Raw genomic sequence first — 57671 nt, forward strand, 5'->3', positions numbered from 1 at the left:
GAGATGGTCATGCCGGGCGACAATACGCAGTTCAAGGTGAAGCTGATTGTGCCTGTTGCCATGGAGCAGGGCCTTCGTTTCGCCATCCGTGAAGGCGGCCGCACCGTCGGTGCCGGCGTCGTCTCCAAAATCCTGGACTGACAAGGCGATTACGGGCGTAGCTCAATTGGCAGAGCAGCGGTCTCCAAAACCGCAGGCTGCAGGTTCGAGTCCTGCCGCCCGTGCACTTGACGCTCCGGCGTCTTACGATAACTTCAAAGGCGAAGTATGAACAAGGTCACAGAGTATCTTCAGGAAGTTGCCAAGGAAATGCGGAAGGTCACCTGGCCTTCTCAGCAGGAGCTGACCAGCAACACCATCGTTACCATCGTTGCCACGTTGGTCATGTCGCTCTTCATCTTCGGGACGGACCGCGTAATCAGCACCGTCCTGGAAGTTATCTATGGTTGATCATGGCTGAAAGAATCCGGAAATGGTATGTCCTTCGCACGTTCTCGGGACACGAGAAGAAAGTGAAGGAGTACCTGGAGCGCGAAATGACCCGTCTTGGGCTCGAGGAGAAGCTCCCCGAAATCATGATCCCGACGGAAACCGTATTCGAAATGCGGGGCGGAAAGAAGCGTACGCGGGAGAAGAACTTCTTCCCGGGCTACATCCTGTTGCATTGTATCCTGGACAAGGAACTGCAGCACATCCTGTCCCAGGTCCCTTCGGTCGTCGGTTTCCTGACGACCGGCGACGAGCCGACTGCGCTCCGTCAGGAGGAAGTGAATCGGATCCTCGGCAAGATGGACGAGGCCCTCGAAGCAGGCGAGCAGCCGGAAATCCCGTTCAAGAACGGCGATCCGGTCAAGGTTGTGGACGGTCCATTCAACAACTTCAACGGCATAGTCGAAGAAGTCTACCCGGACAAGGCCAAGGTCAAGGTCATGGTCTCCATCTTCGGACGGAAAACCCCGCTCGAACTGGACTATTTGCAGGTTGAGCACGAAGAGTGATCTTCGCGGTATGATCTTCACGCCGACTTTGAAATGCGGCGGAACCAACAAGCTTGCGGGCTGTAAATAATCGGCTTGCACTTCTAAGCACGAAACCCAATCGCGGGAGCCGCTTGCTGCGGCGTTTGCACCGCACACCGTTATGGCAAAAAAGATAGACGGTTACATCAAGCTCCAGATCAAGGCCGGTCAGGCGTCGCCTGCACCCCCCATTGGTCCGGCCCTTGGTCAGAAAGGCGTCAACATCATGGAGTTCTGCAAGGCGTTCAACGCGGCAACCCAGGATCGGATGGGTCTCATCCTGCCTGTGGTCATCACCGTCTTTGCAGACAAGTCCTTCACGTTCATCGTCAAGAGTCCACCGGCTGCGGTGCTCCTGAAGACGGCCGCGAAAATCAAGTCCGGCGCCGCCGATCCGCTCCGCGAGACGGCCGGTTCGGTCACGTGGGCCCAGTGCCGCGAGATCGCCGAGCAGAAAATGAAGGATTTGAATGCGTTCGACCTGGATCAGGCGGCACGCATGATTGCGGGTACGGCCCGTTCCATGGGAATCAAGGTCAAGGGCGCGCCCCAGGCCTGACGTTCCCACCCAACAGCCCGCGTGCCATCCTGGCGCACGGGACGGTACAATCACCTGCGGGAGCCGAAAGCATTGGATGCACGGCGTCAGCACCGCACAGATCGCATGATCATGGCAAAAAGAGGGAAACGCTACCGCGCGGTCCAGAAGCTGGTTTCTGAGACCGAGGGGCCCATCGACATGGGTACGGCGGCAGAGCTGTTGAAGCAGACGGCATCGGCCAAGTTCGATGAGTCCGTCGATCTGGATATCCGTTTGGGTGTCGATCCGCGCCACGCCGACCAGATGGTCCGTGGCATGGTTGCCCTGCCGCACGGCACGGGCAAGGATGTCCGGGTCCTCGTCCTGGCTTCGGAAGGCAAGCAGCAGGAGGCACGCGATGCCGGTGCTGACTTCGTCGGTCTGGAAGACATGGCGGAAAAGATCCAGAAGCAAGGATGGACCGATTTCGACGTCATGATTGCGACCCCCGATGTCATGGCCGTGGTCGGCCGACTGGGGCGCATCCTCGGTCCCCGGGGACTCATGCCGAACCCGAAGAGCGGAACCGTCACCATGGACGTGGCCGCAGCGGTGAAGGATGTCAAGGCCGGCAAGATCGACTTCCGTGTCGACAAGGCAGGAATCCTGCATGTCGCCATTGGAAAGGCATCGTTCTCGGCCGAGCAGATCAAGGAGAACGCGGAAGCGTTCATCCGCGAGGTCATGCGCCTTCGTCCGGCATCGGCGAAGGGCTTGTACGTCCGCTCGATAACGCTTTCCACCACAATGGGTCCTGGCATTCCGGTCGATCGGAATGTGGTCACCAGCTCACTCCGGTAATACCATGGCAATGACGAAAACACAGAAGGAAGCGGCTGTTGTCGAGCTCGTTGACAAGCTCCAGCAGACCCCGACCATCTACCTCACGAATTACTCCGGTCTGACCGTGTCCCAGGCAACCGAACTGCGTACGCGGTTCCGTGCTGTTGGCGTCGAGTACAAGGTGGTGAAGAACACCATGCTCCGTCTCGCCATGGAGCAGATCGGTGGATATGACGAAGTGTTCGATGCACTTCATGGCCCCACGGCCGTGGCGTTCTCGGAAGAGCCGTCAGCACCCGCCCGGGTCATCAAGAAATTCCTGGATGAGACGAAGCAGACCCTTCCGTCGCTGAAAGCGGCGCACGTCGAGGGTGCGGTCTATGAGGCCGATGCGCTTGAAATGCTCACGCAGCTCAAGTCGAAGGACGAACTCATCGGAGAAATCGTTGGTCTTCTGCAGTCGCCCATCACGAATGTGGTTGGAGCGCTGCAGGCCCAGGGTTCCAACATTGTTGGCGCCATCAAGACCATCGCTGAAAAGGCGGAAGCCTGATCCTGTAACCATCCCTTAATCAGCAGCCGAGCCCCTCGCGGGTGCAGACAGCTGCAGGAAACAAAGAAACATCATGGCAGATATTGCAAAACTGGCTGAAGAACTGGTCGGACTCACGATCAAGGAAGCCAACGAACTCGCTCAGTTGCTCGAAAACGAGTACGGAATCAAGCCGGCTGCTGCAGCCGTCGCGGTTGCCGGACCGGCTGCCGGTCCTGCCGAAGCCGCTGAGGAGCAGACGGAATTCGACGTCATCCTGAAGTCCGCTGGCGAGAAGAAAATCAACGTCATCAAGGAAGTCCGCGCCATCACCGGTCTCGGACTCAAAGAGGCCAAGGAGATGGTTGACGGTGCTCCGTCGACGGTCAAGGAAGCCGCATCCAAGGATGACGCACAGGCCATCAAGGCCAAACTGGAAGAAGCAGGCGCAGAAGTAGAGCTCAAGTAATCGCTCTATCTGTGACTCCAGCCGAATAGCACGTCCGACTGGCGGGCCGACTCCGATTATATCGGGGTCGGCTTTCGGCGCTTCAAGAGACTACAAGCCGACACCCGGGGCGGCCGATTCCCGGTTCCTTTCCACGGTATCTACCTAGACCATGCCCAACGTCAAAGGTCACGCTGAGCGCCACAGCTTTGCGCGCATCAAGCAGGTTCACAAGTACCCTGATTTCCTGGACGTCCAGCTGCAGTCGTATCGCGACTTCGTGCAGGACGATGTTCCACCGGAAGAACGTGCCAACACTGGCCTCCAGGCCGTGTTCAACGAGCACTTTCCCATCCAGGACAGCCGTGAGCGGTATACGCTGGAGTTCATCCATTTCGCACTGGATGCCCCGAAGCACAGCATTGAAGAATGCATTGCGCAGGGATTGTCCTATTCCGTGCCCTTGAAGGCGAAGCTCCGTCTTTCGAGCAAGGAAGACGAGGATGAGGACGAAGCGGAAGAGGCTGTCGAGCAGGAGGTCTACCTGGGCAACCTGCCGTTCATGACCGAGCGCGGAACGTTCGTGATCAACGGCGCCGAGCGCGTGGTTGTGTCACAGCTGCATCGCAGCCCGGGCGTGTTCTTCGGGCAGAGCATGCATCCCAACGGCACGGCCCTCTTCTCCGTACGGGTCATCCCGTTCCGCGGATCGTGGGTGGAGTTCTCGACCGATGTGGGCAACATGATGTGGGCCTATATCGACCGGAAGAAGAAGCTTCCGGTTACGACGCTGCTGCGGGCACTCGGGTACTCCTCGAATGACGAGATCGTAAAGCTCTTCGACCTGGCCGACACGGTCGACGTCAAGACCAAAAAGGCCTTTGCCAAATTGGTCGGGCGCACGTTGGCAGCCTCGGTATCCGTGGAACGCGTGACGGAAGTCGTGGATGAGGATACCGGAGAAATCATTGAGGAGCGCGTCGAGCGTGAAGTCATCCTTCCTGCCCAGCACGAGCTGGTGGAAGGCGACTACGACAAGCTCAAGGAAGCCGAAATCAAGGTCATCCACATTGTCCGTGAAGTGGACGAGGATGACGACAGCGTGCTCGACAAGACCACGCTGCTGAACACCATCAAACGGGATCCGACGCACTCCGAAAAAGAGGCACTCGAATACCTGTACATGCAGCTCCGCGGAACGGAAGCACCAGACGAAGACACCGCACGTGGTGTCCTCGAGCGGCTGTTCTTCTCCGAAAAGCGGTATGACCTCGGTGAGGTTGGCCGGTACCGGATCAATACGCGCCTGCGGATTGATCAGGACATGGACAAGCTCACGTTGACGCGTGAGGACATCATTGCCATCATCCAGGAACTCATCCGTTTGCAGAACGGCAAGAGTTCAGTGGACGACATCGATCACCTGGGCAACCGTCGTGTCCGCTCGGTCGGTGAGCAGTTGGCCTCCCAGTTCTCGCTGGGTCTGGCCCGCATGGCCCGGACCATCAAGGAGCGGATGAACCTCCGGGATGCCGAGAAATTCACGCCGCAGGATCTGGTGAACGCACGCACGGTTTCGAGCGTCATCAATACGTTCTTCGGAACGAACCAGCTCAGCCAGTTCATGGACCAGACGAATCCGCTGGCCGAACTGACGCACAAGCGACGCATGTCGGCGCTCGGTCCGGGTGGTCTTACCCGTGAGCGTGCCGGCTTCGAGGTCCGTGACGTGCATTACACGCACTACGGTCGCCTCTGTCCCATCGAGACGCCGGAAGGTCCGAACATCGGCCTTATTTCGTCGCTCTGTGTCCATGCGCGCATCAACGATTACGGCTTCATCGAGACGCCCTATCGGGTGGTCAAGAAGGGCCGGGTCACCGATGAGATCAAGTACCTCTCGGCGGAAGGTGAAGACAATGCCATGATCGCTCAGGCCAACGCGCCGATCGACGAGAAGGGCAACTTCGTCAACAAGTACGTCAAGTGTCGATTCCGTGGTGATTTCCCGATCGCCGAGCCGGACAAGATCGACTACATGGACGTGTCCCCGAACCAGATCGTGTCGCCGGCTGCGTCGCTCATTCCGTTCCTGGAGCATGACGATGCCAACCGCGCCCTCATGGGTTCGAACATGCAGCGCCAGGCTGTGCCGCTTCTGCGCGCCCAGGCTCCGCTGGTGGGTACCGGACTGGAAGGTCGCGTGGCCCGCGATTCGCGTGCCGTTCTGCAGGCCGAAGGGGACGGTGTGGTGGAATATGTCGACGCGCGGAAGATCATCATCAAGTACGACCGCACCGAGGACGAGGAACTGCTCTCGTTCGGTGAGTCGAGCGTTACGTACGAACTGATCAAGTTCCGCCGGACGAACCAGGACTCCACGGTCAACCAGAGCCCCATCGTCAAGGTCGGCGACCGTGTCCAGAAGGGTACCGTGTTGACGGACGGGTTCTCGACCGACAAGGGCGAATTGGCCCTCGGAAAGAACGTGCTGGTGGCCTTCATGCCATGGCGCGGATACAACTTCGAGGATGCCATCGTGGTGTCCGAGCGCCTGGTTGCGGACGACGTCTACACGTCCGTCCACATCGAGGAGTTCGAACTCCAGGTCCGGGACACAAAACGGGGCGAGGAAGAACTCACCCGGGAAATCCCGAACGTCTCCGAAGAGGCCACGAAGGACCTCGACGAGCGTGGAATCGTGCGTGTTGGCGCCGAAGTCAAGCCGGGCGACATCATTGTCGGCAAGATCACCCCGAAAGGGGAGACCGACCCGACCCCCGAAGAGAAATTGCTCCGGGCCATCTTCGGCGACAAGGCCGGGGATGTCAAGGACGCGTCGCTGAAGGCGAAGCCGGGCATGAACGGTGTGGTCATCGATACCAAGCTGTTCAGCCGTCGCAAGCTGGATCCGGCTTCCAAGAAGCAGGAGCAGAAGCGACTCGGGGAAATCGAGAAGGAACTGGATCACAGCCTCGCCGACCTGACGGAGAAGTTCTGGGACAAGTTCTTCACGCTCCTGAACGGAAAGAAAGCCGCCGACTTCATTGACCGCGAAGGCAACGTGGTCGTGACCGAAGGTGCCAAGATTACCAAGGGGGCCTTCAAGAACATCGAACCGCTTCAACTCGATCCGCGCATCCCGTTCACGGATGACGAGGATTTGAACGGCAAGGTCAAGCAGCTCATCCGCAATTACGAGCGGCAGCACCGTCTGCTCAACGGCATTGCGAAACGCGAGAAGCATCAGCTCCAGATGGGAGACGAGTTGCCCCCGGGTATCGTGCAGCTGGCCAAGGTCTATGTGGCCAAGAAGCGCAAGATCCAGGTGGGTGACAAGATGGCTGGTCGCCACGGCAACAAGGGTGTTATCGCCAAGGTCGTGCCCGTGGAAGACATGCCGTTCCTCGAGGACGGTACGCCGGTCGATCTCGTCCTCAACCCGCTGGGCGTGCCTTCGCGTATGAACCTGGGTCAGATCTACGAGACGCTCCTGGGATGGGCCGGCAAGAAGCTGGGCACGAACTTCGCGACGCCGATTTTCGACGGGGCAACCGTTGCGGATGTCGAGGAGACCATGAAGAAGGCCGGCTTGCCGGTGGATGGACGTGCACAGCTCATTGACGGCCGGACCGGTCAGCCGTTTGATCAACGCACGACCGTCGGTTATATCTACATGCTGAAGCTGGGTCACCTTGTCGAAGACAAGATCCATGCCCGGTCCATCGGTCCATACAGCCTCATTACCCAGCAGCCGCTGGGTGGCAAGGCGCAGTTCGGTGGACAGCGTCTCGGGGAAATGGAAGTCTGGGCGCTCTACGCCTACGGTGCTTCGCACGTGCTGCAGGAAATGCTCACGTACAAGTCCGACGACGTACAGGGTCGCTCAAAGGCGTATGAGTGCATTGTGAAGGGCGAAAACATGCCCGAGCCGGGTACGCCCGAGAGCTTCAACGTGCTCGTTCGCGAACTACAGGGTCTTGGTCTGGAAGTCAGCCTCGACTGAGTCCTTATTGCAGGTTTTTAACTACTGCCATTCGATATGCCTTACGGAAAACCACAGAAGATCAAGAAGAGCTTCAACAGCATTACCGTCAGCCTGGCGTCCCCGGAAGCCATTCTGGAGCGTTCCTACGGTGAGGTGTTGAAGCCGGAGACGATCAACTACCGATCGTTCAAGCCTGAAAAGGAAGGGCTCTTCTGCGAGAAGATTTTCGGTCCGGTCAAGGACTGGGAGTGCCATTGCGGCAAGTACAAGCGCATCCGTTACAAGGGTATCATCTGCGATCGCTGCGGCGTCGAGGTCACCCAGAAATCCGTTCGTCGCGAGCGGATGGGACACATCACGCTGAGCGTGCCGGTCGTCCACATCTGGTATTTCAAGACGCTTCCGAACAAGATCGGCCACTTGCTCGGTATCCGGTCGAAGGACCTGGAGCGCATTATCTACTACGAGAACTACGTCGTCGTCCAACCAGGATGTGCGGCCGGTCTCGGCGTGGAGGCGAATCAGCTGCTGACCGAGGATGAGTACTTCAACATCCTCTACCAGATCCGCGAGGACAACAACCGCCTTGACGACGACGACAAGGACAAGTTCATCGCCATGATCGGTGGTGAAGCCATTGAGATGCTGCTCTCGCGCATTGATCTGGTCCGTGCCGCCCAGGAACTCCGGTTCCAGATCAAGACGGAAACGAGTCAGCAGCGTAAAGGCGAGGCCCTCAAGCGCCTGACCATCGTGGAGTCGTTCCGTGAAGCCAATCGCCGCATTGAGAACCGTCCGGAGTGGATGGTCATGCGCGTCATCCCGGTCATTCCCCCGGAATTGCGTCCGTTGGTGCCGCTCGAAGGCGGCCGATTTGCCACGTCCGACCTGAATGACCTGTATCGCCGGGTGATCATCCGGAACAACCGCCTGAAGCGTCTTATTGACATCAAGGCACCGGAAGTCATCCTGCGTAACGAGAAGCGGATGCTTCAGGAAGCCGTGGACTCCCTGTTCGACAACTCCCGGAAGGCCAATGCCGTCCGCTCCGACTCCAACCGCGCGTTGAAGTCGTTGTCGGACATGCTGAAGGGCAAGCAGGGCCGTTTCCGTCAGAACCTGCTCGGAAAGCGCGTCGATTACTCCGGTCGTTCCGTGATCGTGGTCGGCCCCGAGCTGCAGCTGCATCAGTGTGGTCTGCCCAAGGAAATGGCCGTGGAGCTCTTCAAGCCGTTCATCATCCGCAAGCTCATTGAGCGCGGCATCGTGAAGACGGTCAAGAGTGCCAAGAAGGTCGTGGATCGTCGCACGAGCGATGTGTGGGACATCCTGGAGAAGGTCATCAAGGGCCGTCCGGTCCTGCTGAACCGTGCTCCCACGCTTCACCGTCTCGGTATCCAGGCCTTCCAGCCGGTACTCATCGAGGGCAAGGCCATTCGGCTCCACCCGCTCGTCTGTACGGCTTTCAACGCCGACTTCGACGGTGACCAGATGGCCGTCCACTTGCCGCTTTCGCACGACGCAAGCCTGGAAGCCATGCTGCTCATGCTGGCCAGCCACAACATCCTGAGCCCGGCCCACGGCGGACCGATTGCCGTTCCGACGCAGGACATGGTGCTCGGTCTGTACTACATGACGAAGTCGCGTGCCGGTCTCAAGGGAGAAGGCATGCGGTTCGGCAGCATGGGAGAAGCCCGTCAGGCCTTTGATCAGGGTCGCGTCGACCTGCACGCCCGCGTCCAGGTCCGTCTGGACGACGGTGCGAAGATTGACACGACCATGGGACGGATCCTCTTCAACGAGATCGTTCCATCCGCGGTCGGATACATCAACGAGGTGCTCACGAAGAAGAACCTTCGTGGCGTCATCGGACGCGTCCTCAAGGCGACCGGCTTCCCTGAAACAGCTGCCTTCCTGGATGCCATGAAGCAGCTCGGATTCGAGAATGCCACGACGGCCGGCCTCACGTTCTCCATTGCCGACATCATTATTCCTGACGCCAAGGAAGTCATGATCAATGCGGCGGCCAAGGAAGTGGAGAAGGCCCGCAACAACTACTCCATGGGCTTCATCACGGAGAACGAACGCTACAACCAGGTCATTGACATCTGGACGAAGACCAACAACCAGGTCTCTGAAGTGCTGTTCGATACGCTCACCAAGGACCGGGACGGTTTCAACGCCATCTACATGATGGCCGACTCCGGTGCCCGTGGTTCCAAGGAGCAGATCCGTCAGCTGGGCGGCATGCGTGGTCTCATGGCCAAGCCGCAGAAGAGCTTGGTCGGTAGCGCCGGTGAGATCATCGAGAACCCGATTATTTCCAACTTCAAGGAAGGCCTGTCCGTCCTTGAGTATTTCATTTCGACCCACGGTGCCCGTAAGGGTCTGGCCGATACGGCCCTCAAGACGGCCGATGCCGGCTATCTGACCCGTCGTCTGGTGGACGTTGCACAGGACGTCACCATCACGCAACAGGACTGCGGAACCCTCCGGGGAATCCGCATTTCCGCGCTGAAGGACAACGAGGATATCGTGGAATCGCTGGCCGACCGGATCCTGGGCCGCGTATCGGTTCACGATGTGACCGATCCGCTCACCAATGAAACGCTGGTGGGTGCCAATGAGCTGGTTGACGAGGAGAAGGCCCGCGCCATCGCCGAAACGTCCATCGAGGAAGTGGAAATCCGCTCCGTACTGACGTGTGAGTCCCGTCGCGGCGCGTGTGCCCGATGCTACGGACGTAACCTCGGCACCAACCGGATGGTTGAGGTCGGAGAGGCCGTGGGTGTCATTGCGGCTCAGTCGGTCGGCGAGCCTGGTACCCAGCTTACCCTCCGTACCTTCCACATCGGTGGTACGGCCAGCCGTATTTCGGCTGAAAGCACGGTCCAGGCCAAATTCTCGGGCAAGATTGCATTCGAGAACCTGCGCTCGGTCGAGTATGACTCGGGTGAAGAGACCCGCGACGTGGTCCTGTCCCGTCAGGGTGAAATCCGGATTGTGGATCCCAAGGACGGGGATCGGCAGTTGATTTCGAACCTCATTCCCTATGGAGCCGATTTGCTGGTCAAGGAAGGCGACATGGTGGAGAAGGGTCAGGTCCTGGCAAGCTGGGACCCCTACAACGCCGTCATCATCTCGGAAATGGCCGGTACGGTGGGCTACCAGGATATCATGGAAGGCACGACGTTCCGCGAGGAATCGGACGAGCAGACCGGATACAAGGAGAAGGTCATCATCGATACGCGTGAGAAGTCCCTCACGCCGGCCATCATGATCACGACCAAGGACGGCAACATCCGGGAATACCCGCTGCCGGTCCGTGCCCGTATCCAGGTCAACGCCAAGGAGAAGGTCGCTGCCGGCCGGATCCTGGTCAAGATCCCACGCCAGTCCGCCAAGACCCGGGACATCACGGGTGGTCTGCCGCGTGTTACCGAACTCTTCGAGGCCCGCACGCCGACCGATCCGGCCGTCGTCGCGGAAATCGATGGCGTCGTCACGTTCGGCGGTCGTAAGCGCGGTTCACAGGAACTGGTGGTTACCAGCCGTGACGGCACGGAGTCGAAAGCCTACATGGTGCCCATGACGAAGCACATCCTGGTACACGAGAACGATGTCGTCCGGGCCGGCGATGCCCTGTCCGACGGGCAGATTGCACCGCATGACATCCTGGCCATCCTCGGCCCGCGTGCCGTACAGGAGTACCTGGTCAACGAAGTCCAGGAAGTCTACCGACTCCAGGGCGTTACGCTGAACGACAAGCACATCGAATGCATTGTCCGCCAGATGATGCACAAGGTTCGCGTTGCCGACCCAGGCGATACAAACCTGCTGGAAGACAACCTCGTGGATCGCTTCCTGCTTGAGGAAATGAATGATGACTTGTATGACAAGTTCGTTGTGACCGACCCCGCAGAGTCCGAGCTGGGCATTGGCGATGTCATTGACCGACGTGGATTGCGCGAAGTCAATTCGCAGATGAAGCGTCAGGACAAACCGCCGGTCCTGGTTCGCGAGGCACAGCCCGCCGTTGCCGATCCGGTCCTGCTGGGTATTACGCAGGCCTCGCTGTCCACGGATTCATTCATCTCGGCGGCCTCCTTCCAGGAGACGACCAAGGTGCTGACGGAAGCCTCCATCGCAGGCAAGTCCGATCCGCTCTACGGTCTGAAGGAGAACGTGATTGTCGGCCACCTCATCCCGGCAGGAACCGGTCAGCGTCGCTTCCGCGACCTGATTGTGGGCTCCCGCAAGGAACTGGCCGAATTGGAAGCCGCCGTGGGCGGTTCCCAGTCCTCCGACGACGAAGGAGACGGCGGCCTGGTCGTTCCGTAATGAAGCTTCGGTGCAGACGCGCCGGCCGTGCATCTGAAGTGCACGGCCGGCGTAGTCACCGGCATGTTACGCGCTGTATATGAATGGGTAGGAGCCGGAGGGACACTGTTCCTCGCAACGATCGGCTTCATTTCCGCCATCTCACTGCTCATGGCCGTCGCCGGCGTGGTCATCCGCGGTTGGCCCCGACCGTTGAAGTGGGTGGTAATCGTGGCCATGTCCCTGTTGCCGCCCCTCTCCCTGTTCGTCTTGGGCTATATCCACTTCAAGGAGCAGACCTACCGGCGCCGACGCATCGCACAGCAATAGCCGATGCAACTTCCCGCTCGAACGTGCCGCCCGTCGGCAGGTTGACGAGCGCATCCCCCCAGATCATGGTGGATGATCCCCCTCCGTCCAGATTGACAGCATCGACGGCTCCTGCAGAGCGCATGAGTTCAGCCAATTCTTCCAGCGAAACACCCCGGCTGCCACCCTGGCGGCCATCCACGACCATCAGGATGAGATCGCCTTCCTGCGTGATTCCTGCAGCGGTTCGCGGGTGAATGTTGGGAATGCTGGTGCCGAAAAAGACCTCGGCATCGGTGGCGATGTCCATGGAACCGGCCGCCAGGAGCCTGGGGCCGCCGGAAACGGCATCGTAAGCATCCCATCGACGGAAAAGGGAGTCGGCAGGCACGGCACCGGGTTTGCCGGGTTGGTTCGCGACGGGCGCCGCCAGCCACACGAGGGAGTCCCCGGAAGAGGTTATCCAGCCCACCGACGGACGATCGTCCTGCGTGAATCCAATGGCGGAACGGGCCACCTCATATCGGATGCCGTCCCGGAAAACCCCCGTCGTCGGACCATTCAGGAGCCGTCCTTCGGACAGCAGCAGACCCACGTGGGTCGTGGGCGTCACGTCCATCCTGAAATATCCGCCATTCACCAGGAGGCAGGCACCGCTCTCCCGTGCCAGGTCGGACGCCGATGCGCGTCCGTCCGGATCCCGGGGCGCCACCACGGCAATGTCGATTCCGGGGAAATCCGTATCCACGTGGGCATACCAAGCGTTGACCGGCAATGTCCCGCTTTCGAAGGCATGGATGGTGATTCCGTCGCCCGATCCTGGCAACTGCACCCATGTACCGGGTTTCTCGTAGGAAGGTGAGCATGCCGCTGCTCCGAAGAGAGCGAGCACCCACGCGAAAAGGATGGACGGTCGAATCATGTTTCAAAATACGACGCAAACCAAACACCGCCGCAGGTTGTCAGAGGTGTGATGGAAACCGTTGAAACCCGGCTCATCCGTTCCGCACGGGAGGGCGATACCCGCGCTTTCGGGGACCTTATACGCATGTACGACAAACGGACGTTGCAAATAGCTTTCGGGATTACCGGCAACCGGGCCGATGCCCAGGATGCGTTCCAGGACGGCGTCGTGAAGGCGTGGACCCGGCTGCACGCATTCAGGCAGGAAAGCTCATTCGGGACCTGGTTGACACGGATTGTCATCAACGAAGCCTTGAATCTCAGGAAAAAGGGGTCCTGGATGCATCAGGTGTCCATTGACGGACCGGACAGACCGGAACTTGAGTCCCCTCACGGCCCACAGGCGGCGCCCGATACGGTGCTCGAATGGACCCAGGTTGGCGACCGGATTTCAGGCAGCCTGCGCCATCTTTCGGATCGGGAACGAACGGTCTTCGTCCTGAAGCACATGCATGGCTACAAACTCAGGGAAATCGCCTCCATGATCGACTGCGCCGAAGGCACCGTGAAGAATTACCTGTTCAGAGCGACGCAAAAAATGCGTGATGCGCTCATTGATCTTGACTACACACCATGAATTGCACGCACCCGAAGGAAGATCTCATGCTCCTGTTCTATGACGAGCTCGAACCTGCGCGTCGACGCGAGGTCGAAGCCCGGCTGGAAAGCTGCGGAGCATGTCGAGCCGAGTGGGCGTCCCTTTCGACCCTGTCGGGTCGGGTCCCCCGGCAACCCCTGATTGACTTCACGGATGCGGAACTGGAGCCCATCCGCCTTGCGATGGCCGACCGAATAGGTGCCACCCGTCAACCGGCACGGTCCCGTCCGGTCCTGTTCCGGATGCCCGTCCGGCAGATCGCCGTGGCTGCCGTCATTGCCATCGTCGCATTCGGGTTGGGTCGCTTGACCCGGATGCCGGAACGTTCGAGCTCTGCCCTGGAATCCGCCCGCGTCAGTGACGTGTCGTTCGACAGCCAGACCGGATTGGTTCAGGTAGCCTATGAAACCGTGCGTCCGGCCACGCTTGCCGGTACGGTGGACGACGCGGACATCCAGCAACTCCTGGGACAGGCGCTTCATTCGGACAGTTCCCCCTTGAGTCGCATGCGGGCGGCCCGCGCACTGGCCGAATCCCGCATCCGTCCCGGGGCGGATATCGTGTCCGCCCTGGAGGGCATCCTCGTTTCCGATCCGAACGCTGCCACACGCCTCCAGGCGTTGAAGGCATTGCAACAGTTGCATGAGCACGTTCCCGTCTCGGGTTCGCTCCGCAGCGTTCTCCTGGATCTCGTCGTGAACGAACCGAACACGGCCATCCGGATGCGGGCGCTCGATGCGGTCACGCGCTCCGAGTTGGTCACCATGGACGTGGCGCACGCCCTGGAAGTGGCATCCCGCGATCAGAATCCACACATCCGGCGCCAGGCCGCCATGGCACTCGTTGACATGGAAACCACCCAAGCCCTTGAAACCCTGAATTGACATGAGCACACGTACGTTTTTCATAGCCGCCCTGATCTGCCTGTTTCCGGCCACCCTTGCCTGGGGCCAGGACACGGTCTCCAGGAATTTTGATGTCCGACCGGGAGGAGCGCTCGAGGTGGACATGGACTTCGGTGACCTGGTCGTTCGCACTACCCGGGACAATCAGGTACGGGTAGAGGTGGAGCGTGACCTGGATGTGGACCTGCACGAACTGACCATCGAAGCCCGGGGCAACCGGGTGGTCATCGAGTCCGAATACGATGAAAATGGTCGCCGTTGGAACAATGTCCGCGTGGACGTGACGGTGTACATGCCCGAGTCCTGGTCCGTTGCGTTCAATACGGGTGCCGGTAATGTGGAGATCGATCCGGTGGACGGTGATGTAACCGGCTCGACCGGGGCCGGGAATGTGACCCTGGATGGCGTTGGCGGGCTGACGGACCTTCAGACGGGTGCCGGCAACATCGAGGTCGAGGCTGCAGGAGGCCGGATTGATGTACGGACCGGTGCCGGCAATGTGGATGTGACGCTGGTCCGGGCCCTGGACAAGCGCTCTGAATTGCGCTCCGGTGCTGGAAACGTCACCGTGTATGTGGCCAAGGATCTGTCCCTGGACATCGATGCCCGTGCATCGGTCGGGTCGGCTTCGTGTGCCTTCGGGCTGCGGGAGCGGGGAGAGTTCCTGAGCCGCTCGTGCGAGGGCGAAATCAACGGGGGCGGCCCCGAGTTGTCCCTGTCCAGTGGTGTGGGTAATGTGTCGGTCCGTCGGCGTTGATTCCGGACTTTGAGATGGTCCGGGTCTGCCCTAAGTTCTGGCGAAGTGTGAACACGCCCTAGGCAATCCTACCTGACACCGATCCAGCCCGATGTCCAGATCCCCGGAGCCTGATCTCCGCCGGCTCATCCTCGATACGACGCGACAACTCCTGACGACCGACGGGTATGCCAGTTTGTCCATGCGCCGGATTGCCCGACAAATCGGGTACTCGGCGACGAGCATCTACTTGCACTATGAAAACAAGGATCAGCTCGTTCACGCCCTGATTGATGAGGGTGTTGGCATGCTGCACGAGCGGTTGTCGAAGGAGGTGGTGCCGGGCCATCCGGAAGCCACGCTGAGGGCCCTGTGTGCTGCATACGCTGCGTTCGGACTGGAGTACCCGGAGTATTACGAGATCATGTACATCCTGCACACGGAGTACATTGAGCGCTATCCGGCCGAGAAATACCGCCGCGCGCGACAGAATCTGGAGTTCTTTGCCAGGGCACTGACGGAAGGAGCGGAGAAAGGGGTGTTCGACGGGGTCAACCCGTTGCTGGGGTCCACGTCCATATGGGCACAGCTGCACGGCGTGGTCAGCCTGATCAACGGACACCGGATAGACCGGAAAATAGAGCATGCGACGCTGCTCCAGGAGGTCATAGAACGCATTGTCCGCGGCCAAAAAAGCCTGAAATAAAGCGTGAATCCTTCGAATGATCCCGGTCAGGAAACCGGGAATGCATTATTTTAGTATCAACTTTGTTCTTCAAAACTGACTGCAGCGACTTTCGATGGCTACGAAAAGCATGAACGACAGCTGGGCACGCGTGGTTACCCAGATTGAGACCATTTGGAATACGGAGGAATTCGGCGACAAGGAAATGAAAAAGGCCCGTGGCAATCTTTCCAAGATGGTCAACCTCATCCATGAGAAGACGGGAGAGCCGAAAGCAGAAATCGTGCAGAAGATCTCGGCATTCCTGTAGGGTCGTTTGACCCTGTCGGGGGTGCCCGCAAGTCCGGGATCCCTCATCCGGATCCCGTGTAAAGTCCTGGCCGGTTTCCCGGCCGGGACTTTTTTGATGGTACTGTGTATTCCTGAATTTATGAACACCACGTCCACCCCATTGAATTCTCCGGCATTTGCCCGGCGCGAAGCTGAATATCTGGCGTTGCTCGACACGTGGCGCGCCCGTCTGGACGTCATCCACAAGGGCGGCGGTGAAGCGCGCCAGAAGCGCGAGCACGATCGTGGGAAGATGCTGGCTCGGGAGCGGATTGCGGCGTTGGTGGACGACCCCGGGGATTTCCAGGAGATCGGTGCCTTCGTGGGCTACGAAATGTACGAGGAGGAGGGAGGGTGTCCGGCCGGCGGAACCGTCATGGGGACCGGATATGTCAACGGGCGACTCTGCATGATCGTGGCCAACGATGCGACCGTGAAAGCCGGTGCCTGGTTTCCCATTACGGCCAAGAAGAACATCCGGGCTCAGGAAATTGCCATCGAGAATCGCCTGCCCATCATCTATCTCGTCGATTCGGCCGGGGTATTCCTGCCCATGCAGGATGAGATTTTTCCCGACAAGGATCACTTCGGACGGATTTTCCGCAACAATGCGGTACTGTCTTCCATGGGGGTCCCGCAGATTGCCGCCATCATGGGGAGCTGCGTCGCCGGGGGCGCTTACCTGCCCATCATGAGCGATGAGGCCTTGATCGTGGACGGAACCGGATCGGTATTCCTGGCGGGCCCCTACCTGGTGAAGGCCGCCATCGGAGAGGACGTGGACAGCGAAACACTGGGAGGCGCCTCCACCCACAGCCGGATCTCCGGTGTTACCGACTATCTCATGCCGGATGATGCCACCTGCCTGGCCACCATCCGGGAACTGATGGGCCGCCAGGGCGCCCGTCCAACAGCCGGGTTCGATCGGGCCGAGCCGGTTGCCCCTGCGCACGATGCAGCCGAGTTGTACGGCATAGTACCGGTTTCAGGCGCGGTACCGTATGACATGCGGGACGTTCTCGCCCGCGTGATCGATGCCGGATCGTGGACGGAATACAAACAGGAGTACGGACAGACCATCCTGACGGGCTATGCCCGCGTGGACGGCTGGAGCGTGGGTATCGTGGCCAATCAGCGTACCATCGTCAAGGCGAAGGCCGGCGTGAAGGCTCATACCGACGAAATGCAGGCGGGCGGAGTCATCTATTCGGACTCAGCGGACAAGGCCACCCGATTCATCCTGAACTGCAATCAGAAACGGATTCCCCTGGTGTTCCTCCAGGACGTGACCGGCTTCATGGTGGGGTCGCGCGCCGAGCACGGCGGTATCATCAAGGATGGGGCCAAGATGGTTAATGCCGTGGCCAATTCCGTCGTACCCAAGTTGACGGTTGTGATCGGTAACTCCTTCGGTGCGGGCAACTATGCCATGTGCGGTCGCGCGTACGATCCGCGGATGATATGCGCATGGCCCACGGCGCGGATGGCCGTCATGGGTGGATCGCAGGCTGCCAAGACTTTGTTGCAGATCCAGAAAGCGACCCTGGCCCGCAAGGGAAAAGAACTGACTGAACAAGAGGAGGCGGATCTCCTCCAGCAGATGAAGGACCGGTATGATCGCCAGACCACGGCCTATTATGCCGCCGCTCGCATGTGGGTGGATGAGATCATCAATCCGGTGCAGACGCGGTCCTGGATAAGCCGCGGCTTGTCCGTGGCCAACCTCAATCCGGATGCTCCGGTTTTCAATCCCGGGGTCATCCAGACGTAAGCCGTTCCACCCAGTCGTGAGGATTCCAATGCCGAACCCACCGCTCCCGGATGCCGGGAATCCAGAAGAACGTACCGTGTGGAAACGCACTCCGGACGTGAACGCCATGAACGACCGCTGCGCGGGTACCATGGTCGAGCACCTCGGCATGGTCCTGGTGGACGTGGGGCCGGACTGGCTGCGCGGGACCATGCCCGTCGATGCACGCACCAAACAACCGCTGGGCCTGCTTCACGGTGGCGCAACCGCCGCGCTGGTGGAAACCCTTGGCAGCGTGGCGGCCGCCTGGGCAGTGGATGAGCAGCACTACTGCGTGGGCATCGAGATCAACGTGAATCACATCCGTTCCATACGCAGTGGACAGGTGGTCGGAACGGCCCGGGCCATCCAGGCTGGACGGCGCATCCAGGTCTGGCAGGTCGATGTGGAGGATGAAGCAGGTCGGTTGATCAGTACCGGGCGGCTTACGCTCGCGGTCCTGCAACGAGATACTGCAGGCTGAACCAGCTCCGATCGTCCGTCCACACGCGGTCCACTTCGAAGCCCGCTTCCGAGACCAGGTCCCGGAAGGCCGTGAGTGTGTATTTGTGGGAGTATTCGGTCAGGATGGATTCGCCTCTTTCCAGTTCGATGGCATCCTCTCCAATCCGGACTATGTGGGGCTCGCGACTTATGAGATGCATTTCAATCCGACTGGCATCGGCATTCCAGATGGCTTCGTGGTCGAAGCGTTCCGGCTGGAAGTCGGCCCCCAGACGTGCGTTTGCGTGGATGAGCACATTCCGGTTGAAGGCGGCCGTGACTCCGCTGGCATCGTTGTAGGCGGCTCGCAAGACGTCTTCGTCCTTCACCAGATCCACCCCCAGCAAGACGCCGCCTCCCGGTCCCACGACGTCGCCCAGCCGGGACAGGAAATCCACCGCTTCCGCGGGCTTGAAGTTGCCGATCGTGGATCCCGGGAAGAATACGGAAATCCGGGAGCCCGGCGTGGGGACCAGATTCAACGGAATCGGTTGGGAGTAATCCGCGCAGACCGGGAGCACGCGCAGGTTCGGGTATCGCTCCTGGATGTGCTCCGATGCCATGAGCAGGTGATCCCTCGAGATATCCACGGGGACGTACGCGTCCGCGTCAGGGAGTGCGTCCAGCAGCATCCGTGTCTTGAGGCTGCTCCCGGAGCCGTATTCAACAAGGATGGCAGACGTTCCCAACCGGTCCGTGATGGCCCCCATGTTGTCCTCCAGGATGGCCATTTCCGTGCGCGTCAGATAGTATTCGTCCAGCTCGCAGATCTCGTCAAACAGCTGCGATCCCCGCCCGTCATAGAAATATTTGGAGGGGATGGATTTCGGGGATTGTTTGAGGCCCCCAAGGACATCGACGGAAAACGTGTCGGATTCGGGGGCAAGATCCAGATACAGGCGAACACGAAAAGACATGGGAGCGGGTGCAGGTGGATGAGGCCGAGCCGACTCAGCGGGCGGATCGGGCCAGGCGGATTCCGGAAAACTGCCAGCGGGCATGGCCGGGGAAAAAATTGCGATAGGTCAGGCGGATGTGATCACCGGGCGTAGCCACACTTCCACCCCGGAGCACGAACTGGTTGTACATGAACTTCCCGTTGTACTCTCCGAGTGCTCCGTCCTCGGTTTCGTATCCGGGATAAGGAGAGTAGTGGCTGCTGGTCCACTCCCAGGTGCTGCCGAACAGGTTGTGGAAAGGTCCAATGAGACTCCTTTCACCGGAAAGTGACGGGATGAAGATCAGGTCCTCGCTGAAGTGACCCGTGATGTTTGTGTTTCCGATGGCTGAGCCGGCAGCGTGCTCCCACTCGAATTCCGTCGGCAGGCGGGCACCGGACCATCGCGCAAACGCGTCGGCTTCGAACAAGGAGACGTGGGTAACGGGCGCGTCCAGGTCGAGCGGAAGGCGGCCGGCCGTCGTGAATTCGGTCCATTCCCCATTCTCGTGCTGCCAATAGAGCGGGTGCGTCCATCCTTCACGCGCCACGGTCGCCCAGCCTTCGGAAAGCCAGAGGACCGGGTTCGCGTATGCGTCATCTTCCACGAATGCGAGGTACTCGCGGTTGGTTACCGGTCGGGAGGCCAACTCGAACGGTTCAACGAACACGCGATGGCGGGGGCCTTCGTTGTCGAAGCAGAAGCGCCCCGAGCCTGCGTCCCCGATGGTTACGATGCCTGGATTGAAGGCCATCCAGGTGGTCGGAAGGTCGTCAGACGGCATCCGCTTCCCGGAAGGGTCGTAAGCCGGCTGCAGCGGATTGATGGACAGGACGTGCTTGATGTCCGTTACCATGAGCTCTTGATGTTGCTGCTCATGATTCAGGCCGATTTCCACGACCCGTTCCACCTCGGGGGCTGTTCCCGCTGGCAGCTTGCGCAGGAAGGCCATCATGGCGCTGTCCACGTGCGCACGATAGGCATTCACGTCATCGACCGTCGGGCGCGAAAGCAGGCCGCGGTGGGGACGTGAGAAGCGCTCACCGGCCTGCACGTAGTAGGAATTGAACAGGTAAGCGAACCGTTCGTTGTACGGCCGGTATCCCTCCACGTTTGGCCCCAGGACGAAGGTCTCGAAAAACCAGGTCGTGTGGGCCAGGTGCCATTTTGTCGGGCTCACGTCTTCCATGGACTGGACGACGTGATCTTCGGGTGCGAGTGGTGCCGCAATCCGGCGGGTTTGTTCTCGGACACTGGAAAACCGGGCCGAAAGGGCCGGCGTTCCAGCCGGTTCAGGATCCTGCATGATCGGTTGGAGGTTCAGCCTTCAATATATACAATTGACAAAGGGTCGTTCATGTCCTTTCTACTGAGAGTACTTGTGCTGCTGGTTGTTACGACTGGCGTCGTGCGGGCACAGGTTCCGGCGGACCGCCTGGACAAGGCCATTGCCCGCGGCGATTCGCTGTACGCACTCTTCGACAATGAGGCCGCGCTCACGGCCTACGAACGGGGTCTGGTTGTGGATTCCACCGATTTCGGGTTGCTCTATCGTCTTTCCCGGACGGCGAACGATTTTGGTCAGGATTTACTCGCCCTGGACCGACGGCGGGAGGCGGATCATGTCATGGCCCAGGCTACGTCCTATGCCGACATGATGCAGCGGCATCATCCGGAACGTCCCGAAACATGGTTCCAAATGGCGGCCACCTGGGGAAACAGGGCCATCTTCATGGGCGGAAAAGACAAAGTGCGCATGGGCCGGAATGTGGAAGCCTACGCGAACCGGGCTCTTGAGCTGGATCCCGATTACGCATATGCCCTGTTGGCGCTGGGCATCTATTACCGTGAACTGGGCGCATTGAACTGGATCCAACGCACCTTCGCCAATACGTTTTTCGGCGGGCTCCCGGAAGGGGGGAACGAGAAGGCCATCCGTTTCCTGTCCCGTGCGCTGGAGGAAGACCCGACACTGGTCATGACCCATTTCGAGTTGGCGGAAACGTACAGTGCCGAGGGCAACCAGGAAATGGCGGCGTATCATTACGGGCGGGTGCTCGAACTGACCCCCATCAACACGGAAGAACTTCGCCAGCAGCGGGATGCCGGCCGGATACTGGCCGATTCGTAATGCAGAACGAGATTACAGGTTCTGGTATCGGACACCGCTTCGGGGCGCGAATCCTGTTCCGGAAACTCGATTTTGAACTCCGGGGCGGAACGGCAACCGCGGTCACCGGCCCCAACGGGTCGGGCAAGTCGACCCTGCTGAAAATCCTCGCAGGCTTGTTGACACCGACAGCGGGGCGCGTGTCGCTGGTGTCCGGAGGCCTTGCCGTGGAGCCCGGGCAGCGCCCCCTCCATTGTGGGTTCGTGGCGCCGTACATGAACGTATACGACGGCTTCACGGCCCGCGAGAATCTGGAGTTCATTGCGCGGGCGCGGCGTTTGGACAACAGGTTGGTGAAAGGCGGACGTGCCCACGATCAAATCACTGAAGGTCGGTTGACCGAAGCCCCATACGTGGGTAGCCGCATTGACCGCCTGCTGGCGGATGTCGGATTGACCGAGCGGGCGGACGATCCTGTTCGCACGTTCTCCTCCGGCATGGTGCAGCGGGTACGCCTGGCGTGTGCCCTGCTGCCCTCGCCGCCCGTCCTGTTGTTGGATGAGCCCGGCGCCACGCTGGATGAAGAAGGCGTCGCCCTGGTGCATCGGGTCGTCCGGGAGGCCACGGAAGCCGGCCGGATCGTCGTCCTGGCCACCAACCTCGCGTCCGAGGCGGTGCTCTGTTCAGAACGGTTGGAAGTGACCGCCCAGCGGTAGGGGCGGGCGCACGCCCGGGGCGGCCAGGAAAAGGAATCGGCATCCGGCCGATCGCAGCACGTGCGCACATCCGGCCAGGGTGGCTCCCGTCGTCACCACGTCGTCCACCAGGATGATTGCAGGCGGGACACATGCGTTCGGCGCCAGATGGAACGCCCGGGCCACGTTCCTGCGGCGATCGGCAGCGGAAAGGGTCGTCTGCGACAGCGTGTGCTCCCGCCGCTCCAGCAGCCGGCTGCGGAAAGGCACGCCCAGCCCGGCGGCCAGGCTTTCCGCCAACAGGTGCGCCTGGCAATACCCCCGGTCCAGCACCCGCAGCCGATGGGAGGGTACCCCGGTGCATACCGGTGGACCGTCCGCGAACATCCCGCGACCTTCCTTCCAACCCGGCGGCAGCAGGCCGCGGACGGCACCGGCCAGCGGGCCCGCCAGCACGGGCGCCACGTCCGCGCGACCCTCGTACTTGAACGCATGGTGCAGGCTGCGCACCGGCGACGTATCGGAGAACATCCAGCGGGCCGCAAGCAACGTCGTGCCGACCATGAGTGGCAGGTCACATCGCATCAACCGGCTTTCCGCGAGAGACACGCGGCAGGGGTGGCAAAGAACCCGCCCGACCGCGCCCCGCCCATCCGCCGACGAGCGGCGGTGGAGTCCGTTCGGCAGGACCGTGCCGCAGTGCAGGCACCGGGGTGGCAGCCAAACGGATATCAGCCTGTCCGCCGTGGCCCGGACGGACCCGAGCGAATGGACAAGATTCGGATAAAAGCGGGTTCCCATGTTCCTACAGAGTGCCGGCCGTGGGAAATGCCACGTGCGAGGCCGTATACTTGAAGGAACTGAACCCAATCTGGAACCACCATGGCGGCACGCAAGCGGAAAGGGATGCTGATCAAGAACACGAATCCCCGTCCGGTCACCATCGACATGACCTCACGCAGCATTACGCTGAATCCCGGCGATGAAGAGCTCGTTACGGCCGAAGAAGTCCTGGACGAGGCACTCAGGGACTATCTCCAGGTTCGCGGCGTGTCCATTGTCCGCCCCGCCCTGGACGACGAAGAAGAGGAATTGAAGCGCCAACTCCGGGGCTGAATGGAGCGCAAGAAATGAAGGCAGAAGACACGTTGAAGATCCTGGCGCTCGAACCCTGGTATGGTGGAAGCCACCGGGCGTTCATGGACGGTCTGGTGAAACATTCCAGGCACACGTTCGAGACCGTGCACATGTCGAACCGCTTCTGGAAGTGGCGCATGCAGGGCGGCGCAGTGACGCTGGCCCGCCATGTGGAACGCCTGCTGGACGACGGCTATCGGCCAGATGTGATTTTCGCCTCGAACATGGTGAACCTGCCGGCCTTCCTGGCGCTGACCCGCGACAGGCTCGCGAAGACTCCGGTCGTGCTCTACATGCACGAGAACCAGCTGACGTATCCGCTTCAGGAAGGAGCCGAGCGGGATCACACGTACAGCTACATCAATTACATGTCCTGTCTGGCGGCGGATCGGATCGTGTTCAACTCGCAGTACCACCATGACGAGTTCATGGAGGCCCTGCCGCGGTTGCTCCGGCTGTTTCCGGACTACACGCACCTGAACACGGCGCAGACCATCCGGGGAAAAAGCAGCGTGCTGCACCTGGGACTCGATCTGCAGGGTCACGACCGCTATGCGAGCGCCTACGAGGCCCACAGTTGGGGCCCCGGCCAGAAACCGCCCATCGTACTCTGGAACCAGCGCTGGGAGTATGACAAGAATCCCCAGGCGTTCTTCCGGCTGATGAACCGGTTGGACGACTCCGGCCACAAATTCCGGTTGATCCTGGCCGGCGAGCGCTTCGAGGAGCAGCCCAGGGAGTTCGAGCAGGCGTTTGAACGATACGCGGAGCGCATTCTGCACTACGGATACGCCGAGGACTTCGAGGAGTACAGCAAGCTGCTGCACCGGGCCGACCTCGTGATCTCGACGTCCATCCACGAGTTTTTCGGCATTTCCATGCTGGAAGCCATCTACTGTGGATGCCACCCGCTCCTGCCGAACCGGCTGTCCTATCCCGAGCTCATTCCGGCGTCACTCCACAAACCGCTCCTGCACGCCCCCATTCTGTATGAGGACGATGAGGAGCTGTTCACGGTAATGGCCAAAATCCTGAAGGGCGAGGAACGCCCCCTGCCGGTCGAGACCCTGAAGCAGATTTCAGCCCATCTGGCCTGGCGCGAGCATGTCGCCCTTTACGACGACATGTTCTCGACCATGGCCTGACCGAACTCGCTGCATTTCAGCAGGGTCGCGCCTTCCATCTGCCGCTCGAAGTCGTAGGTCACGCGCTTCTGGCTGATGGTCGTCTCGAGGCTCGAAATAATGAGATCGGCGGCCTCGTTCCAGCCCATGAAGCGGAACATCATTTCGCCCGAAAGGATGACCGATCCGGGGTTCACCTTGTCCTGCCCGGCATATTTCGGAGCCGTCCCGTGTGTGGCCTCGAAAATGGACAACCCGTTGTCGTAGTTGATGTTGGCGCCGGGGGCAATGCCGATTCCGCCGACCTGTGCGGCCAACGCATCGGACATGTAGTCGCCATTCAGGTTCATGGTGGCGATGACGCTGTATTCGCGGGGACGGGTCAGGATCTGCTGCAGGAACGCATCGGCAATCACATCCTTGATGACAATGCCGTTCGGCAGCTTGCACCAGGGTCCGCCGTCGATTTCCACGGCTCCGAATTCTTCCTTCGCCAGGGCGTATCCCCAATCCCGGAAGGCGCCTTCGGTGTACTTCATGATGTTGCCCTTGTGGACCAGCGTCACGTTCGGCTTGCCCTGCTCGATGGCGTAGCGGATGGCGGCGCGAACCAGGCGTTTCGTGCCTTCTTCGGATGTCGGCTTGATGCCGAAGCCGCTGGTCTCGGGGAAACGGACTTTTGCGAAGCGGGAAGGGAAGTGTTCTTCCAGCAGGGCGGCGAAACGCTTGGCGTCGTCCGTGCCGGCCTGGAATTCAATGCCGGCATAGATGTCTTCGGAGTTCTCCCGGAAAATGATCATGTCGACCGCGGCCGGATCCTTGACCGGCGACGGAACGCCCGTGAAGTACTGGACGGGGCGCACACAGGCGTACAGGTCCAGCATCTGACGGAGCGCCACGTTCAGCGAACGGATGCCGCCGCCGACCGGCGTGGTGAGGGGGCCCTTGATGGACACCAGGTGGTTCCGGATGGCCGTCAACGTATCCTCGGGCAGCCACTCACCGAATTTCTCGTAGGCCTTCTCGCCGGCGTATACCTCGAACCACTCGATCTTCCGGGCGCCTCCGTAGGCTTTCTCGACGGCGTTGTCGAACACGTGCTGTGCGGCCGCCCAGATATCGGGACCAATGCCGTCGCCTTCAATGAAGGGCAGGATGGGGTGGTCAGGCACGTTCAGGGTGCCGTTTTCCATGGTGATGGATGCGCCGGCGGAAGGAGGAGTCAGATGCGTATACATGACAATCGGTTCAGGTTCAAAAGTGGAAAAACGGAATTTACGCGTCAATCGATCGGAATCATGCCGGGGATTCCTGACAAGTGACGGGTTGGGCGCCGAGCCGTGCGGGATTTCCGGTTCACAGTCGCCCGAACAGGGAACGGAAACGCAATTCCCAGACTTTCCAGGCAGCCTCTCGCACAATGGCCTTGCTCATCTTGGACTTGCCTTCCGTGCGCTCCGTGAAGACAATGGGCACCTCAGTAAGGCGGAATCCGGCCCGCCAGGCCCGGTAATTGAGCTCGATCTGGAAGGAATAGCCATTCGATCGGACTTTCGTCAGATCCAGGGATTCCAGCACACGGCGGTGGAAGCACTTGAAGCCGGCGGTCACGTCCTGCACCGGCAAACGGGTGATGAACCGCGTGTAGACCCCCGCTCCGTAGGACAGGATGAGCCGGGACAGCGGCCAATTCATGATGCGCACGCCATCGATGTAGCGCGATCCGATGACGACATCGGCTTCCCCGGTCGCCACGGGGGCCAGCAGCAGCGGCAGGTCCTCCGGATTGTGTGACCGGTCGGCATCCATCTCGCAAATGGCTTCGTAGTCGCGATCCAGGGCCCAGGCGAATCCGGCCAGATAGGCGGTGCCGAGCCCGAGTTTTCCTTCCCGCTCCAGGAGGTGTACGCGGCGGGCCTTGTGGTCCCGGTCGGTCCCCTGGGCCTCTGCACGCGCGCGCACGATATCGGCGGTCCCGTCCGGGCTGCCGTCATCCACGATCAGCAGATCGAAGGGGACAGGGAGTCCGAGGACAAGGTCCATGACGGCCGATATGTTCTCGGCCTCATTGTAGGTCGGTATGATGACGAGGGCGCGCAGGGCGGGCAGAGCGAGAGTGGACAGGCGCAGGGTGGCTCAGGTTGGCTCAGGAAGATTGCGCCTTGCTACGCAGGAATTCCAGGGTATGTTCGACCAGATCGGAAGGTATCTCGACCGAATCGGCATCCTTCACCGCCTGGATGGTGGCTTTGTACTGCTCGAAATAGGCATGGCAGTTCCCGCACATGGCCAAATGCTTCTCGAAGGCCTTGCGATCACGCTCGGGCAGTTCATTGTCCAGATACATCGCAATGAAGGTGTTCACCTTCTCGCACGAGGGCATCCCTTTCAACTTCATCAACAGCCGTTTCATGGTGTTTCTCCGTAATGGTGCGCCTGGTCGTTCATTTGTGCCTGCAGCAGGGCGCGAAGGGCCTGACGGGCCCGGTGCAGACGGACCCGGACGGCTCCGTTCGAAAGGTCCAGCGCGCGTGCGACGTCGTCCGTATCCATTTCCTCGATGTCCCGCATGATGACCACCTCCCGGTAATCATCCGGCAACCGGTCAATGGCGTCATGGACCACCTGCTTGCGATCGGCCAGGATGGCGAATTGCTCGGGGGACCAGGCGTCCACGTGGTGTTCGAACATGCCCCGGTTGAAGGAGGGCTGCAGATGCCCGACGTCGTGTTCGTCCAGTGGACGGGTCCGTTTCGCCTTCCGCAGAACGCCCCGGGCCAGATTGATGCCGATGGCGTACAGCCAGGTCGTGAGTTTGGATTCCCTGCGGAAGGAGTCCAGGCGTTGCCAGGCCTGAAGCCAGGTTTCCTGCATGATGCTGCGGGCCTCATCGTCATCCCCGAGCATGCGGACCAGGATCCGGAACAGACGGGGAGACTCCTGGATGACCAGCTTCTCGAACTCCGTCCGGTTTCCGGCCAGCAGCGCCTCGATATCAACAGGGGATGGGTCGTTGGTCGGCATGGTGTCCGCTTGGGTAGCGGCAGGGGCGTCATTGTTACCGGCCTCCCAACCCGCAGCCGGAGCGGTCGTTCCATGTGCCGTTCGAAAGGCCATTCTGGAAGCGCTTTTCCGGAACGTCTTGTAATGACATGTCATTACAAGTTACGTAAAGACTTGGTTAACGCGTCGACAACTTCGCTCTTCCTGACGTATGTTGCCTTGCTTTTCCACCTGATGAACCAACGCACAGATGGCCAAACAGAAGGCTAAAAAGACGGACGACAGCCGCGACTTCCCGTCTGAAATCAAGATCGACGTGACGTTCCCGACCTATGCGGCGGGCGCTTACGGACACAAGGAACTGGGCCTGTCGGAAGACGACGTCATGGCCATGTACCGCAACATGCTGCTTCAGCGTCGCTTCGAGGAGCGGGCCGCACAGATGTACGGGAAGCAGAAGATTGCCGGCTTCCTCCACCTGTACATCGGGCAGGAGGCCATTTCCACCGGGACCGCCGCGGCCATCAAGGTCGGGCATGACTCGGTCATCACGGCCTACCGCGACCACGGACACGGACTGGCCCTCGGCATGACGGCCAATGAATGCATGGCCGAGCTGTTCGGTCGTATTGACGGCTCGTCGAGAGGCAAGGGTGGCTCCATGCATTACTTCTCGAAAAAGCACGGCTTCTTCGGCGGACACGGCATTGTGGGCGCCCACGTGCCGGTCGGAGTCGGTCTGGCCTTCGCCCACAAGTACAAGGAGGACGGAGGCGTAAGCATATCGTTCTACGGCGATGGTGCCCACGGGCAGGGCGCCATCCACGAAGCCGCCAACCTGGCCGGCCTGTACAACCTGCCGGCCATCCTCGTGGTGGAGAACAACAACTACGCCATGGGTACCGCCATCGATCGGGCGTTCTCGCAGCCGGAATTCACGCATCAGGCCGTCGCGTACGACATGAACGCCGCCGTCGTGGACGGCATGGACGTATTCGCCGTCACGAAAGCCATGCAGGACCACGTCAAGCTCGCACGTGAAGGGAAGCCCAGTTTCCTGGAAATCCGCACGTACCGGTACCGCGGGCATTCCATGTCCGATCCCCAGAAGTATCGCACGAAGGAGGAACTGGAGGAAAAGCAGAACGCCGATCCCATCATCCGACTCAAGAAGTACATCCTGGACAACAAGATGTCGGCCCAGGACAAACTGGATGCCATCGACGAGGAAGTGAAGCAGGAAGTGCTGGACTCCGTGGATTTTGCCGACAACAGCCCCTTCCCGGATCTCGAGACGATCTACGAAGACGTCTACGAAGAGAACGACTACCCCTTCCTGGCCTGAAAAACAACGAATCAACATGGCAGAATTGCAATTCAGAGAAGCCATCCGGGCCGCCATGGTCGAAGAGATGGAGCGCGACGAAACGATCTTCCTGATGGGAGAAGAAGTCGCTGAGTACAACGGAGCGTACAAGGTGTCGGAAGGCATGCTCGAGAAGTTCGGGCCGAAGCGCATCATCGACACCCCCATCTCGGAGAACGGCTTTTCAGGACTCGGAATCGGTGCGGCCATGAACGGCCTGCGTCCCATCATCGAGTTCATGACGTTCAACTTCTCGTTCGTGGCCATCGACCAGATCATCAACAATGCGGCCAAAATCCGCTACATGTCCGGTGGTCAGTTCCGTGTGCCGATCGTGTTCCGTGGGCCCAACGGCGCCGCCGGACAGCTCGCCGCCACGCACAACACGTCGACCGAGTCCATTTACGCGACCATCCCCGGACTGAAGGTCATCTCACCTTCGAACCCGGACGATGCCAAGGGCCTGCTGAAGTCCGCCATCCGCGACGACAACCCCGTCCTCTTCATGGAGAGCGAGGTCATGTACGGCATGAAGGGCGAAGTCTCCGACGCCGAGGACTACATCATTCCCATCGGAAAGGCCCGCATTGCCCGCGAAGGCACGGACGTCACCATCGTGGCGCACTCCAAGTCCTACTGGATTGCGCTCCGCGTGGCCGATCGCCTGAAGGAGGAGGGATACAGCGCCGAGGTCATCGATCCCCGGACCATCCGTCCCTTCGACATCGACACCGTCGTGGAGTCGGTCAAGAAGACCAACCGATGCGTCATCATCGACGAGGGCAACCCGTTCGCCAGCATCTCCTCCGAGATCACCTACCAGATCCAGGAGCGCGCGTTCGACTGGCTCGACGCACCCGTCGTGCGGATTACCGCCAAGGACGTGCCGGCCCCCTATGCCAAGAACCTGATTGAGTACTACATGCCGCAGGAAGAGGATGCCTACAAGGCCTGCAAGCGTGTCATGTACGTCGACTAGACCAACACCCGGACAGCGTTATGGCTATTGCAGTAGAAATGCCCAAAATGAGCGACACCATGGAAGTGGGTGTCGTGGTATCGTGGCTCGCCAAGGAAGGCGACGCCGTTTCTGCCGGGGACGTGATTGCCCAGGTTGAAACCGACAAGGCCACCATGGACCTCGAAGTCTACGACGACGGCGTGCTGCTCAAGCGCGTCACCGCCGAGGGCGATGAAGTGGCCATTGGTGGCCTGATTGCCGTATTGGGCGAGAAAGGCGAAGACATTTCCGGTATCCTGGCGAAATATTCGGGAGATGCGGATTCGGGAGATGCGGGCGCCGAGCCCGCCCCCGACGCCGGCGCCGACGCGGCTGAGCCCACCGATGCGCCGAGCCCGGCCCCATCTTCCGACGATACGGGTCGCATAAAAACGTCCCCGCTGGCCCGGAAACTGGCCTCCGAGCACGGAATTGACCTCGCGAAGGTGAGCGGTTCAGGCCCGGAAGGCCGGATCGTGAAGCGCGACATCGAGGCCGCCATGGAAGGCGGTGCTGCCGCCACCGCCGAGCCCAAAGCCGAGTCGAAGGCCGCCAAACCGGCCGCCGAGCCATCCAGAGCTGCCGCACCCGCTTCGGGCGCGACCGCTGCAGCCGGCACCGCCCCGGAAGTCGTCAAGATCTCCCAGATGCGCAAGACCATCGGTCGTCGCCTGGCCGAGAGCAAGTTCACCAGCCCCCATTTCTACCTCACGATCGACGTCGACATGGAGAAGGCCGTGGCCTTCCGCGATCAGATCAACCAGGCATCATCCGCCCAGGACGGTCCGAAGATTTCCTTCAACGACCTGGTCACGAAGGCGTGTGCCCTCGGACTGCGTCGCCACGCATGGGTGAACGCCTCGTGGATGGAAGACAAGGGCGAAATCCACCTGCACAGCGAGGTCCATGTGGCCGTCGCCGTGGCGGTGGACGAGGGGCTGCTGACGCCCGTCATCCGGCATGCCGACCGGAAGGGACTCGGTGACATTGCAACGGAAACCCGGACGTTGGCCCTCAAGGCCCGCGACCGGGAATTGCAGCCCGAGGAGTGGAGTGGTTCGACGTTCACCACCAGCAACCTCGGCATGTTCGGAATAGAGGAGTTCACGGCCATCATCAACCCGCCGAATGCATGCATCCTGGCCATTGGCGCCATCCGGGACACCCCGGTGGTGAAGAATGGCGGCGTCGTGCCGGGCAAGCGCATGAAAGTCACCCTGTCGTGCGACCACCGCGTCGTGGACGGAGCGACCGGCAGCGAATTCCTGGCGACCGTGAAGGGTTATCTCGAGGATCCCCTCACCATGTTGCTCTGACCGCCCTCCGCGGTCTGCAAACCTCATCCAGCACGTGGCCCGGATAGCACACATCTCAGACATCCACTTCGGAAAGATTGCCCACCCGGACATTGTCCAGGCGATCGTCGAGGATGTGAACCGGGAGGGTGTGGACCTGGTCGCCGTGAGCGGGGACCTGACGCAGCGCGCGTTCCCGACCCAGTTCAAGGCGGCCCGGGCCATGCTCGACGCCTTCGAGGCGCCCTGGCTCGCCGTGCCCGGCAACCATGATGTGTTCCCCTGGTGGCGCCCGGAACTGCGGCTCTCGGTGCCGGTGCAGCGCTTCAAGGAGTTCATATCGGACGACCTGACGCCCAACGTGTCCGTTCCGGGCGCCCACGTGCTCGGTGTGAACTCGGCCCACGGGTGGACGGTCATGGGAGGGAAGCTCGGCGCGGCCACGCAGGCCGAAATCCGCACCGGGTTCGACCGCGCCGAGCCGGATGACGCCCGTATCCTGGTGGTACATCACCACCTCCAGGCCCTGAAGCAACTCGGCCCGCACGACGTATCGCGGGGCGCCACGCAGGCCCTCCAGGCCGCTGCCGACGCGCACGTGGACGTCATCCTGTGCGGTCATCTCCACATTTCGCACGTGGACCACGTCACGGCCTGGTCATCCAGGAAGCACGAGCGGCGCATCCTCGTGGTGTCTGCCGGTACAGCCACCAGCACGCGCGGCAGGGCGCATCACCGGAAGACAAACTTCTACAACATCCTGGAAACCGACAAGACGCACATCCACATCCAGGAACGGCAGTTCAACCCGGACCGATTGTCGTTTTTCATATCGAACGGGCACACGTTCCAGCGGGTTTAGCGGCCGGACGCCCTCTCAGCGCAGTAGAATCATGCGCCCGGTGGCGCGCCATTATCGGAGCAAAATCATACGCCCGGTGGCGCGCCAGGCCGAGCCCGCGCCGCGGCCCGCTCCCGCCGCCTCCACCACGTACAGATACGTTCCGGAGGCCAAACCGTCCGCGCTGAACCGCAGCGACGTATGCCGACCGGCCGGGAATGTGCCCGCATCCTGCCGGGCCACCACGCGACCGAGCAGATCCACAACCGTAAGACGTACGGCGGCCGGCTCCGGCAGATCGAAGGGGATGACCGTGGTTGGGTTGAACGGATTGGGGTAATTCTGCCCGAGCCGGTATTCCGTTGGAAGTTCGGCGCCCGGGTTGGCGGGGTCGCCATCGGCCGAACCGTCGGCGGAACCGTCGCCCGAACTGTCACCCTCCACGCCCGTGGAAATCCAGGAATCCAGGAAGAGGCCGGTGGAGGACGCGAAGTCCAGCCGTCCGTCCGTGGCGATGAACAGGCCGTAGGAACCAGACGCCGGGGTCAGGTCGATGCTGAAGACGTCCCCCGTGTGGTCGGGAAGGGCAAGCACCGCATAGTGTTGGAGGCGGGCTTCCGGGTTGAATGGCGGATTGGACACGGTGGGATACAATTCCCCGGGAGCCGCACCCTCGTTGAAGAAGATCGGCATGCCACCGGCTTCCGTCATCACGATCTCTGCGTTTGTCGATCGGGCGTTCAGGAGCCTTCCGGACACCGTGCCGTCCCCAGGAGTCACCGCAAATGCCGGAATGGGCTCTACCACAGCAAAACCGAGAACGGGCACGGCACTGCCATCGCCACCCGGCGCCAGCACCAACCAGGCCTGCTCGCCGTCCGAAACGGTCACTTCCCGGCTCTCGACAGACCCGCCATCACCCGCCTCCATTCCTCCCTCGTCCTCGGACCCCACAGACCATGAAAATGTACCCGGACGGACCCGGATCGAATTTGTAACCTGCGAGGTTACAAATTCAAACACCTCTCCGCCGACCGTCATGGACGCCGGACCGTCCACCGCGTTGACCAGGACGATCCGGCCCGAGCCGGCTTCCGTGGTTTCGGTGGTCCCCACCCCGAATTCCACGCCCTGCTGCGACAGGAGCCCCGTTGCGTCGATCTGGCGGACAATCAGGGAGGAGCTGGTGGAGGAGGCAATCGGCGATCCTCCCGGTGCTGTCCACGGCGCGGCCCACGAACCACTCGACGCACCGCCAGAGGATCCACCCTGCAGCCCGGCGTCCCGACGGAGCAAGCGATGCTCGGCAGCCGGCCCGGCAATCACACCGGGCAGCGCCACCGATACCGTGACGGGCTGCGATTGCGCGAAGTTCACAGAGGACGCCAGGGTCCAGACCACGGGACCAACATCCACCAGAACGCGGCCATCGGACGCCGTTACCGGCAGGCCTTCACGCGAAACCACCTCTGAAGATCGCACACCGGCAACCAGATCGGTACTTGACAGCAGGGGCGAGGCAAAGGTGATGGTGAGGGGCGTGTAGGCGTCTGCCGTTCCGACCGGAAACACAAAATCTTCCCGGGTCTCCGACGGTGCGCGGCGTCCCGTTCGGCCAATCACGTGACTGGGGCCATTCCCGGCGGATCGTTCAAACCCGCCGCTGGATCCCGGAAGCAGCAGCAGGCCGTCCCCGACGTCCAGGCGCCCACCGTCCAGGGACAACTGCTCGGCGATGGTAAGCGTAACCGGTGTGGCATCGGTCCGACGTACGCGCAACCGTGCCGTGGCGCCGTGCTGCTCCATGCGCAATCGACCCAGCAAGGGATCTCCGTTCGTGTGCCAGGTCTGGTCCGTGCCTGTTACGAACACTTCCGAAGCCTGGGAAATGGGCAACGTTGTCTCCAGGTCCCGGGCCACGCGAAGAACCAGCCCGGAGAACGCACCTTCGAGCCGGGCGGGACCCGACGCGGTCAGGTCAATGCTGCCCGAAAGGGAGGCAGAAGGCCCCAGAAACGTCTCGCCAAGCACCTCGATGGTGGCGAACTGGGCCGATGTCACCGTGACATCCCGTACACTGAAGGAGCCCGACGCCAGAAGCGGGTTTCCGTCCAGGCGTACAACGGCACTGCCTGCCGGCCCGCTCACGGCGCGGATGGCCAGGTTCCGCACGGACAGCCCGCGGGTCAACCGGACAGACGGGGCCACCCCTGATGTTTCTTCCAGCGTCATGTCCACGTCATTCAGCAGCAATCCTGCAGGCAGGATCGCGGTGCCGAGGTCGAGTCGGCCGATGCGTGCCGCGACCCGGGCCTGCACGGGTCCCCCGGTAATCCCGCCGGTATCTCCCGTAAGCGTGCCCGGAGACGCCGAATCCAGCTGTTCCACTTCCCACGTGGCGCCCGGGGCCACGGCAATGGTCTGTCCGGTGGCCTGCAGGCGTCCGGAGAATACATGCAGTCCGGCCGACACGGTCAGGCTGCTGTTCAGCCGCAATGTATGCTGGACCGTTCCATGGTTTCCCGCCATGATGACCAGGTGCCCGACCGTTTCAGGCAACTCCAGCCCCGTGGTCAATTCACTGAGCTGGAATCCGGTCGACGTGCCGGAGAGTGTGCCGTCATCCAGGTCGTAGAACACGTTGGGAGGGGCGGAGAGGGTCAGTGGATGCGACAGGGTGCCGGTACCGCGGCGGATGATCCACGCCCCATCGCCCAAGTGGATATCCGTAGGGGCTCCGGCGACCATCGATGCGCCGCTGCGACCGAATACCAGCCTGCGTTCCACGCCCAGGAACCCTCCGGAAATCCGGACCTGGACAGGCCCGGATATACGGAGGTTGTCCACGTGGGACTCCGCCAGGACGTCAATGGAAGCACTGCCCGCGCCGCTGACAATGACTTCGCCGTGCTGTCCGTCAAGGGACGCGAGAAGCATATTCCCGGCATCGACCCCGTTTCCGCGTACATATCCGCCGCCGAGCGTGAGGATGCCGGCCGTACTGCCCGTGATCTCCAGGTCATTCCCGCCCAGGTCAAGCACGCCGGACTGGAGCACGACCGGGGCTCCGCTCGATACGATGACCCGGGACCCGGAGTCGCTTTCAACCCGGAGTGTGTCCGTCCCGGCATCCACCAGGAGACCCACGGATTGCAAGGACAGGTTGTTGCCCAGTGTCAGTCGGGATGCACCGAGGAAGCGCATTTGGCCGGATTGCGATGAGAGATCACCGAAAAAACCGTCTGAACTGCCATCCCCCGGAGTGCCGTCCCGGTCCATGTGCACGTTCGCACCGTCGAATATGACATGATGGGAGCCCACGAACACATCGCCATTGACCAGGTCGAACCGGTCCGTAATGAGCAGGTCCGATCCGAGAAGCGTGTCGTCGCTCGATGCCGGTGCGTCCATGCGGAGCCGGGCGATTCCTCCGGCGGCCACCAGGTTGGCACTCCGGGTCATGGTCACGTAACCGGCCATCGACCCGTCCGCAATGCTGGATTCCGTGCTCGGCTCGAGATCAATCCGACTGCCTGCAGGAACCCGGATGTCCGGATTTCCACCGATGTTCAGGCTGCCGTTGGCACCGAACAGGATTTCACTCGCATCCAGCGAAAGGAGCGCGGCGGTTATTCCTGCGCCCAGTCGGACGGGTTGACGGACCGTGTACCTCGCTCTCGAGGCCGTGAAGCGCTCTGAAATCTGCAGCGGGGTATCGCCGAACAGCGTGACCGTGCCGCTGGATGCATGCAAATCAACCGCCTGGCGGATATTGACCAGCGAAGCGGACCCGGTCGGTTCCAATCGCAGCCGATCGATACGGGAGGGCGTATTCGTCGCGCCGGTGAGGGATGCGGCATCGCCCCGGACGACCAGATGTCCGGAACCCGCAATGGTGCCTTCAATCCGATGGTCGGTACCGGATCCCGCCAGCAGCAGATTCACCCCGGACAGGCGCAACAGCGCACCGTTCTCCACGCGAAGAACACCGGCAATTGTGGATTCCTGCGCAGGTCGGATGCCGAAAACGGGTGGGGTGTTGGAGGCATCGACCGCTCCGACCACCAGGTCATCGATCAAACCGGACTGGAATTCCAGGCCCGGCGCATACAGCGTCTGGATGCTTCCGTAATACCGCAGGTTGTACCGCGAGGACGGATCGAACGACGGGGTGCCACTCCATCCGCGACCGTCCGGAAGGCTGGTTTGCGCTCCGGACCCGCTGCCCGTCACGTTGTCCGAAAGGTTCAGGTGGACGGTCGGGCGGTTCTCAAACAACAGGGTATGCGATCCGATGGCCAACCCCCCGGATCGGAAGTCGATGTCGCCCCCGACCCGGACGATCGCGTCGGGGGACGATACGGGGATGGATGTCTGGTCGTCGGACAGCTGCACGCGCAGGGCACCCAGGCGACCGGCAGCCTCGATGGCGAACGCATCGGATCCGGAAGGGCCGGTAAGGGACAATGCGCCGGTGCTGGACGTTGCGCCACTTCCAGGCGCCAACGTTGCGCCCGAAAGGGTGCCGCCAACCGTCAGGGTCGGAGACGGGCCCGCGCCCGTCATGATGACCGCACCGTCCAGGATATCCAGCGTCCCGGGAATGCGCACGTCGTCGGAGACGACCAGTTGACCGGTACCGAGTCCGGTCCGGGATTCCACGACCAACCGGGCCAGGTCCATGCTTCCGTTCACGTCAACCGATTGGGTGCCCTGACCGTTCAGGATCAACTCCGAGTCCGCCAGGGATACGAGTCCACCGTCGGACGCCAGATTCCCGGCCAGTCGCAGGAAGACGCCCGTCATGCTGATGTTGCCGGCGGACTGTGTGAGGGAACCGGTGATGTTCAGGGTGGATCCGGACTCCGCCAGCCAGACGCCCCCGCTCATGTCCACGGAGGACTGGATATTGATCGTGCTCCCGGAGGCGACCATGAGGGTGCCCCGGCGCAGGGAGAGACGTCCCGCAAGGGATGCGGACTCCGTGAGGGTCACTTCGAATCCATTGATGACCAGTGACGGGAGCACAATGGATTGGAAGCCTGAAATGCGTTGGGGCTCCGAACCGTCCATCGTAATCGTTGCACCGTCAGAAGCGTCCAGGATGCCGCCGTTCTGGACCAGATCGCCCTTCAGGTACAGATTGGAACTGTTTTCGAGGGACAGCTCTCCGGCCAACAGGTCGAGGTCCGATGCAATGGAAACGGTTCCTGATATCTGCACGTTTCCGCCGGGAGCATCCATTGTCAGTACCGGGAGCACGAGAAGGATATCAGAATCCAGGGTCATTGTGCTCCCGGACTCGGCACCGATACCCTGGACGGGCCAGTCGATGGAAGCGGTCCGTAGGCGAACAACACCGCCGAACCGTGCCGGCACGTCGCTCATGAGCACGGCCGATGCGAAGAGGACCTCCAGTCCGTCCCGGAAGGAGAGTCCGTTCGGGGCCACCAATTCGAGGCTCCCACCGGTCACGGAGACGGGTTCCCGGAATGTCAGCAGGTCGGGACCGGCAATGCGGCCCATCGAGGCCACGGATGTCAATCGGGGCAATGTGGCTGTCGATGCCCAGTCCACTGCGGTGGCCGATGCACCGAGGTGGAGGGTGCCTGCAAAATCATCCAGTTCGGCTCCGGTTTCGATGTTCGCCGCGTCATGGAGGGTCAACTCGGCGGTGGGGGCGGCCGCGAGCCGGCCGCCGACCGCGAGGCGGTCGGCCGAAAGGCTCGCGGCCGCCCCCAGGGTTGTGTGGCCGCCAGCCGGGACGTCCAGCAGACCGAAATGGCCATTCCCGGCCAATATGGCGGTATCCGTGGCGGTCGGGCCCGCCTGGATGGTCAGTCCGTCAATAGCCCCCTCATTCAGGATCTCACTCCCGTCCAGGGCAAAAAGGAGGGGGGTGGCCAGGTAAGACCCTGACCGGATGGCTGCACTTGCCCCATCGGCGCTCACGTGGCCCTGCTCCTGTACCTGGAGCAATCCCGTAACCTGCACAGGGCCCTGGGGCGTTGTCTGGGCTTGGATGGTGACCGTTCGGGGCAGCTGGGTGGTTGCGCCCGCGGTCCCAATGCGCGTCATGGTGCCAGCCAATGTCAGTTTTCCGCTGGAGGTGGCGTCGTCGAAGCCGGCAATGGCCGCATTGGCGGTCAGGAAAGTGATTTCAGCGTTCTGTGCACCGAAAACCAGCCGGTTCACATTGATTGAACCGGCTCCACCCCCACTTCCACCTCCTCCATCCCCACCTGTCGGGCTGCCGAAGGAGACGGAAGCGGTTCGCGTCAGTACCAACTCCGTGTCAAAACGCAATTCGCCTGTGAACCCGGGCTCCAGCGGTGCCGCCACCGCCGAACCGGTGAACGTGACGGTATCCAGGAAGTCCGTCCGACCGGATCCACCGACCGTTAGCAGGGCCGGGTCCAACGCGATGGCTGCATCCAGCCGGACGGCGCCTCCATGTGCGATCTGCAGGGCCATGGATTCCGGCAGAAGGCCTTCTGTGATGGTCAGGTCGGGATTGGCACCGTCCAGGACCACGCGGCGCATCGTCTGGCTCGGCGAGTACACGGGTTGGCCGATCAGCATACCCTCTGCAAAGCGGATTCGGGCCTCAGCGGAGGCAATCCGTCCCACCGCATCTTCCAGAACCAGGGATACGGACTGCACATCGAGGGTGCCCGCCCGCAGTTCCAGGCTGCGGAGAACGCCATCCCGTCCGGATCCCGGAGTGTTCAGGATGCCGGTCCCGAGGACCAGCCGCGATGCGGTGCCCGACAGGAAGCGGACCGTCCCTCCGGGGTTGTCGATGGCCAGGAAGCGCTCGGACACGCGGATTTCGTCGTTGCCCGCAAAGGACTCCAGCACGAAATCCACATTCTTGCCGGCTCCTGTCATCAGGACCCCGTCCCCGTCCGGCCCCAGGAAGTATTCCCCGCCGGCCACGCACACGATCTGGCCATCGGATGCACGCGTGAATCCGGTCTCCAGGGATCGGAGGGGCTGCACCTGTGTACCCGGGTTGGCGTCATCGCCGTCCGATGCATTTATATACAGTGTGCATTGCTGGGCCCGGACCGGTGACGCGGCCATGGCCAGGACAATGCAGGTGAGCAGAAGGAATCGGAAAGGCGTCATTGCGGACCGGATGGTTGGAGGTCCCGGCATGGGCCGGGCGGGACCCAAAATAGGGAATCGGGGACGCCGGATGTCACACGATCTTGTTATGGCGTTCTTGCGATCGGCGTGCCGATTCCGGATATTGCAGCACTTGAGTACGGGTGTTCCGGTTACATATTTCTGGCTTTCCAGTTGGGTATCCGGGGCATTCCATGTGTACAAGACCATGCAAACACGTGGCGAAATCCCGGCTTCCGGGGCATTAGTCGCGTTTTAAAGACCTGATTATAAACCGCTTGCGGAAAATCAGAAACCGTTATTGAACTTCATGTCTTCCACCCACCAACACGCTTCCGGCGCACGGAATTCTTTCCGTCGTGCCGGTTTTTGCGTGTCGATGGTCATCGGAAGTCCTGAGAATCCAACCCGTCCCTCTTCTTGAGGGGCACTCCTAAACACAAATCATTCCAAAGAATGAAAATCAGAGAGGCTCAGTCCATGAACAAGCAGAGACTGCTACAGCTTATAACAAGAGCTGCCTTTGCGCTGATTGTCATGTTTGCCTTCACGGCAAGCATGTCAATGGCGCAAATTTACGTCTCGACGACGGGCAGTGACGCACTTGATGGCTCTTCGCCAACTGTTCAATCCGCAACAGTTGGACCGAAGAAGACCATTGGTGCTGCGCTCCTTATTGCCGGAGACGGCGATACGATTGTCATCGAGGCTGGTACGTACGCAGAGGACCTTGATTTTTCGGCCGCTGGCTTTGACGGCGACGATATCACGGTACGGGCGTCCAACCGAATTGCCAATACTGTTGTCACGTTACAGGGTGACATTATCATCGGTGCTGCGGTCGGTGTATCGGAGCCAAACATTACTTTGGCTACGAGCGGAGGGACATTCGTGACCAGCGGAGCTGGGAATGACCTGTTCCTTGCGGACGGTACGCTCACGCTCGCTAGTGCAGGAGTACTTACGCTTCGTGACGACGTCCTCGTAACACGTACTCACGGTGCCGTGTCGGGCTCCAATGCTGTGTTCTTTGCTGGGGAATCCAATTTCAGCTTTGCCAACACGACGGCAGCTCCTGGTGAGTCTATCACCGTGGGTCTCGAGTTCCCGGCCGATTTGAATGGCGGTGTCATTGATATTACTCAGGCCGCTGGCTCTATTACATTCCCTGGTTTTACGGCAGGCGACTTTGATGCCAGCACGGCTGCCAGCGTCACAATCAACGGCGATGTCGTCATTGAAGGTGATACCGACGGATTTACCAATGGCGGCGCTGGCTCAGTTGTCGTCAATGGAGATCTCGATGCACAGGCCGACATTGTTACCAGCACAGGCGCTGGTGATATCACGGTCAATGGTGATCTGGATTTGGCCAACGGTGTTTACCTGATTAATGACGGTACGGGTGACATGGAAGTCACCGGGACCGTTAGGTACACCGAAACTGTTATCCCCGCCGAACTCGGTCTGACCAACGATGTAGAGATTATTCGTTCCGATGCAGGATCTCTTACGGTCAATAACGTGGTTACTGCTTTTGCCTCGCGTAATGGAGGAGCGGCAGGAAATGCTACGTTTAATTTCCAGATCAACATCGTTGATGGAGATGGCGAAATTGCTGGTACGATCACGGAAGCTGGCTCAGGCGCAAACACGTTTTCTGCAGCCGTTGACGTAATTGATGGTTGGGTTGAGCTGTTGACGGGAGCTGCTGCAGCAGCTCCGGGTGACGGTCTCACCATCGCAAGCTCCAATACCGTTTCTGGTGACATCACGAACGCGGGTACGCTGATTCTTGGTGCAGGTGCAACCTTGACGCTTGAGTACGACAATGTCGCAGGCTTTACTGGCGGACTTGGTGATATTAATGGATCAACCGGGACCGTAGTCATCAACGGCGACACGCCGGCTGGTACAGTTGACATTGCCGGCAACCTGACTATCAATGGCGATGGCGGTGCAGTCGGTCTGGATGTTGGTGGCAACCTCAGTCTTGCTGGTGATGGTGATATCAGTGGTGTGGTTGACGTAGACGGAATCATGAATGTCACTGGCAACGGCGTTGATTTCACGGCACCAAACGGCCCCGGACTCTTCGCTGTTCGCGTCGATGGCACGACCACATTGTCTGCCACTGCAACTGGCGGTGACTTTCCAGACTTCTCGGGTGGTGACGCAGATTTTAACGGTGATGTCATCATCAACTCTAACACCGACTTTGCTGGCGATGTTGACGTGGCGGGTAGCTTGACGGTGTCCAATGTTGGTGACTTCGGTGGAGACCTGACTGTAGCCGGAACGGCAACTTTCGACGGCAGCTCTGTCGCCGACGCCAACACGATTACCGGGGACATGAACATCTCTGGTGCCCTGAGCATCAGTGATAATTCCTATGTGTCTGGTGTTGACGGAGCCGTCTCAACGTTCACGATTGATGACACAGTCGTCTCTCAGGGTTCAGCATTCATCGTGGGTGAAGACAACACGCTGGATATCCAGGGTAACTTCACTGGCGGCCTCCTTGATGGTACTGATACTGACGGTGACGGAACTGTCGCTCTGGTCAAGTTCAGCTTGCCGAGTGGTGGTGCCACGTTCTCACCAGGACCTAACACCCAGGTCGCAGACGTTGAGGTTGATGGAAACGAGCTCACGCTCATGGTTGTGGGCGGCTTTGAGGCTCAGGGCAACCTTACGCTTCAGAACGACGCAACGCTTGATTTGACAGATGTCTTGGTGTCACTCACTGGTACCAATGCGGTCGTCGATATCAAGACGAATTCTGAAATCATCGCATCCGGTAACACAGGCGCCCTCGAGTTCGCTGCCAATGTGGCTGACAATGCCACGACGGCAACCGCAGAAGGTGCTCCAGCTGCCGGTCAGGAGATCATTGGTGGTGGTACGCTGACCAATATCATCGTGAACAATGCAAACATTGCTCCCGAGCCAGTAGATCTTGACGCATCCATCACGATTACCGGTCAAATCTCGCTGGCTGACGGCGGAATTGCGATCGAGAATGCCGAGACACTGGCGTTCTCAGGTGACGGGGCTGGTGTCAGCATCAACGTTGGCGGCACGAGCGTCATCTTCAATGGTGACGGTTCTACGGGAGCGGTTTCCGGTTCATACGATCTCACGTATGAAGGAATTGCCGTTGCGCCATTCACGTCAGGAGACGAGTATGACGCGACCGATGTAGATGATCTTACCGTCACGGCAACTGGTAACACGATCAACCTCAATTCGTCAGGTGCTGTCAACATTTCAGGTGACTTTACCGTCGCTACTGGTGTTCTGGCAGACCTCGACGATGACCTGGAGGTAGACGGTACCGCATCCATCGCGGGCACGGTCTCAGGAAACGGTGTTCCGAACGTGTTGGAACTCTCCGGTGATGGCCTCAGCCATTCCGTAACGGGTACCGTTACGGCAGATCTGACGCTTTCCGGCGACTCTGATCTTGCTGGGTCTACGAGTAACACCGTGGCCGCTACGCTGACGAACGTCAATGTGACGGGTACGGTCTCCATCTCCAACATTCAGCAAGTCACAGGTCTCATCGATGTTGATGGCGATCTCACGTTTGGCATGTCGAATGCTGATGGAGCAACTGCAGGCCCTGGCACTGACGCTCGTTTGGCCGGTAATCTCACTGTAGACGAAGGTGCAAGCTTCACGCTTTCCACCAACGTAATTTCAGACGCCAACGTCGACTTTGGTGATAACGGCGCTACAGCCGGTACCGCCACGCTCAACTTGGGTGGCTTCGAATTGCGCATGGTAGGCGGTGCATTTACGGCCGATGTGGACTCCGATCTCGGAACGACAGGTACAATAGCATTTGACGGTGGTACCATTGGTACCGCAGGTGCATCTGTGCCCAATCTTTGGGTCGACTCCGGCTTGGTAGCACTGTCCAGCGATGTTGACGTTCTGACGCTCCTTGATGTGGACGTGGCTCTTGGTCTCGCGACCTTCACGCTTTCGCTTCAGGGTGATGCTGAGCTCGCTGCCGATGTTACGGGAGGTGAGTTCGAGACGCTCGGTACGACGCTGACGGCTTCTGCTGATATCGACTTCACAGATCTGACGATCAACAGCGTCAGTACGACGACGTTCGCATCGACGAGCGGAACCACGGATCGTACGTTTACTGTCCTTGGCGCATACGTCCACACCAAGGGCGACGTGGATCTCGGTGATCAGGATCTGGTTATCACGACCAGCTTTGATTACACAGCGGGGTCTTATATGGCGGGCGATGGCATCGTGTTCTTCAACGATGCAACGGATAATGCCGCTGCTATCCCAGTTGACACGAACGGTGGCATCGTAACCATTCCAAATGTCACAGTAGACGTTACGGTTGGAACGGACGTCGGCTCCAATGACGGAATCACTCTCGTCGACGGTGCCTCTGAAGTGGATCAAATGGTCGTATCGGGATCATTCATGATTCTTGATGGAACCGTTCTGACCAACGAAGCAGGCGCCCTGACGGACTCGAAGGTTACGCTGAATGACGGTGTCGTTCTGACGCGTGACGATGGCACGTTCGAGCAGACGCCCACGTTCGGTGGCGACAACTTGACCGTCATCTATGAGGACTTCGATGCCAGTGGTCTTATTGTGACGGACAACGAGCTTCCCGCAACGGTTGCCGAACTCCAGATCAACGATGCCACAGAGCTCGACGACAATGTCGATGTAGCTGTCACAACGCTTGACTTGAATGGCGACCTTTCCATCGACGAGAATGACGACGGTGATAACACACTCACAATCGCTGAAGGTGGATGGTTGCAGGTCTCTGCTCTTGGTGCTTTTGTTGACAATAATGCCGGCACAGTCGAGCGATTCACTCCAGCTGGCCCTGTCAACTTGATGTTCGACGGGTTGGCAACCACCAACAGCCTCGTCTTTCCGGATGCCGCTGGAGCTGACGCCGTCAATGTCAACGAACTGTCGGTGCAGGCTAATGTCGCTCTTCATGCTGATCGTACGGTTGTTGATGCTACGATTGACGCTGCCTTCGACGTTAATGGCAACGAACTGTCAGTAACGGGTTCGTTTGTACTCGTCGATGATGCTGATGCCCCGGATGGCTCTATCACTGACTCAGGCCCTGGCGGCGCTCTCGCGCTGGACGGCTCGGGTTCTGCACAGACGCTCGACGCAACCGGTGACATCGACTTCCCGGCTTCACGGTTGATTATCTCCAATCCGGAGGGAGTGATTCTCACCGGTGGAGACATAGACTTCCGTAATCCAGGAGCTGCTCCAGCTGCTGGTCCTGGAACCGGTGGTACACTCGTTCTTGAGGAGGGGGTCTTCACAACCGGTACCAACCAAGTGATCCTTGATCATGGTGGAACCGGTAGTCAGGGCTTCACCTCCGACGGTGGTGTTCTTGTCGGCAATGTTACAAAGGAGATCGTTGGTGGCGCTTTGGGTGCTGCAGCGGATCGGATGACGTTCCCGACCGGTACTACTGCAGGCGAAAGCCGCCCAGTGTCTATCACGTTCAACAAGCCAAATGAGATTGCGGCTGGTGGTGCCTCAGGTATCACTCTAACCGTGAACCATCTTGAAACCTCACCTGGTGGCAACAACAACCTGCCGTTGACTACAAAGGATAATCTGGGAGAGGATCTTACGATCGCTCGATATCCAGATTTCCATTGGCTGATTACGGCAAGCTCGACGTTGTCGCCGTCCGTCGATTATGACATCGAACTGAATGCTGCTGGATTTGCAGAGTTCGTTGGTGAGGACATTGAGAGCGTTCGTACGATCCGCCGTCAGGCTCACGCAAACGAGGCCACGATCACAGAGGAGCAAAAAACGAACTTCTGGACACTGGTTGGTCCAACGCCTGAAGCAAACGACAACTTTGCTGTCAGTTCGACCAATCCTGTCACGGTTGTTCGTGACGCAGTCGGTGCTCTGAACTCCGGCAACGGCGTGCTCTTCACGATGGGTCTCGAGTCCAACATGACAGTCACGGCTCCTGCAGCTGTCGCAGTCAATGCGGGCGATACGCAAGACCTGGATCTGTCAACCGTGTTCGGAGGCGGTACCGGTGCTTACACCTATGCCATTACGTCGGCTGATACAGGTGTCGCGACTGGCACGGCTGCGGGCAACACATTGACCGTGTCAGGTGTTGCTATCGGATCGACTACGTTGACGGTGGTCGCGACCGATGAATTGAACGACTCCCGTTCGACTACGGTTACCGTAAATGTTGCTCCTGGCTTCGCAGCAGCACCGGATCTTGATCTGGATGCAGCAGTGAATGTTGGTGGTACGAATGAAGCTGCCCTCGAAGGCGTTGTGGTAGGGGGTACGGAACCGTACACCTACGCCGCTACATCCAACGATACGGCTGTTGCCACGGCAGCAATCGTATCGGGTGAACTCGTCATCACGGGTGTTGCCATCGGGTCGACGACCGTTGATCTGGTTGCCACGGACGCCACGGGCGCTACCGTGACCCTGGTTGTCAATGTGACGGTCAGCAATGCGCTGGCCATCGCCTCCGGTGCCACCGATGTCGTTGAATTGACGGAAGGTGACTCTGGTGAAGGGTTGGCTACCGATCTGTTCGAAGGTGGTTCGTCACCGTTCGACATCGCGGTTTCTTCAGCAGATGAAGATCATGTCACGGTATCGATTGACGATGCTGGCATGATCACCATCAATGCTATCGAAGCCTATGCAGCCGGTACCACGATCGGTCTGGTCAATGTCACGGTAGATGTAACGGATGCGTCCGGCGCTACGTTGGTAATCACGGTTCCTGTCGATGTCCTTCCGGTCCTTGGTGATTTGGACGGCTCCGGCGCTCCGAGCTCAGCCAGCGCCTCGCTTGCCCTGGATTACTTCCTTGGCCTGACGACGCTGACGGCGAAGCAGCAGGTTGCCGCTGACTTCAACAGCGACGGCTTTGTCACTCCGTTCGACGCTGCCTTGATCTTCGACGCCTTCTTCAACAGCAAGAAGGAGATCAATGAGTTCGTCGCAAGTGACCTTGCATTCGGAACGATTGCCCGCGAGGCCGGAATGGTTTCCATCCCGCTCGTACTCGAAGGCGATCTGAACGGTGTGGTCTCTGCCCAGTTCACGGCCCAGATTGACCCGGCTTACGCTACGGTCACCTCTGTCGAGTCCAACCTCGGCGAAGGCTGGATCGTGAAGCATGTGGTATCGGAAGACGGTCAGCTGCGTGTTGCCATCGCAGGCTTCGGTGATGTGGTTGCGGACGGTAACGTCGCTACCATCAACCTGCAGCTTGTCGACGGTGCTCCTGCATTCAACCTGAGTGCAGAAGGCGCAGTCAACAACAATCCGGTTGCCAACATCGACGCGGTTGAAGTAGTCGAACTGCCAGAAACGTTTGCCCTGCAGGGTAACTACCCGAACCCGTTCAACCCGACCACGACGGTCCAGTTTGACCTGCCGGAAACGGCAGACGTCGAAATCCATGTCTTTGACATGGTGGGTCGTCAGGTGATGGCGCTGCCTTCGCAGACCATCCAGGCCGGTACGAAGCGTTCGGTACAGCTCAATGCATCGCAGCTTGCTTCTGGATCGTACTTCTACCGGGTCATTGCCAAGATGGAGAGCAAGACGCTCGTCGAGTCTGGCCGCATGATGCTGGTCAAGTAAATGAGTCAAGAGTGGGCGGGGCGCGGAAAGCGCCCCGCCTACATCTTCCTCTCTGGCAATCAACCCAATGAAGAGCGAGAATCCAATGCATAAGGCTTTTACCAAAACGATCACTACGGCTGCTCTATTTTTTGCAGCCATGCTGGTCGGAGCTGTCCCCGCGATGTCCCAGGTTGCCGTCACCGTTGGTGATGTGACCGGACGTCCGGGTGAAACGGCCACGGTAGCCGTAGACATTTCGGGTGCTGAAGGCGAGACCGCCATTCAGTCATTCGGATTCACGGTGACCACGGGTCCTGACATCAGCTTCACTGGCATCAGTACGGATGGTACGCTCTCGGGAAATGCCGGCTTCGCAACCGGCGCCAACACGGTCAACGGCAACGTTGGCGGTTTCTCCCAAGGCACGGACGTCACGACGTCCGGTACACTCATCTATCTGACCTTTGATCTCGGAACCACCGGTTCCGGGACCTTCTCACTGGGCGGATTTGCATTCAACGGAGGCGACCCTGCAGCGACAGGTTCATTTTCCGCTGGATACACCGTCTCCAACCGCATTATTGCTGTCGATAACGCCTTCGCAGGTGTTTCCCAGGACTTCCTGATCAACATCAGCCTCGAGGATGCCCTTGTTGCTGGCGATGGTGTGGTTTCTTTCAACTTCGATCTCAACTACGACGCTTCCCTGATGTCAATCAACTCGACTGAAGGAGTAAACGGTGTAGTTGCCGCTGGTATCACGTCGGGTGCAACGGTCAACGGTTCTGCCGTCGACGCCAACACCTTCCGTGTTGCCGGTTTCTCCGGTGCGAATCTCACGGGAGATGGATTGTTCATCCAGGTTGCAGCAACGGCCACCAGCACGGCTGGCGTAGCGAACATGACGCTTACGAACGTCACGTTCAACACCGGAACTCCGGTATACGCTTCCCGCACGGGTGTCCTGACGGTCAACGCCGTCAACTTTGCTCCTGTGTTCACGGCTGAGCTGACGGACACTGAAATCCTGGAAGATGACTTCACGTTCACGTTCGATTATGACGCTACGGATGCCAACGGCGATGCGATTACATACGCATTGACGGCTGGTCCTGGCTCCATCGACGCGACGACGGGTGTCTACACACTGGATCCGATGGGAAACAGTGGTGTGCACACCATCACGGTTTCGGCTTCCGATGGTGTCAATACGACGTCGACGAGTGCTGAACTCACGGTTGTTCGCGTGGACTGGCTGGAAGCCCGCCTGGCTGGCTTCCACGAAGTACCTCCGGCGGCTACGGTTGCCACGGGTAACGTCACGGTTCGTCTGGTTGCAGATCAGGGAACCATGGATGTCTTCGGCTTCTACGAGGGCCTGGCTGGAACGTACTCCGCTTCACACATCCACATCGGTGATGTAGGTGTGAACGGTGGTGTTGCTTTCCCGCTTGCTCCCGATGTCGACGGTTTCTTCGGTCAGACCATTGACGTCTCTGCAGCCACGGCTGCCCAGATCAGCGCACTCCGCAACGGCGGTGCGTATGTCAATGTCCACTCAAGCGCCTACCCGGGTGGCGAAGTCCGCGGTCAGCTCCTGGATGCGGGCAACTCCGCTCCTGGATCGGCTGTGATTTCTGCCCTGTCGTCTGTGACGATTACCGGTGATCCTTCGACGCCAGCACTCACGGTTACGTGGCTGCCGGTGTCCGATCCCGATGGCGATACGGTCAACTACATCTTCCAGATGTCGGCCAACGCGTCGTTCACGGAGATCATCGGCATTGAAAGCTTCGGTACGTCCAACAGCCTTACGGCAACGGTTGGCGATCTCGCAGCGATCTATGACGAAGTTGCGCCTGTGGTCGAGATCGGTGGTCAGGTCACGGTATTCCACCGTGTCATTTCCACCGATGGATCCCTTTGGACGGCCGGTGCCAGCAAGAGCTTGACGCTCACGCGCGGTACGGTCACCGATACGGAGAACGGTACGGAGCTTCCTTCGGAGTTCACACTGAAGGGCAACTACCCCAACCCGTTCAATCCTTCGACGACCATCCAGTTCGATCTGCCGGAAACGGCTGACGTAACGGTACAGGTCATGGATATGCTGGGTCGCCAGGTCATGTCCATCCCGTCGCAGACCGTTGAAGCCGGTGCGAACCGGTCCATGCAACTGAATGCTTCTGCCCTGTCCTCGGGCATTTACCTCTACCGCGTCATTGCGGCCGGGGCAAATGATACCCGTGTCAAGGTGGGTACGATGACGCTGCTGAAGTAACACTCGGCGCTCAATCGTTCAGATTGAAGGGGGGCGGGATCGACAGATCCCGCCCCCCTTTTTTATGGTAGTGTCAATTGGGACCGTGGATGAAAAAGTGCATGGAGCAAATGGGGAGGTGGACCGTATATTGAACCAGCTCCCCCTTTGCAAGCGCCAATTTGCAAACCATAAGTCATCAGGCCCATCTATGATCAAAACGATACTGTCCACGTGTTTACTCCTCCTTCTTTTTGTCCTGCCGGCATCGGGTCAGACCGTTGTCATTGACTTCGGGCCCATCAGTGGAGGAATAGGAGAAACGGTCCTGGTCCCCGTCGACCTGTCGGGTGTGGAGTCGACGGACGGTTTCAACAGCTTCTCGTTTTCGGTCAACGTGACCGGATCGAATCTCCTCTACAATGAGGGACAGAACAGCACGACAGGAACACTCGGCGCATCGACGGGCTGGAATGTGGTGTCGAACAATGGCAAAGTGGCTGGCTTCGCATCATCCAGCAATGCCATTTCCGCATCGGGCACACTCATCAACCTGTCTGTCACCATCCAGGCTGAAGGATCCGGTACGATCGAGTTGACCGGGTTTACCCTGAAAAAAAACAACTCCCAGGGTGTTGCGGAAGACGTGCCCTTCTCGCCGGCCGTTCCAACGGCGGCGTTGAGTGTATCGAATGCGCCCGAAGCAACGGACGACTCCTACCAACTTGACGAAGGAGCGACGCTCGTGGTATTGGCCGCGCAGGGTGTGCTGGCCAACGATACCGATGCCGACGGCGACGCCTTGACGGCCACGGTTGCCAGCAACGTATCCAATGGTACGCTGACCCTGAATGCCGATGGGTCCTTCACCTACACGCATAATGGATCGGAGACCACCAGCGACTCGTTTACCTACACGGTTTCGGACGGTGCGGATACCGATATCGGTCTGGTCGCCATCACGATCAATCCGGTCAATGACGCGCCCGTCTTCACGGCATTCATGGAGAATGTGGAAGTGAACCAGGGGGGCACGGTCATCGGTGACTTCACGGCGACCGACGGCGAGAATGATCTGTTGACGTATTCCCTCGTTTCGGGACCGTCCGGCGTCATTCTGGACGCTACGACAGGTGATTTTGTCTGGGCTGCCACGGAAACCGGTGAGTTTGAGGTGATTGTTGCCGTTTCTGATGGCACCGTGTTTGTCAACGCCCCCGCGTTTACCATCCGGGTCCGGGCCGTTGAATCGTTTTACGGTGAACTCTCCGGACTGAACTCCACCACGATGGTATCGGGACAGGCCTCCGGATTCATTTCTTCGACGTTCATTCCCGATGACAATGAATTGGTCATTGATGGTGAGTTCACGGGTATCGGCTCCCTGCACGCGGTGTCCCAACTCGGCATCGGTGCCTTCCTGGAAGCCGGAGCCAGTGTGACCGCTCTTACGCCGACTTTCCCCGGAGGAGATGCCAGCGCACGGAGTGCCACGTTCAACAACAATGTCATTGATTTGACATCATTGACCTATCCGAGCGGCGAGTCCATGGCCACGTTCGTGGCGGCGCTTCGTGCCGGAGACGTTTTTGTATCCGTCCGGACGGTGGACAATCTGGAAGGGGAACTGCGGGCGCAGCTCGCCCCGGACGACAATACCGCACCGACCTCGTTGGATGTGGCGGTGCCGTCGAGTGCTTCGGTCACCGGAAGTCCATCGGATGAGCTGTATACGGCCACGTGGGCCGGACAAGCCTCCGATCCCGATGGCGACGCTACCCGGTTGATCCTCCAGGTCGCGGCAGACGCCGGCTTCGGGGAGGTCCTGTCGTCCTGGGATGTATCGGTTACCCCCAATGGTACGGTCGCCGTAACGGTGGACGATGCAGCGCAGTTGGTGGACCGGATTATCGGTGCTACCCAACTTGGTGGATCGGCTGACGCCCACTACCGCTTGGTCACCACGGACGGTGCGGCACTCTCATCGGGTGCCACCTCGTCCATTACGCTCGTTCGGGGCACGGTCACGAATACCGACGAGGATTCGACGGTCCCGGAGCAGTTCCTGCTGCGCGGCAACTATCCGAATCCCTTCAATCCGACAACCAGCATTGAATTTGACCTGCCGGAAGCGGCCGATGTCGAAGTCCGGGTGCTCGATCTGTTGGGACGGACCATGCTGACGGTCCCGTCGCAGGCACTTTCCGCCGGCACGAACCAGCGCATCCGGATTGACGCCGAGGATCTCGCATCGGGCATCTACATCTACCGGGTCCTGGTGACATCGGCCGAGCGGTCGCATGTCGCCACAGGGACCATGACCCTCATCAAATGATGTGGCACACTCAGGGTGGCACATTGCGCTGGTCGCTGTAGCCCTCCTGGTATCGTCCAGTCGAATGCTGGATGTCCCTCTTGATGAAATGCTCCTGCTTGCTTCGGCGGCCGGAGCATTTCTGGTTTATGTACTGGACCGGCAATGGGGACGGGACGAGGACCGCGTGAATCACCCGGACCGGGAGCGTTGGTGGCTGGCACGCGGTCGGGTACGATGGATCGTGGTGGGTGTGCTGGCCGGTGTGGCGGTCTGGGCCGGTCTCCAGTTGCCCGTGCGCGTCCTTGTGGTCGGCCTGGGGCTGGGGGCCATCGGGCTGGCGTATGTGGGTCCGTGGGGCCAGTGGAGCCTGAAGAGGCTGTCCGGTCGAGCGCGGTTCGTCGTGGTGGCGCTGGTGTGGGGCGTGGCCGTGGTGGTGCTTCCAGGCTTGGCAAGCGCAGCGCAGTCCGGACCGGGATCGGGGGCAGCGTGGTCGAGTCTGGTCCTGCTGGCGGCCTACCGCACCGCCTGGTTGATCCCCAACACCCTGGCTGCGGAATACCACGGAAGGGAAGGGGACCGGACGGCCGGCATGCAGAACGTGACCCGGGATTGGACGCGTGCAAGCCTGACGCGGTGGACGTGGATGGCTGTTGTTGCGGCAACCGTGTTGGCGGCGGCGCTTCTCGTCGTATTGCCGTCGGGGGTCCGCTGGATCTTGATCACGGACGGGATCGGCCTTCTCGCCATGGGCGTGTATATTGGGAGGGTAGGGGACATCACGGGATCGGTGATATTCGTTCTCGACCTGATGGTCATGTGGCCCGTCGTTCCTGCACTATTTATGGGAGCGAATTGACCATTCACCGGTACAAACGGACGGAACAGGTGTCCGGACCGTATTCTGTGTGACTTCTTTCCGATACTGAGCCCCTCTGATATCAGGGCTTTCTCCAGCTTTTGCCCCGCCACCTTTCAAGCTCATCCGATGCGATTTCTTCTAACCGCCCTCTTCTTGACGGCACTGCTATTCCCGGCCTCGGCTCCGGTCCTGGCTCAGACACCGGTCCAGATTGATGTGGACCATGCTGCGTTTGCGTTCGACGGGGAGTCGTCACTGGTCGAAATGTACTTCGCGTTCGAAGCTGCCACGTTGCAATACGTGGGAACGGAGAACGGATTCATGGCCGAATTGCCCGTCCAGATGGCGGTCGTTCGCTCTACCCAGGCCCAGTTGGATGGCACGCCAACGGAACCTGTCTGGTCGGAGGAGACGTCCTTGTCATTCGTGGTTCCGGATACGACGGGCCTGGCCGAGGGACAGCACTTCGTGCACCAGGTCCGTGCGGCCATACCTCCGGGGGAATATGAACTGCGTGTCACGATCCCGGCAGGACCTTCCGGTCTGGATTCGGACCTGACCGTGCAGCGGGATCTGCTCGTGCCGGACTTCTCCGAGGAAAGCAGTGTCAAGGTATCGGATGTCACGCTCGCCAGCCAGATCACGCCCAGCCAGGACCGGGAAGATGCCTTCTACAAGAACGGCATGGTCATCCGTCCGAATGCCAATCAATTGTATGGCAGCGGACTGAACTTCCTGTTCTGGTATGCGGAGATCTACAACCTGGACCAGCTGGCCGCATCATCGGACAACTATACGGTCTTCTCGTATATCGCTGAGGCGAATGTGCCCCAGCCCCTCGGGGACATGCAGCGTCGTATGCCCCGGCCGCTCCGGTCCCCCGACGTTGTCGTGGGTTCATTCAACATCCGGACGCTTCCCAGCGGATCCTATTTCCTGCGTATTGCGGTGCTGAATGCCAACAACGAGGCTGTTGCCGAACAGTCCCGGAAGTTCTTCATTTACAATCCGGACGTGCAGCGCGAGCAGGTCGTGGCCGTTGAGACGGATTTCGAGGCCAGCCAGTACGCGAACATGTCCGAAGAGGAGGTGGACCGGATGGAACGGCACGTCAATGTGATTGCCAGCGATTCGGAACGACGGCGGCTGCGCGGCATCCGGGACCTCGACGAGAAACGGCGCTTTTTCATGGATTTCTGGGGTGCCCGCGACCCCAATCCGAATACACCCATCAATGAGTACCAGGAAAACTTCTACGCATTGGTCCAATACGCCAATGACCGGTACACCACGAGTTTTGACGAAGGGTGGAATACCGACCGTGGGCGGGCTCTGCTGAAGTTCGGGGCGCCGACCTCCATAGAACCCCATCTGTTCGACCGCGGCTACGCCCCGTATGAACTCTGGGAGTACAACAACATTCCGGGCGAAGGGCAGGCCCTTTTCGTGTTCGCCGATCTGGATGGCTTCGGTTCGTTCGAACTGGTCCACTCAACGGTGACCGGAGAACGTAAACTTGCCGACTGGCAGAACGAGCTGCGGCGGTAGAACACACTATGCATACGTATATCGAGGACCTGTCCAAGCACGAGGGGCAGTCCGTTACGCTCAAAGGATGGCTGTACAACAAGCGATCCTCGAAAGGTCTCCATTTCCTCGTCCTGCGGGACGGCAGCGGGCTCTGCCAGTGCGTCGTCAATGAGGATGCCGTGTCCACGGAGAGTTGGGCTGCGGCGGACGCGGCCACTCAGGAAAGCGCGCTCGCCATTACCGGAACGGTGAGGGCGGACGATCGCCAGGTGGGGGGATACGAACTCCAGGCGACCGCCGTGGAACTCATCCATCTCGCCGAGGAATACCCCATTACGCCGAAGGAGCATGGGATAGACTTCCTCATGAACCACCGGCACCTGTGGTTGCGCAGCCGTCGGCAATGGGCCATCATGCGAGTGCGCAACCGGGTCATCATGTCCATCCACCAGTTCTTCCAGGAGCAGGGCTTCGTGCAGATGGATGCGCCCATCCTGACCGGCAATGCCGTGGAAGGCACGTCCACCTTGTTCGAGATGGACTATTTCGGTGGAAGTGCCTACCTGACGCAGTCCGGGCAGCTGCACGGGGAAGCCATGGCCATGGCCATGGGGCGGATCTACACGTTCGGCCCCACGTTCCGCGCCGAGAAGTCCAAGACGCGGCGCCACTTGACTGAATTCTGGATGATTGAACCCGAAATGGCGTTCTACGATCTGGACATGACCATGGAGCTCACCGAGCGCATGCTTATCCGGATTGTGACCGATGCCATACGGGACTGCGCGCTGGAACTGGAGACCCTGGAACGGGATCTGGAGCCGCTTCGGCGGGTCGCCGGTCCATTCCCGCGCGTGACCTACACGGACGCCGTGGCGCTCCTGAAGTCCGACAAGACCATGAAGATGGTCGATGAGAGGATAGCGGCCGTACAACAGGAAGAGCGTGATCTCCTGGCCGAACGGGAAGATTCCCGCGCCCGCTACGGTCAGGCAAAGAAATGGGAAAAGCGCAAGATCGATGCACGAGAGATAGAAATTGCACGCCGGCTTGCCGACGTCGAGGAAGAGTTGCGCAATCTGCCCAAGTGGAAGGAATCGGCCGCCGCATTTGAATGGGGCAATGATTTTGGCGGCAGTGATGAAACCCTGATTACGTGGCATTATGACCGTCCCATCTTCGTGCATCGCTTCCCGCAGGAGTTCAAGGCGTTCTATATGAAACGAGATCCGGAAGACGATCGACTTGCGCTCGGCATGGATGTACTGGCGCCCGAGGGGTACGGTGAAATCGTGGGCGGTGGCGAGCGGGCCACCGACCTGGCCTTTCTCCAGCAGCAGGTGAAGGACCACGGGCTGCCGGAAGAAGTCTTCAAGTGGTATTTCGACCTCCGGCGGTACGGCAGCGTTCCACACAGTGGATACGGATTGGGTCTGGAACGGACGGTGACCTGGATCTGCGGCCTGCACCATTTGCGGGAGACGATTCCATTTCCGCGGACCCTCGACCGGCTGTATCCCTGAGCCTCCCGCTGAATCGAAGCGCGCCGGGTTGCCCGGCCTTGGCATGGTCGTTGCATCTATTCAGGAAAAAACTCCGAATCCCCATGAAACGTCATCTTACCCTCTTCGCGCTGTTCATTTTCCTGGTCGGAACGTCCAATGCGCAGACCGGGCATCATTCCGGCACACCGTACGATATTCGATCTGTCTTGCAGTCCCGCGGCGAGGGAACCGTCATGGTGGAGCCGGATCAGGCCACGCTCCGTTTCTCCATTGTGACAGAGCACAAGAATCCGCAGACGGCCATGCAGCTGAACGAGGATGCGTCGGGCACGGCCCTGCGTGCGGTGCGCAGTCTGGGCATTGCAGACCGTCACCTGCAGGTGCAGAACATCCGGCTCGAACCCAAGCGTGAATGGAATGAAGAGGGCCGCCGATGGGTGGAGCTGGGCTACGAAGCCCGTAGGTTTGTGAGTGTAACGGTGACCGATCTCGACGTGTTGCCGAATCTGGTCAGCGCGGTCGTCGACGAGGGGGCAAACCGACTCGAACAATTGCAGTATGAACTGGCCGACCGGAGTGCCGCGGAATTGGAAGCGCTCGGAAAGGCCGTCGCCAATGCCAAGGCGCGCGCCATGGCCATGGCGGCCGCGCTGGGAAGCTCGAAGGTCGTACCCATCCGGGTCATTGAGGAAGGCGCGAGCATGCCCGAACCCGTCCTCATGGCGCGGTCTTTCGCCAAGGATGAAATGGCCCAGATGGGCGGAGCGCCCGATCCCGCCGCATGGTCCGGTGGCCTGATCGAGGTCCGGGTCGCTGTCTCGGCTGAGTTCGCCTTCAGGAGCGAGTGATTATTTCTTGAGCGCGTTCCAGGCCCAGAGCAGGACGAGCGCGCCGCCCACGGCGAACAACAGCTCACCGAGCAGGCTGTCGGGCGTCAGGCCGAAAAAGCCGCCCAGGAATCCGCCGACCACGGCCCCGGCGATCCCCAGGAGCGTCGTGAGGATGAATCCACCCCCTTCCTTGCTGGGCGTGATCATTTTGGCCAGGGCGCCAGCGGCGAATCCAATCAGGATGAACCAGAGAATAGTCATGAGCTTCTTTTTGGTTTAACTTGGGATGTCCCGTTTCATCAATTCGTGAGCACATGTCCCGGACATTGGTCGTTTCAATATCAGGTATTCGCGGCATAGTTGGTAGGGGGCTGGACCCGGAAGTCGTTGCGCGGTATGCCGGAGCCTACGCCGGTTGGTGCCACGACCAGGCCGGTGGGGAAACTCCGGTGGTTGTCGTCGGACGGGATGCACGTGTTTCGGGCGCCCTCTACGCCGAGCTCGTCATGAACACGTTGCAAGCGGCCGGGTGCGATGTGATTGATGCCGGCCTGGCCACGACGCCGACGGTCGAGATGGCGGTCATTCGCGAAGGTGCGACCGGTGGAATCGTGCTGAGCGCATCGCACAATCCGGCCGAATGGAACGCGTTGAAGTTGCTGGGGCCATCGGGAGAGTTCCTGTCACCCGCAGAGGCCGCCGATGTCATTGAGCGCCCCGCCGGGCCATGGGCGGATTACCAGGCCCTGGGACAGCGGCGCAGCGCATCCTATCTGGACTACCACGTGCAGGCCGTCGTCGACCTTCCGGAAATCGACATCGAATCCATCCGGAAGCGGGATTTCCGGATTGTGGTCGATGGAATCAACTCGGTGGGCGCCATTGCGATGCCCGCGCTGCTGGAGGCCTTGGGCGTTCGGCGGGAGCAGATCATCCTCGTGAACGGCGAGCCGCATGGGCGGTTTGCGCATCCCGCGGAACCGTTGCCACAGAATCTGGTGGAGACGTGCGCCGTGGTGGCACGCGAGGGGGCGGACATCGGACTGGTGGTCGACCCTGACGCCGACCGGCTGGCGCTCATCCAGGACGGAGGGGTCTACGTGAGCGAGGAACTCACGCAGGTGCTCGCGACGGACTTCTGGTGGGGCCGGCATGACGGGCCTTTCGTTACGAACCTGTCCTCGTCCAGGGCCATAGAGGACGTGGCGCGACAGAGGGGACAGCAGGTTTTCCGCTCGGCGGTCGGCGAAATCAATGTGGTCGAGGAAATGAAGCGGACCGGAGCGGTCATAGGCGGTGAGGGGAACGGTGGGGTCATCCTGTCCGCGCTCCACAACGGCCGGGACGCCCTGGTCGGCGCCGCGTTCATCCTGCAGCACCTGGTCAATCAGGGTCGGTCCCTGTCGTCGCTGGTTGCGGATTTGCCTACCTACCACATGGCCAAGCTGAAGACCGACATTGCCGGTCACGATCCGGAGGTTCTGCTCGCGCGGATGGCGCAGCGGTATTCAGGTGGGGACGGGGCGGGATCCGCCGGCCGCGTGTCGACCGTGGACGGGGTCAAGGTGGATCTGGACGAGGG

Annotated in this window: 43 protein-coding genes and 1 tRNA gene (1 of these 44 running past the window's edge); 34 read left to right on the plus strand and 10 right to left on the minus strand. The window is 60.3% G+C overall.

Annotated elements, in window-relative coordinates:
* The 11 genes from tuf to RIE53_11940 form a co-directional block, all read left to right on the plus strand.
* A partial coding sequence (gene tuf / locus RIE53_11890) for an elongation factor Tu (GenBank protein MEQ9105384.1) occupies positions 1-141 on the plus strand: 141 nt, incomplete at its 5' end.
* Between the two features lie 10 nt (positions 142-151).
* Positions 152-224, plus strand: a tRNA-Trp gene (locus RIE53_11895).
* Positions 225-267: 43 nt separating this feature from the next.
* Positions 268-450, plus strand: a complete 183-nt coding sequence (gene secE / locus RIE53_11900) for a preprotein translocase subunit SecE (GenBank protein MEQ9105385.1) — start codon at positions 268-270, stop codon at positions 448-450.
* A 2-nt stretch (positions 451-452) separates the two neighbouring features.
* The gene (gene nusG / locus RIE53_11905; GenBank protein MEQ9105386.1) at positions 453-998 is read left to right on the plus strand and encodes a transcription termination/antitermination protein NusG; all 546 of its coding nucleotides are present in this window, start codon (positions 453-455) and stop codon (positions 996-998) included.
* A 142-nt stretch (positions 999-1140) separates the two neighbouring features.
* Positions 1141-1578 carry a 50S ribosomal protein L11 gene (rplK, locus tag RIE53_11910; GenBank protein MEQ9105387.1) on the plus strand — a complete coding sequence of 146 codons (438 nt, stop codon included), beginning with the start codon at positions 1141-1143 and terminating at the stop codon, positions 1576-1578.
* A gap of 111 nt (positions 1579-1689) precedes the next feature.
* The gene (gene rplA / locus RIE53_11915; GenBank protein ID MEQ9105388.1) at positions 1690-2400 is read left to right on the plus strand and encodes a 50S ribosomal protein L1; all 711 of its coding nucleotides are present in this window, start codon (positions 1690-1692) and stop codon (positions 2398-2400) included.
* A 4-nt stretch (positions 2401-2404) separates the two neighbouring features.
* Positions 2405-2935 (plus strand): 50S ribosomal protein L10, encoded by a 531-nt coding sequence (gene rplJ / locus RIE53_11920; GenBank protein MEQ9105389.1) that lies wholly within the window; start codon positions 2405-2407, stop codon positions 2933-2935.
* A gap of 73 nt (positions 2936-3008) precedes the next feature.
* Positions 3009-3383 carry a 50S ribosomal protein L7/L12 gene (gene rplL / locus RIE53_11925; GenBank protein ID MEQ9105390.1) on the plus strand — a complete coding sequence of 125 codons (375 nt, stop codon included), beginning with the start codon at positions 3009-3011 and terminating at the stop codon, positions 3381-3383.
* A 151-nt stretch (positions 3384-3534) separates the two neighbouring features.
* Positions 3535-7368, plus strand: a complete 3834-nt coding sequence (gene rpoB, locus RIE53_11930; protein MEQ9105391.1) for a DNA-directed RNA polymerase subunit beta — start codon at positions 3535-3537, stop codon at positions 7366-7368.
* Positions 7369-7404: 36 nt separating this feature from the next.
* Positions 7405-11691 (plus strand): DNA-directed RNA polymerase subunit beta', encoded by a 4287-nt coding sequence (gene rpoC / locus RIE53_11935; protein MEQ9105392.1) that lies wholly within the window; start codon positions 7405-7407, stop codon positions 11689-11691.
* Positions 11692-11754: 63 nt separating this feature from the next.
* On the plus strand, positions 11755-12000 hold the full coding sequence (locus RIE53_11940) for a hypothetical protein (protein MEQ9105393.1): 246 nt from the start codon (positions 11755-11757) through the stop codon (positions 11998-12000).
* Here the strand turns inward: RIE53_11940 and RIE53_11945 are convergent.
* The gene (locus RIE53_11945) at positions 11957-12901 is read right to left on the minus strand and encodes a phosphodiester glycosidase family protein (GenBank protein ID MEQ9105394.1); all 945 of its coding nucleotides are present in this window, start codon (positions 12899-12901) and stop codon (positions 11957-11959) included. The two genes, RIE53_11940 and RIE53_11945, sit on opposite strands and share 44 nt — an antisense overlap.
* A 51-nt stretch (positions 12902-12952) precedes the next feature.
* On the opposite strand from RIE53_11945, the gene RIE53_11950 reads away from it, so the two are divergent.
* The 7 genes from RIE53_11950 (at position 12953) to RIE53_11980 (ending at position 18469) form a co-directional block, all read left to right on the plus strand.
* Positions 12953-13519: a sigma-70 family RNA polymerase sigma factor gene (locus RIE53_11950; GenBank protein MEQ9105395.1), complete on the plus strand. Its 567-nt coding sequence runs from the start codon at positions 12953-12955 to the stop codon at positions 13517-13519.
* Complete coding sequence (locus tag RIE53_11955) at positions 13516-14424, plus strand: HEAT repeat domain-containing protein (protein ID MEQ9105396.1); 909 nt, start codon at positions 13516-13518, stop codon at positions 14422-14424. Before RIE53_11950 ends, RIE53_11955 begins: the two co-directional genes overlap by 4 nt.
* 1 nt (position 14425) lies before the next feature.
* Positions 14426-15202: a hypothetical protein gene (locus RIE53_11960; GenBank protein MEQ9105397.1), complete on the plus strand. Its 777-nt coding sequence runs from the start codon at positions 14426-14428 to the stop codon at positions 15200-15202.
* A gap of 91 nt (positions 15203-15293) precedes the next feature.
* A complete protein-coding gene (locus tag RIE53_11965) occupies positions 15294-15887 on the plus strand; it encodes a TetR/AcrR family transcriptional regulator (GenBank protein ID MEQ9105398.1) in 594 nt (197 codons plus the stop codon).
* Between the two features lie 109 nt (positions 15888-15996).
* Positions 15997-16176, plus strand: a complete 180-nt coding sequence (locus RIE53_11970; GenBank protein ID MEQ9105399.1) for a general stress protein CsbD — start codon at positions 15997-15999, stop codon at positions 16174-16176.
* Between the two features lie 120 nt (positions 16177-16296).
* A complete protein-coding gene (locus RIE53_11975; GenBank protein ID MEQ9105400.1) occupies positions 16297-17967 on the plus strand; it encodes a carboxyl transferase domain-containing protein in 1671 nt (556 codons plus the stop codon).
* A 106-nt stretch (positions 17968-18073) separates the two neighbouring features.
* Positions 18074-18469 (plus strand): hotdog fold thioesterase, encoded by a 396-nt coding sequence (locus tag RIE53_11980; GenBank protein MEQ9105401.1) that lies wholly within the window; start codon positions 18074-18076, stop codon positions 18467-18469.
* Here the strand turns inward: RIE53_11980 and egtD are convergent.
* The gene (gene egtD, locus RIE53_11985) at positions 18432-19406 is read right to left on the minus strand and encodes an L-histidine N(alpha)-methyltransferase (GenBank protein MEQ9105402.1); all 975 of its coding nucleotides are present in this window, start codon (positions 19404-19406) and stop codon (positions 18432-18434) included. The genes RIE53_11980 and egtD overlap by 38 nt on opposite strands.
* A 34-nt stretch (positions 19407-19440) precedes the next feature.
* Entirely contained in the window at positions 19441-20733 is a 1293-nt protein-coding gene (gene egtB / locus RIE53_11990; GenBank protein MEQ9105403.1) for an ergothioneine biosynthesis protein EgtB, read from the minus strand.
* Between the two features lie 51 nt (positions 20734-20784).
* Here egtB and RIE53_11995 point away from each other — a divergent pair, with 51 nt between their 5' ends.
* Positions 20785-21558, plus strand: coding sequence for a hypothetical protein (locus RIE53_11995; GenBank protein ID MEQ9105404.1), 774 nt, complete (start codon positions 20785-20787; stop codon positions 21556-21558).
* Positions 21558-22253: an ABC transporter ATP-binding protein gene (locus RIE53_12000; protein ID MEQ9105405.1), complete on the plus strand. Its 696-nt coding sequence runs from the start codon at positions 21558-21560 to the stop codon at positions 22251-22253. The genes RIE53_11995 and RIE53_12000 overlap by 1 nt, the downstream gene beginning before the upstream one ends.
* Here the strand turns inward: RIE53_12000 and RIE53_12005 are convergent.
* Entirely contained in the window at positions 22221-23033 is an 813-nt protein-coding gene (locus RIE53_12005; protein ID MEQ9105406.1) for a hypothetical protein, read from the minus strand. The two genes, RIE53_12000 and RIE53_12005, sit on opposite strands and share 33 nt — an antisense overlap.
* Before the next feature lie 81 nt (positions 23034-23114).
* On the opposite strand from RIE53_12005, the gene RIE53_12010 reads away from it, so the two are divergent.
* Together RIE53_12010 and RIE53_12015 are read left to right on the plus strand one after the other, a co-directional pair.
* The gene (locus tag RIE53_12010) at positions 23115-23348 is read left to right on the plus strand and encodes a hypothetical protein (GenBank protein MEQ9105407.1); all 234 of its coding nucleotides are present in this window, start codon (positions 23115-23117) and stop codon (positions 23346-23348) included.
* A gap of 14 nt (positions 23349-23362) precedes the next feature.
* Positions 23363-24514, plus strand: a complete 1152-nt coding sequence (locus RIE53_12015) for a DUF3524 domain-containing protein (GenBank protein ID MEQ9105408.1) — start codon at positions 23363-23365, stop codon at positions 24512-24514.
* Here RIE53_12015 and icd read toward each other — a convergent pair.
* The 4 genes from icd to RIE53_12035 all read right to left on the minus strand — a co-directional run bounded on the left by icd (position 24484) and on the right by RIE53_12035 (position 27517).
* Positions 24484-25731, minus strand: a complete 1248-nt coding sequence (gene icd / locus RIE53_12020) for an NADP-dependent isocitrate dehydrogenase (GenBank protein MEQ9105409.1) — start codon at positions 25729-25731, stop codon at positions 24484-24486. The genes RIE53_12015 and icd overlap by 31 nt on opposite strands.
* Before the next feature lie 118 nt (positions 25732-25849).
* Positions 25850-26623 carry a polyprenol monophosphomannose synthase gene (locus RIE53_12025; protein ID MEQ9105410.1) on the minus strand — a complete coding sequence of 258 codons (774 nt, stop codon included), beginning with the start codon at positions 26621-26623 and terminating at the stop codon, positions 25850-25852.
* A 16-nt stretch (positions 26624-26639) separates the two neighbouring features.
* Positions 26640-26906, minus strand: a complete 267-nt coding sequence (locus RIE53_12030) for a zf-HC2 domain-containing protein (protein ID MEQ9105411.1) — start codon at positions 26904-26906, stop codon at positions 26640-26642.
* Positions 26903-27517 carry a sigma-70 family RNA polymerase sigma factor gene (locus RIE53_12035; protein ID MEQ9105412.1) on the minus strand — a complete coding sequence of 205 codons (615 nt, stop codon included), beginning with the start codon at positions 27515-27517 and terminating at the stop codon, positions 26903-26905. The genes RIE53_12030 and RIE53_12035 overlap by 4 nt, the downstream gene beginning before the upstream one ends.
* Positions 27518-27746: 229 nt before the next feature.
* Here RIE53_12035 and pdhA point away from each other — a divergent pair, with 229 nt between their 5' ends.
* The 4 genes from pdhA to RIE53_12055 are packed head-to-tail and all read left to right on the plus strand — an operon-like array spanning position 27747 to position 32019.
* Complete coding sequence (pdhA, locus tag RIE53_12040) at positions 27747-28841, plus strand: pyruvate dehydrogenase (acetyl-transferring) E1 component subunit alpha (GenBank protein ID MEQ9105413.1); 1095 nt, start codon at positions 27747-27749, stop codon at positions 28839-28841.
* The gene (locus tag RIE53_12045) at positions 28759-29841 is read left to right on the plus strand and encodes a pyruvate dehydrogenase complex E1 component subunit beta (GenBank protein ID MEQ9105414.1); all 1083 of its coding nucleotides are present in this window, start codon (positions 28759-28761) and stop codon (positions 29839-29841) included. The genes pdhA and RIE53_12045 overlap by 83 nt, the downstream gene beginning before the upstream one ends.
* 20 nt (positions 29842-29861) lie before the next feature.
* Positions 29862-31178 carry a dihydrolipoamide acetyltransferase family protein gene (locus RIE53_12050; protein ID MEQ9105415.1) on the plus strand — a complete coding sequence of 439 codons (1317 nt, stop codon included), beginning with the start codon at positions 29862-29864 and terminating at the stop codon, positions 31176-31178.
* A gap of 34 nt (positions 31179-31212) precedes the next feature.
* Positions 31213-32019 (plus strand): metallophosphoesterase, encoded by an 807-nt coding sequence (locus tag RIE53_12055; protein ID MEQ9105416.1) that lies wholly within the window; start codon positions 31213-31215, stop codon positions 32017-32019.
* A gap of 51 nt (positions 32020-32070) precedes the next feature.
* Here RIE53_12055 and RIE53_12060 read toward each other — a convergent pair whose 3' ends face one another.
* Entirely contained in the window at positions 32071-39159 is a 7089-nt protein-coding gene (locus RIE53_12060; GenBank protein ID MEQ9105417.1) for a hypothetical protein, read from the minus strand.
* 450 nt (positions 39160-39609) lie between these two features.
* Between RIE53_12060 and RIE53_12065 the strand changes: the two genes are divergently transcribed.
* The 7 genes from RIE53_12065 to RIE53_12095 all read left to right on the plus strand — a co-directional run bounded on the left by RIE53_12065 (position 39610) and on the right by RIE53_12095 (position 56107).
* Positions 39610-46806 (plus strand): T9SS type A sorting domain-containing protein, encoded by a 7197-nt coding sequence (locus RIE53_12065; GenBank protein MEQ9105418.1) that lies wholly within the window; start codon positions 39610-39612, stop codon positions 46804-46806.
* A 139-nt stretch (positions 46807-46945) separates the two neighbouring features.
* Positions 46946-49069 (plus strand): CHRD domain-containing protein, encoded by a 2124-nt coding sequence (locus RIE53_12070; GenBank protein ID MEQ9105419.1) that lies wholly within the window; start codon positions 46946-46948, stop codon positions 49067-49069.
* Between the two features lie 190 nt (positions 49070-49259).
* Positions 49260-51383, plus strand: coding sequence for an Ig-like domain-containing protein (locus tag RIE53_12075; GenBank protein ID MEQ9105420.1), 2124 nt, complete (start codon positions 49260-49262; stop codon positions 51381-51383).
* Between the two features lies 1 nt (position 51384).
* Positions 51385-52221, plus strand: coding sequence for a UbiA family prenyltransferase (locus RIE53_12080; protein MEQ9105421.1), 837 nt, complete (start codon positions 51385-51387; stop codon positions 52219-52221).
* 156 nt (positions 52222-52377) lie between these two features.
* The gene (locus RIE53_12085; protein MEQ9105422.1) at positions 52378-53772 is read left to right on the plus strand and encodes a GWxTD domain-containing protein; all 1395 of its coding nucleotides are present in this window, start codon (positions 52378-52380) and stop codon (positions 53770-53772) included.
* A gap of 8 nt (positions 53773-53780) precedes the next feature.
* The gene (locus tag RIE53_12090) at positions 53781-55277 is read left to right on the plus strand and encodes an amino acid--tRNA ligase-related protein (GenBank protein MEQ9105423.1); all 1497 of its coding nucleotides are present in this window, start codon (positions 53781-53783) and stop codon (positions 55275-55277) included.
* An 83-nt stretch (positions 55278-55360) separates the two neighbouring features.
* Positions 55361-56107: an SIMPL domain-containing protein gene (locus tag RIE53_12095; protein MEQ9105424.1), complete on the plus strand. Its 747-nt coding sequence runs from the start codon at positions 55361-55363 to the stop codon at positions 56105-56107.
* On the opposite strand, the gene RIE53_12100 is transcribed toward RIE53_12095, so the two are convergent.
* Entirely contained in the window at positions 56108-56350 is a 243-nt protein-coding gene (locus RIE53_12100; protein MEQ9105425.1) for a GlsB/YeaQ/YmgE family stress response membrane protein, read from the minus strand. It lies immediately after the preceding gene.
* 53 nt (positions 56351-56403) lie between these two features.
* Here RIE53_12100 and glmM point away from each other — a divergent pair, with 53 nt between their 5' ends.
* Positions 56404-57671 carry the 5' portion of a phosphoglucosamine mutase gene (gene glmM, locus RIE53_12105; protein MEQ9105426.1) on the plus strand. 121 nt of this gene lie beyond the right edge of the window, so 1268 of the gene's 1389 nt are visible here — the first part of the coding sequence; it begins with the start codon at positions 56404-56406; the stop codon falls past the right edge of the window.

The sequence above is a fragment of the Rhodothermales bacterium genome (assembly GCA_040221055.1).
Lineage (GTDB): Bacteria > Bacteroidota > Rhodothermia > Rhodothermales > UBA10348 > 1-14-0-65-60-17.

What these genes read in the sequence shown, in the direction of transcription:
- RIE53_12015 (MEQ9105408.1), top strand. Translation starts at nt 23,363, where the DNA reads ATGAAGGCAGAAGACACGTTGAAGATCCTGGCGCTCGAACCCTGGTAT.
- RIE53_11995 (MEQ9105404.1), top strand. Translation starts at nt 20,785, where the DNA reads ATGTCCTTTCTACTGAGAGTACTTGTGCTGCTGGTTGTTACGACTGGC.
- RIE53_11960 (MEQ9105397.1), top strand. Translation starts at nt 14,426, where the DNA reads ATGAGCACACGTACGTTTTTCATAGCCGCCCTGATCTGCCTGTTTCCG.
- egtD (MEQ9105402.1), bottom strand. Translation starts at nt 19,406, where the DNA reads ATGTCTTTTCGTGTTCGCCTGTATCTGGATCTTGCCCCCGAATCCGAC.
- RIE53_12010 (MEQ9105407.1), top strand. Translation starts at nt 23,115, where the DNA reads ATGGCGGCACGCAAGCGGAAAGGGATGCTGATCAAGAACACGAATCCC.
- rplK (MEQ9105387.1), top strand. Translation starts at nt 1,141, where the DNA reads ATGGCAAAAAAGATAGACGGTTACATCAAGCTCCAGATCAAGGCCGGT.
- RIE53_12030 (MEQ9105411.1), bottom strand. Translation starts at nt 26,906, where the DNA reads ATGAAACGGCTGTTGATGAAGTTGAAAGGGATGCCCTCGTGCGAGAAG.
- rplL (MEQ9105390.1), top strand. Translation starts at nt 3,009, where the DNA reads ATGGCAGATATTGCAAAACTGGCTGAAGAACTGGTCGGACTCACGATC.
- RIE53_11980 (MEQ9105401.1), top strand. Translation starts at nt 18,074, where the DNA reads ATGAACGACCGCTGCGCGGGTACCATGGTCGAGCACCTCGGCATGGTC.
- RIE53_11970 (MEQ9105399.1), top strand. Translation starts at nt 15,997, where the DNA reads ATGAACGACAGCTGGGCACGCGTGGTTACCCAGATTGAGACCATTTGG.
- RIE53_12000 (MEQ9105405.1), top strand. Translation starts at nt 21,558, where the DNA reads ATGCAGAACGAGATTACAGGTTCTGGTATCGGACACCGCTTCGGGGCG.
- RIE53_12005 (MEQ9105406.1), bottom strand. Translation starts at nt 23,033, where the DNA reads ATGGGAACCCGCTTTTATCCGAATCTTGTCCATTCGCTCGGGTCCGTC.
- secE (MEQ9105385.1), top strand. Translation starts at nt 268, where the DNA reads ATGAACAAGGTCACAGAGTATCTTCAGGAAGTTGCCAAGGAAATGCGG.
- RIE53_12075 (MEQ9105420.1), top strand. Translation starts at nt 49,260, where the DNA reads ATGATCAAAACGATACTGTCCACGTGTTTACTCCTCCTTCTTTTTGTC.
- RIE53_12070 (MEQ9105419.1), top strand. Translation starts at nt 46,946, where the DNA reads ATGCTGGTCGGAGCTGTCCCCGCGATGTCCCAGGTTGCCGTCACCGTT.
- RIE53_12090 (MEQ9105423.1), top strand. Translation starts at nt 53,781, where the DNA reads ATGCATACGTATATCGAGGACCTGTCCAAGCACGAGGGGCAGTCCGTT.
- RIE53_12035 (MEQ9105412.1), bottom strand. Translation starts at nt 27,517, where the DNA reads ATGCCGACCAACGACCCATCCCCTGTTGATATCGAGGCGCTGCTGGCC.
- RIE53_12060 (MEQ9105417.1), bottom strand. Translation starts at nt 39,159, where the DNA reads ATGCCGGGACCTCCAACCATCCGGTCCGCAATGACGCCTTTCCGATTC.
- RIE53_11945 (MEQ9105394.1), bottom strand. Translation starts at nt 12,901, where the DNA reads ATGATTCGACCGTCCATCCTTTTCGCGTGGGTGCTCGCTCTCTTCGGA.
- icd (MEQ9105409.1), bottom strand. Translation starts at nt 25,731, where the DNA reads ATGTATACGCATCTGACTCCTCCTTCCGCCGGCGCATCCATCACCATG.
- RIE53_11950 (MEQ9105395.1), top strand. Translation starts at nt 12,953, where the DNA reads ATGGAAACCGTTGAAACCCGGCTCATCCGTTCCGCACGGGAGGGCGAT.
- RIE53_12100 (MEQ9105425.1), bottom strand. Translation starts at nt 56,350, where the DNA reads ATGACTATTCTCTGGTTCATCCTGATTGGATTCGCCGCTGGCGCCCTG.
- rplA (MEQ9105388.1), top strand. Translation starts at nt 1,690, where the DNA reads ATGGCAAAAAGAGGGAAACGCTACCGCGCGGTCCAGAAGCTGGTTTCT.
- nusG (MEQ9105386.1), top strand. Translation starts at nt 453, where the DNA reads ATGGCTGAAAGAATCCGGAAATGGTATGTCCTTCGCACGTTCTCGGGA.
- rpoB (MEQ9105391.1), top strand. Translation starts at nt 3,535, where the DNA reads ATGCCCAACGTCAAAGGTCACGCTGAGCGCCACAGCTTTGCGCGCATC.
- rpoC (MEQ9105392.1), top strand. Translation starts at nt 7,405, where the DNA reads ATGCCTTACGGAAAACCACAGAAGATCAAGAAGAGCTTCAACAGCATT.
- RIE53_11975 (MEQ9105400.1), top strand. Translation starts at nt 16,297, where the DNA reads ATGAACACCACGTCCACCCCATTGAATTCTCCGGCATTTGCCCGGCGC.
- pdhA (MEQ9105413.1), top strand. Translation starts at nt 27,747, where the DNA reads ATGGCCAAACAGAAGGCTAAAAAGACGGACGACAGCCGCGACTTCCCG.
- RIE53_12050 (MEQ9105415.1), top strand. Translation starts at nt 29,862, where the DNA reads ATGGCTATTGCAGTAGAAATGCCCAAAATGAGCGACACCATGGAAGTG.
- RIE53_12065 (MEQ9105418.1), top strand. Translation starts at nt 39,610, where the DNA reads ATGAACAAGCAGAGACTGCTACAGCTTATAACAAGAGCTGCCTTTGCG.
- egtB (MEQ9105403.1), bottom strand. Translation starts at nt 20,733, where the DNA reads ATGCAGGATCCTGAACCGGCTGGAACGCCGGCCCTTTCGGCCCGGTTT.
- rplJ (MEQ9105389.1), top strand. Translation starts at nt 2,405, where the DNA reads ATGGCAATGACGAAAACACAGAAGGAAGCGGCTGTTGTCGAGCTCGTT.
- RIE53_11940 (MEQ9105393.1), top strand. Translation starts at nt 11,755, where the DNA reads ATGTTACGCGCTGTATATGAATGGGTAGGAGCCGGAGGGACACTGTTC.
- RIE53_11955 (MEQ9105396.1), top strand. Translation starts at nt 13,516, where the DNA reads ATGAATTGCACGCACCCGAAGGAAGATCTCATGCTCCTGTTCTATGAC.
- RIE53_11965 (MEQ9105398.1), top strand. Translation starts at nt 15,294, where the DNA reads ATGTCCAGATCCCCGGAGCCTGATCTCCGCCGGCTCATCCTCGATACG.
- RIE53_12095 (MEQ9105424.1), top strand. Translation starts at nt 55,361, where the DNA reads ATGAAACGTCATCTTACCCTCTTCGCGCTGTTCATTTTCCTGGTCGGA.